The sequence below is a fragment of the Mesorhizobium sp. SEMIA396 genome (assembly GCF_024518615.1).
Taxonomy (GTDB): Bacteria; Pseudomonadota; Alphaproteobacteria; order Rhizobiales; family Rhizobiaceae; genus Mesorhizobium.
In genome coordinates, this window is record NZ_JANIFC010000002.1 from 736,032 (window position 1) to 790,476 (window position 54,445).

Here is a 54,445-nt window from a genome sequence, read left to right on the forward strand (position 1 = left end):
CGGTCAATCGCTGGCTGGTTGGCGCGGCCTTGGCCTACACCGCTGTGGCACTGGTCTGGGTGCACAGCCCGCTTTGGGGGCATATCTCCTGGTTTGGCCTGCCTCCGGTGCTGACCGGCTTCGACAAGACGTTCCTGTCGCTGCCGAGGCTGCTGCATATATTGGCGGTGAGCTACCTGATCGTGGCATTCCCGGCGGTCTCGAACCTGTTTCGCACCGGACGCGATCATCCGCTTGCCATATTGGGCAAACGATCGCTGCCGATTTTCATTGCCGGCACGGTGCTTGCAATGGCGGCGCAAGTGCTGAAGCTGATCAATCCGGGCGGATTTGCCTATGACAGCCTGTTGATATCGGCCGGCATCGTCATGCAGTTCGCGCTCGCCTACTATCTCGAATGGCTATCGGGCCTTGGCTGGTCCGGCAAAAGCAGGCCGGCTCACAACGCCGCACCGCCCGTCCATGCTGCATCCTTCGCGATGCCGGCCATGGCGACAAGAATGGGCCGTTGAGCTCAGGCGGGCGAGGGGCCGGATGAGGCTCGCACCACGAGTTGGACCGGCAGCGATTGCCGGCTGAACGAACCGTCATTTTCAAGGATCGCCTTGACGGCAAGGCGGCCCATCTCGGCGATCGGCTGGACGATCGTGGTCAGCGGCGGCTTGGAAACCGCCCCCTCCGGAACACCGTCGAAGCCGACGACCGAAACATCGCCCGGCACCGCAATGTCGTGCTGCCGCAGCCAGTCCAGCGCATGGAGCGCCATCCTGTCGGACATCGCCAGAATGGCTGTCGGCGTCTCGGCACCGGCGAAAATATGGTCGAGGCCGGCCCAAACGCTCTTCTCGTCATTGACGGTTTCGTAGATCGGCACGCGCGAGACGTCGACGCCGACCCGGGAGAGTTCGGCGAAATAGCCACGCAAGCGGTCGCGCGTAGCCGAGTAGAGGGCCATTTCCACCTGCTCCCTTGTGGTAGGGCCGAAGCCTGCGTCGGCACAGGGCAGGGTAAGCACGGCAAAGCGGCGATGTCCGAGTTCGGTCAGGTGGCGGGCGGCCAGGCCAGCCCCGGCGATGTTGTCGACGCCGATTGCTGCAACGGCGTCGTCGTCGTCCGAATCGAGATCGAGCGCGACAAAAGGGAGTTTGCGTTCACGCGCCAGTTCGACCAGCCTTGAACCGCCATCGACGCAAAAGACGATGAAACCGTCGACCAGCGCACTTTGGATGTTCCAGGCAAGCTGTTCGTTGTTGGCTGCGGAGACCAGCGAAATCCCCGCACCGGTCGCGTCGCAGGCCTGCGAGATGCTGGCCATCATCACCCGGGCAAAGGGGTCGTCGAAGAAATAGGAGAGGGGTTCCGCGGTCGCGACACCGATGGCATTGACCTTGCCGGCGCGCAGCAGCCGGCCCTTGGGATCCGGTCCGCCATATCCCATGGCCTCGGCTGCCGCCTTGACCCGCTCGCGGACCTCCTCGCGCACGATCTCCGGCCGGGCGAACACGTTGGACGCGGTGCCGTGCGACACGCCGGCCGCCTTGGCAATGTCCGCCAGACGGACCGGTCTTGTCTTTGCAGAGGTCAATGGCGCCATCTTCGTCTCCTGAATTCCTCCCTCCTAACACTTTCGTTGGATCGGTTCAAATTTTGACTTGATCACAGTCTCGGCAAGGCGTATGTTTGAATCGATCCAAGCGAACGGTGGTTCTCTAAATTGGATCGATTCAACATATTTAGGGGAGTTGTGCCATGCATCCCGTCAATTTTCTCTTCGAAGATATCTACCGCAACGACTGGAGCATCTCGTCGAACACCACGACGCAGAAGCGCCGTGGCAAAGCCAGCCCATGGGTTCGCGAGTTGCGGTTCCTTGTGGAGCGCAAGCGGAGCTGATCGTGGTCGGTTTTTCGCGCCTGTCGATTGGATCGATTCAAGGACTAGAAGGAGCGCACATCATGCATCCCGTCAGCTATCTGTTCGAAGACATCTACCGCAACTATTGGGGCATCGCGAGGCCGGAACGGCATTGGTTGGCGAAGCTGCGGCGACGCAATCGCGAATTGCTCATCAAGCCCGAGCGCCGGCAGGACTAGCAGCCCACGCTTTTACATTTGGCGCGGGCAGGCGTCAGGAACGCATGCGCACCAGCGCCGAGGCGGCGATCGCCAGCCAGCCGGTAATGAGTAGCGTGCCGCCGATCGGCGCCGACAGCGGGAACAGCCGCGACCCGATGAAATCGCGGGCCAGCAGATCGCCGCAGAACAGCAGAAGCCCAACCAGCAGGATCAGGCTGCCGATGCGCAGCATCCGGTTCGCCCCAAGCAATCCGGCGGCGAGGAAGACCGGCGCATGCATCAGCAGGAAGGATGCGGCGGTGCCGACGAAGGCGCCGCCCAGATGCGCCGCCGCGGCCGACAGCGCCACGCCGGCGGCGCCGCACAGGCCGCCGGCCAGGACGAGGATACGGCCGCTGTTGTCGGAAGGTCGTTCGGCCGTGCTCATGTCCATGGCTCCGTGATATCAGAGGGATGCCCAATCCCGTCAGGACTTGCCGGCTTTGGCGAGCATGTCCTGCTCGCGGCGCGACTGTGCCAGCCAGTTATACACCGCGCCCCCGGCCATCAAGACGGATGTGCCCAGAAACACCGAGCGCATGCCGAAATGGCCGCCGGCAAAGCCGCCGAGCAGGGGACCGGCGACCTGCCCGACATACTGGGCGGAAATCGACAGGCCGAGCACATTGCCGCCGACCCCATCGGGAACATTGTGGCGGATCACGCTGGTGATGCAGGGCAAGAGCCCGCCCAGCGCCAGGCCCATCAGGAAACGCAGGCCGATGAGTTGCCAGCTTTGCGTGACGAAGGCCTGCGGGATCAGCAGCAGTGCCGAGACGGCAAGCGCGCCGATGATGACGTTCCAGTGGCCGACGCGGTCGGCGAGTTTGCCGAGGCGCGAAGCCGACAGGATGGCGCCAAGGGCCGCCGCCGACATGACGACGCCTGATATCAGCGTGACGCGGCTCTGGTCCTCGATGAGCTGCTGCACATAGACGGTGATGATCGGCTCGATCGACATGGTGGCGAAGCTCAACAGCATGCCGGTCGCCAGCATGGCGACGACAGGCCGCTTGTCGGGGATTTGTGCCCAGCCGCCTTTCTGCTTCTGCTTCGACGCGGCGTCTGCTGTTTTCGGCCGGGGATTCTCCTTGATCAGAAACGTGGTCGCCAGGAACGCCAGGAAGATGACGCCGCCGGAGAGGAGAAAGGTGGCGCGGATGCCGATCAGCGGCGGCAGGGCGCCGCCCACCAGTGGGCCGACCAGAGCCCCACCCGTGATGCCGGCCGACAGCAGGCCCAGCGCCCAGCCGGAGCGTTCCTTCGGCGTCTGCATGGCAACGAGGATGGTCGATCCCGAGGAATAGCCACCGGCAAACCCGATCAGCAGCCGCAGCAGCACCAGTTGCCAGACCGTCTGCACCATGCCGGTCAGCGACATGCATATGGCCATGCCGAAGCTGGCGCGAACCAGCATCACCTTGCGGCCGTAGCGGTCGCCGAGACGTCCCCAGAGCGGCGCCACCAGCGCCGCCGCGAAGAACGTCGCGCCATAGGCTATCCCCGACCATTGCACGATCGCCGCGTGGCCCTCGGCGCCGAGCTGCTCGATATAGAGCGGCAGGAACGGCAAAAGCAGCGTCATGGCGACAAGCGTCGAAAACGATCCGGCAACGCACACGAACAGATTGCGCCGCCAGTGGATGTTGTAGGTGCTGTCGGTCGCCGGGGGCGTGTTCTGCTGCTGCATGTCATATGTCCTGTCCCAGCAACTCTTATCGATGCTTGCTGCGGATACCAATTTGGGATACCAAGATGGTGCCCCTGATGGACGCAAGCTTGACCGCTGTCAATGCGACCGTCTCAAACGTGATCGGAAAAGGCGGCCGGCAAGACGATCGCCAGCAACGATCAGAAAATGGAAACGACAATGTCGCAGATGCAGAGCGTCGAAAAACAGCTTCGGCAAATGATCCTGGGCCTCGAGATCGGTCCCGGCGAGAAGCTGACGGAGCGCTGGATCGAGAGCCGCTTCGGCGCGTCGCGAACCCCGGTCAGGGCAGCACTTCTGCGGCTCGAGACCGAGGGCCTGGTCGGCAGGGACGGACGTGGCTGGACGGTGTCGCCGATCAATCTGGCTGAACTCGAGCAGATCGCCGTCTACAGGGAAGCGGTCGAGGTTGCGGCGCTTCGCCTGACATGCAGCCTGGCGGACCGGAGCGCCCTCGATGTCATCGAGGCGATGCTCGAGTCCTGCGACAACGACACGCCGCGCGAGGAATGGCATCGCGTCGGCATGGATTTTCACATCGAACTGGCGCGTCTGTCGGGCAATGAATTCCTGTTCCGGGCGGTGCGCGATGCCATGACGCGCCTGTCGCGGGCGCGTTGGCTGGAGGTCCGCGACGAAGCGGCCCTCAGCCGCGCCTGGGCCGAACATCGCGCCATACTGGCGTCGGCACGCCTTGGCGACGCCGATGAAGCCGCGCGCCTGCTGTCAGGCCACATCGTCGGCAGCCGCGACCGGCTGGTGACGTCGCTGGCCAACGATCGGCGCGGTCTTCGCGCCAGAGGCTTTGCCGTCGTTGCTGCTTAAAGGTGGATGAAGGGGCGCAAAGCGGCGTCTGGACGTATGCGCACTTTCGCCTCGCTTCGCAGACGCCGATGGCGTAAGGAGCGGCCATGGAAAACAACCGATTTGAAACACCTGTGACTGTGAAGTCAGTCGCGGCGGGAAGCACTCAGCTCTTGCGCACGGCGCGTGAGGCTTCCGACTACCTCCTCAACAGCTGGCCCGGCAAGCGCAGCCCCAAGCATCGCGCGGCCCTGCAGGCCTGCCATGACGCACTCGCCGGCGACAAGCCGGCGATGAACGCCAGGCGTGCCTTCATCGCGGCAGCACGCGAAGTGGACGTGTTCGTCAGCGACAAGGCGCCCGCCTGACACAAGCCGACATTTGGGGCGGCAATCTGGATTGAGGCACGGCCCGCATCTGCGGGCCGTTTGCCGTCACTTTGCCGTTTCGGTTTCGGCTTCAGTCTCGTCTTCGGGCTTCGAACGTTCCCTCGCTGCAACCTTTGCTGCCAGCTTCTCGGCCTTCTTGGCCGCCTTCTGGCGGTCGCGTTCCTTGCGTTCCTGATCGTAGTTTGGTGGTCGCGCCATATTGGCTCCTTTTCACTGCCTCGCGGCTCTGGTCCTGCCTAGGAGCATTAGCCGTCAAACACAACAGCTGAAGCGATAGTGCGTCGATGATGGCCAGGCTTGCAAGATGCGCGTCGCAATGAAGGGGCCAGGTCCATCATTGCGGCGGCCAATACCTATCGCCATCGATTTGCCGATCAGATGCCGCTTCGGTCAATCACCAGATCTGCAGCACCAAAACGGTCCTTTGCCGTCAGCTGCTGGTGCCAGTAGGGATAGAGCAAGGGCGGCCGGCTGACCGCATCGAGGCGCTCGCGCTCCTCGCCGGAAAGCACCAGGCTTGCCGCCGCGATGTTGTCCCGGAACTGCGTTTCCGTCCTGCCGCCGATCACCAGCGAACTGACGGCCGGCCGGCCAAGCAGCCAGGCCAGCGCCACCTGCGCTGCCGACACGCCGCGCTGCGCGCCGATCTCGACAAGCACGTCGACGATCCGCCACAGCCGGTCCTCGTCGCGGATCGGCGGTTCGGACCAGCCCGCGAGTTGGCGGGCGGTGGGGCTGTCGCGGCGGTATTTGCCGGACAGCAATCCGCCGGCAAGCGGGCTCCAGACCAGGACGCCTAACCCCTGGTCGACGGAAATCGGCAGCAACTCGTACTCCGCCTCGCGCGCTTCCAGCGTGTAATGGATCTGCTGCGTGACGAAGCGCGGCTGGTGGCGGCTGTCGCTGATGCCGAGCGCCTTCATCACCTGCCAGCCGGAATAGTTGGAGCAGCCGACATAGCGGATCTTGCCCTGGGCAACCAGCGTGTCGAGCGCGCCGATGGTTTCCTCCAGCGGTGTCACGCCATCCCATTCGTGCAGGAAATAGATGTCGATGACGTCTGTCCTGAGCCGCTTCAGGCTCTTCTCGCATTCGCGGATCAGGTGATGGCGCGACAAGCCTTCATCGTTTGGGCCTTTGCCGATCCGCATCCGTGCCTTGGAGGCGATCAGCACGTCGCCCTTGCGCTTGCCGCCGAGCGCTTCGCCGATGATTTCTTCGGAAATGCCATTCGAATAGACGTTGGCGGTGTCGATGACATTGATGCCGGCGTCGATGCAGAGATCGATCATCCGGCGCGCCTCGTCGAGATCGGTCTTGCCGACCGCCGAAAATGCGCCGGCGCCGCCGAACGTCATGGTCCCCATGGTCAGCGTCGAAACTTTCAGGCCGGAACGGCCGAGGGTGCGGTATTCCATGTCGATCCTCGCGATTGCGTTGGGGAAGGGGCTGGGGAGGGCGCCCGAATGTGGCCGCTATTTGTAGGACAATTTGCGCGACTTGTCGCCATGCCAGGACGCCGGATCGATCATGCCTGGCGGGATTGGCAGCGGCGGCGATCACGCTCGGGCTGCAATAAAACCGTCATTGCAGGCCTATATTGAAGTCGGCTCAGGCGTTGCCGTTCCGGGCTGTAAGCCGGAGTTTGGGGCGCCGGACGTGGATCGACAGAGCTTGCAAGTGGAGCAGCCGATAATGACCGAGCTAAAACAGAATTCTCCGGCCAGGGATTGGCTTGAAGCCGAGCTCGCCGACACGCTCGACGAAGACTATGAGCTCGAAATGTCGGAGCCGGCGCTGTCGATGGAGATCGCCAAGATCTACAAGAACTCGCATCCGCCTTCGATCGATCGCATGCAGTATTTTCGCGACCTGATCACCCTGCAGTCCGAATTGATCAAGCTGCAGTCCTGGGTCGCCTACCACAAGAAGAAGCTGGTGGTGATCTTCGAGGGACGCGATTCGGCCGGCAAGGGCGGTGTCATCAAGCGCATCACCCAGCGGCTCAATCCGCGCATCTGCCGCGTCGTGGCACTGCCGGCGCCGACCGAGCGCGAAAAGTCGCAATGGTATTTCCAGCGCTATGTCCCGCATCTGCCGGCCGGCGGCGAGATCGTGCTGTTCGACCGCTCATGGTACAACCGCTCGGGCGTCGAGCGGGTGATGGGCTTTGCCCAGCCCGATCAGGTCGAAGAATTCTTTCACGACGTGCCGGAGTTCGAGCGCATGCTGGTCCGCTCGGGCATCACCGTGGTCAAATACTGGTTCTCGATCACCGACGAGGAACAGCAGATGCGCTTCCTGATGCGCATCCATGATCCAATGAAGCAGTGGAAACTGTCGCCGATGGATCTGCAGTCGCGTGTGCGCTGGGAGCAGTACACCAAGGCCAAGGAAGAGACCTTCGCCCGCACCAACATCCCGGAAGCGCCTTGGTTCATCGTCGAGGGCAACGACAAGAAGCGCGCGCGGCTGAACTGCATCGACCATCTGCTCAAGCAGCTGCCTTACGAGGAAGTGCCGCACGAGGAGATCACTTTGCCGGAGCGCGTCTTCAACCCCGAATACGAGCGCCAGGTGCTGCCGCGCGAGCTCTACGTGCCGGAGAAGTATTGATGGATCGCTCCCTTCTCCCCGTATAGTGACGGGGAGAAAAAGCTGTAACTACGCCCGCTTGATGGTGACGTGCGTGGCAAGCGGCGTCGCCACCTGCTCGCTGCAGATATAGCCCAGCTTGAGCATATCGAGGCCGGCGAAAAGGTTCTCGCCCGAGCCGAGCAGCACCGGCGCGATCGCCAGATGCATCTCGTCGATCAGTTTTTCCTGCAGATATTGCCGGATGGTGGCGACGCCGCCGCCGACCCGCACGTCCTTGCCGCCAGCGGCAGCCTTAGCCTGTTCAAGAGCTGAATGGATACCGTCAGTGACGAAGTGGAAAGTCGTGCCGCCCTCCATCGTGATCGGTTCCCGCTTGTGATGGGTGAGCACGAAAACCGGCACATGATAGGGCGGGTTGTCGCCCCACCAGCCCTTCCAGCTGTCGTCAGGCCACTCGCCGCGGATCGGCCCGAACATGTTGCGGCCGAGGATCCAGGCGCCGACATTCTCGAAGCTGCGCGCCGCGAACGCCTCGTTGACGTCGGTGGTGCCGCCATCTTGTCCGAGCACCTTCTCGCGGAAGGTGCAGGTGTCGACAAACCACTTGTGCAAGGATTCCCCACCGACGCCGAGAGGATTTTGCAGATCCTGATCGGGACCGGCGCCATAGCCGTCGAGCGACAGGGTGAAAGCGTTGACGCGAAGTTTGGACATGCGAGCCTCCTCGATAACCGGTTGTATTTTGCAAGCAGTTGTTTTGTAGCAAACTGATTGTGAATTGCAAGCGGTATTTTAGAGAACTTTGCCGCACCGCACGTGCAGAGCAGAAAGATCCGGCAGTCTCGACGCGAGCAAATGTTCCGTTGCCATGCAATTGCTTGTGACGAGAGAAATATCGCGGTTCCTTCCTTGCGACGCGAACAGGATGCAGCCGCAAGTGTCAGCCAAAACTATCGGCGCTGCGACGCTTCGAGCATACGTTCGACAGCAAGACGCAGTGGCGGCAGGCTGTCGGTCACCACCGGCCATACTATCGCACCGGAGGTTTTGTGATATTCGTGACGCAAAACGTTGCCTATCCCACGAACTTGTTTCCATGGAATCTCGGGAGCAAGTGCTGCCAAATCATCTGGAATGTGCCGGGCAGCTTCGGAAATGATTTCGATCCCGCGCTCGATGCCATGTCGGAGCAGCCAGTCGCTATTAAAGTCATCCAACGTCTTGCCCGCGGCGGCAGCAGAGATGCCGTCCAGGGCCTCCATGATTTCGGCTAGAATCGGTTCGATCCGGCGCACTGCCATCAAAATATGCGCACAGCAGATTGTTCGATGTCGGCCTTCAACATGGGATTGAGGCTGTCGCGGGTGGTGATATCGATCTCCGCTGACATCTTCTCCTCAAGAAATTGCTTGATGCCGACCAGATCAATCAGCGAAAAGCGTCTTGCAGGATCATAATCGATGAAGAGGTCGAGATCGCTGTCAGGTCCTGCGTCGCCCCGTAAAATCGATCCGAACAGATAAAGCGAAGTCGCGCCCATGCCTTTGATGGCATCTGCATTTCTCTGCAACCGCTTTATCACCTCATTCCTGCTCATGAATTCATTCTAGCGGATTGCGTTAAAATTCCAAAGCGACCTAGCGGCCTCCCTTCAGCATCTCCGCCACTTCGGGTGCGAAATAGGTCAGGATGCCGTCGCACCCGGCGCGCTTGAAGGCGAGCAGCGATTCCAGCATTGCCTTCTCGCCGTCGATCCAGCCATTGGCGCCTGCCGCCTTGATCATCGAATATTCGCCCGACACCTGGTAGGCGAAGGTCGGCATCTGGAACTCGTCCTTCAGCCGCCGGATGATGTCGAGATAGGGCAGGCCGGGCTTGACCATCAGCATGTCGGCGCCCTCGGCGATGTCCTGTTCGGCCTCCCTCACCGCCTCGTCGGAATTGGCATGGTCGATGTAATAGGTCTTCTTGTCGCCCTTGAGCAGACCGGCGGTGCCCACCGCCTCGCGATAGGGACCGTAGAAGGCCGAGGCGAATTTGGTCGCATAGGACATGATCGCGACGTCCTGAAAACCATTGGCGTCAAGCGCGTCCCGGATGGCGCCGATGCGGCCGTCCATCATGTCGGACGGCGCGATGATGTCGGCGCCGGCGGCCGCCTGGATGACGGCAGCGGCGGTCACCTGTTCCACCGTCTCATCATTGACGATGATGCCGTCGCGCAGGATGCCGTCATGGCCGTGGCTGGTGAATGGGTCGAGCGCGGCGTCGGTGATGATGCCGATCTGCGGCACCGCATCCTTGATCGCACGGGTGGCGCGGTTGATGACATTGTCGGGATCGAGGATATGCGAGCCGGTCTGGTCGCGCAGCGAGATGTCCACATTGGGGAAGGTGGCGAGTGCCGGAATGCCGAGTTTCGCCGCGCGCTCGGCCTCCTTGACGGCGAGATCGATCGACAGGCGGAAGACGCCGGGCATGGCGGCGATCGGCTCGCGGACACCCTTGCCCTCGACGACGAAGATCGGCCAGATCAGGTCGTCGACCGTGAGCCGGTTCTCCTGCACGAGACGGCGCGACCAGTCGGCCTTGCGCATGCGGCGCAGACGGCGGCTGCCGGTGATCTCGTCGACGCCGCGCGCGCCGGCGGGCTTTGCGGGGGTGAATTTGTTCATCGCTAAATACTCTCGTTCGGGCAGGCTTTTACCACGAGCTCCCGCTGCTGACCAATGCGGCACGATTGTGCCAGCGATCCGGTCGAAGTCTATTCGGGTTGCCCATTGCCTGACAGAATCTGTGCTGCGCCCCTGATGGCGACACGGAAAGCCTCGTCGAAGCCGACACCGCGCACCTGCCAGATGTAGGTCTTGCCGGCCGCGGCCAGCCGCCAGTCGGCGATCCAGCCCAGTTCCTTGTCGCTCCAGACGAGACTGCCGGAAAGCGCCTGGTCGGCGCCGGTCTTCTTCGCCAGTGTGTCGAGCTTCGTCATCTCGGCATTGCGAAGCGCCTGATCGTCCAATCCGGCCCGCGACAGCTGCGCCGCCGTGGGAAAAGCCACCTGCATGGCCAGCGGTACGGCGGCATTGCCGAACGATTCGCGCATCGGCATGCCACGGTCGTCGTCGGCATCGAGCGCATAATGCATTGTTCCGCGCTCGGTCGTCAAAAACACCGCCAGCCGCGGCCGCTCGGCCAGCCACGGCCTGCTGCCGAGCGAAGCCAGCACCGGGTCGATTTCAGCCGGCTTGTACTGGCAGGAAAGGTTGTGGGGCCGATCGTACGTGCCCTGATCGTCATGGTTGGGAATGCCTTCCATGCGGTCGCGGTAGCGAAAGCCTGCGACGAAGCTGCCGGCCTTGTCGCGCAATGCCGTCATTTCAGGTTTCGCCGGCAGGCGCTGATCGCCGGAAACCCGCACCAGAACCGCGTCGAGGCAGCGCTTGAAGCCGGACTGGCGGTTCTTCTCGTATTTGCCGTTGACGATGGTCTGCGAATTGTAGAGGTCTTCCAAAGTCGCCGCCATGACCCGGTGAACAGTCAAGCAGATGCTCAGCCCGATTGCCACCGGCGCAAGGCGCGAAAATCGAGTCATAAACAACCGTCCCGTTCGAAGACCCGCCAGAGCTGCGCTGCAATGAACTCTATCCAGTTTTTCAGTATTGCAGCTCGATTTTTAGCACTCGCTCCTGGTCCGGGCCAGAGCTTGCACCGGTGTGCTCGCCATTGACGCACCCATGCGCCACGCTTTAGCACTTCAATCCCGGCGGCCGGGGGAGGGATTCTTCACGATGGATTTTGGCGGAGGCGACGAGATCCGCTTCGAACATCTGGGCCGGGCCGGCGTCGTCACCTTGACGCGGCCGCAGGCGCTCAATGCCTTGACGCACGGCATGATCAGGGCGCTCGACGCTGCTCTTTCCGCCTGGGAAGCCGACCAGGGCATGGACGTCATCGTCGTCAAGGCAGAGGGCAGGGCCTTTTCGGCCGGCGGCGATATCCTGCATGTCTATGAGACAGGCCGGGCGGGAAAACCGCCGGTCGAGTTCTTCGCCGATGAATATCGCCTCAATGCCCGCATCAACAGTTTTAGGAAACCTTATGTCGCCCTGATCGACGGTATCGTCATGGGTGGCGGCGTCGGTATCTCCTTCCATGGCTCGCACCGGGTGATGACCGAGAATGCCCAATTTGCCATGCCGGAGGTCGGCATCGGCTTTTTTCCGGATGTTGGCGCCAGCCACCTGCTGCCTGATCTCGGCGGCTCCTTCGGCATGTATCTGGCGCTGACCGGCAATCGCATCCGCTATGGCGATGCGCTGTGGTCGGGGCTGGCCACCCACACCATCAAGGCCGAGGACCAGGCTGGCTTTCTCGACCGCCTGGCGCTGACCGGCGATCCGGAATCGGTGCTGCGCGGCTTCTTCGTGCAGGCAAGGCGCGAAACCGACAGGCCGACGCTGGAGGCGATTGTCCGCCATTTTTCGCAACCGTCCCTGAACCGCGTCATCGACAGCCTCGAGCGTGCGGCCGCCGCCGACGAGTTCGCGGCAAAGACACTGGCGACGATCCGCACCCGCTCGCCGACCAGCCTGCGCGTCGCCTGGCGGCAGATCAGCGCCGGACTGACGCTGTCCATGGAAGCCTGCATGAAGATGGAGTTCCGCATCCTCAACCGGATGCTCGCCGGCCATGATTTCTACGAAGGCATCCGCGCCGCCATCATCGACAAGGGCTCGAAGCCGCAATGGCGGCCGGCAAGCCTCGCTGCGGTCAGCGAAGCGGATGTCGATGCCTATTTCGCGCCGCTCGGCGAACGGGAACTCTTGATATGAGCGAGGTGACCTCGAGGCGCGTCGTGCTGCAGCCCTCCGGGGTGGAGGTGATCTTCGCCTGGTTCCAGCGCGTCATATCGGGCTATTGCCTGCTGTTCGGCATTCTCTACTGGATCAGGTTGATCGGCTTTTATCCGGGTACGCTGTGGCGGTTCGACCTGATGCCCGTGCACTGGCAGGTCGCTGCGGTGGTGCTCGCCGTGTTCTTTCCCTTTGCCGCTGCCGGCCTGTGGATGCTGGCGTCCTGGGGGCCGGTGATCTGGTTCATTTGCGCGGTGACCGAGACGGTCATGTATGCCGGCTTTCCCGAGCTATTCGGCCACCGCTTGCTGATTGTCGCCTCGCATGCGGCGGTGGCGCTGCTCTACATCGTCTTCCGTGTCGTCATCTACCTGCAGAAGCGCCCGGTCCGCCACTAAGCCGTTGAACCCATTGGCGGCCCCACTGTCGCCTCGAATGAGCTCCGCAATCGTTGCCGAAATCTTTAGGTTAATTATCCTTGCTCGGGTGACCGTTCGTTAAGCCTCTTCCGAAACCTCTTACCGGTAAGCTCTTGTTAGCCCTAGCGTTTAAGTCGAATTTTATGAGTATTCGATAGTGTCGCGATCAAGGTGAAAAACAAAAAATCACCAGGGCGACAAACGAGAGGCAAAGACAATGATCAATTCGCGTCCGGCGGCGAAGACCGCCAACGTATCCGACGATCGCCGCGAGGCTATCCGTTCCCTGTACATGGAATCGCTGCAGCTTGTTGAACGGCTGCACCGCCGCCTGCTTGATGTGATCAAGGACGAATTCGACCGCAACGGCCGTTCCGACATCAATGCCATCCAGGCGCTGCTGCTGTTCAATATCGGCAATTCCGAGCTGACCGCCGGCGAACTGCGCTCGCGTGGCTACTATCTCGGCTCGAACGTCTCCTACAATCTGAAGAAGCTGGTCGATCTCGGCTTCATCAATCACCAGCGCTCGCGCATCGACCGCCGTTCGGTCCGTGTCTCGCTGACGCCGAAGGGCAACGAGGTGGCGGAGGTCGTTGCCGGCCTCTACGAGCGTCATGTTGGCTCGATCGAGCAGGTCGGCGGCATCAACACCGACGAGTTCAAGCAGATGAACCGTGCTTTGCAGCGGCTCGACCGCTTCTGGAACGACACCATCGCCTACCGGATGTAAGGCGCCGCATCGGATCCGGCCCGCGCCACAGAAACGCGGCCGAAATATCGACCTTCAGTCAGGGCCGGTGCCGAGAGGCATCGGCCTTTTTCTAGCGACTGACGGCGACTTGAGTTCATCTGTTTGTCGGCTGACCGCAACCCCGTGGGCCACGCTTTGCTTTCGCTTCCACAATGCCTAATGTCGCCGCACAAGGGGGCATGATGGGTCGAAGCAGGCGTTTCAAGATCTGTTTTGTCGCGGCGGCGCTACTGCTTGCGTCAGAAACGGCTTTCGCCGAGGAATGGTGGAAGGATGCCTTCGCCATGGAAGGCAGCAGCCCGTGCGACGGCAATGACTCCAGAGTGACGTTCACCGATAAGTCGGTGGAAATGTGGGAAGTCGGCTGCACAATCGACAAAGTCCAGAAGATCAAAGGCCTGGACGCCGTCATTTTGGACCTGACTTGCTCGGACGATACCGACAGTGTGGAAAAGAGGCGGGCGCTGCTGCTCAAACTCGATGACAGCAAGATATTGCGTTACCCTGAGAACCAAGTGCTGCAACGATGTTCCGAGTTGGAGGCTCCGGGTTCGAAGCCTTGAGCCAGGGTCGTTCGCGGCTGGCTGCCGGTCCTGCCGCGCGGCAGTCGACCCCATGTCGGCGACGGCTCCGACCCGATACCCAAAAGCATCGGTCCGTCCTTTTCGGAATGCCGGTCAGTCGGATTCGGGCGCTAGGCCACGTTGCCGCCATATTCCAGTGGAACCGAGAGTGGCAGTGATGCTGGTGTGAAGACCATGCGTTCACCCACAATCCGTATCGCGCCTGGGCGCTGTCACACCAGGGTGATACGGAGCATGGTTGGCTTATTGTTAAGATTGCCAATTTTACAGTGCGGGCGAGATCGCCCGGTGATCAACGCAGCAAGTGATCGAACTGCTACAAATGTCTGGAACGTCCATGAGAACCAGCCGTCGTTTTTTCCTCTCCGGAGCCTCCGCGCTCGCAGCCGCAGTGGTCGCCGGCGGCGCCAATGCGCAGGATGTGATCGGTGACATCCTGAAATCCTCCGCGCGCGGCAATTGGGACGACCAGTTCGATGCCCGCGCCAGCGAGGGCGGCAAGGTGGCCTCGACGCTGCCGATCTTCAGCCCGCAGACCGTCGCCTTCACGGAACAGGCGGTCGGGCAATACCAGAACATTGTCGGGCAGGGCGGCTGGGTCGACGTTCCCGCGACCAAGAAGCTGCAGCTCGGCGTCGATGACCCGGATGTGGTGCCGTTGCGCAAGCGGCTGATGGTTTCCGGCGATCTGTCGCAGAGTGCCGGCATTTCGACGGCCTTCGATTCCTATGTCGACTCGGCGGTCAAGCGTTTCCAGCTGCGCCATGGCCTACCTGCCGATGGTGCGCTCGGCAAATACACCTATGCGGCGATGAACGTTTCGGCGCAGATCCGGCTCGGCCAGTTGCAGACAAATTTGCAGCGGCTGCGCGAGAAGGCCGGCACGCTGGGCAGCCGCTACGTGCTGGTCGACATTCCGGCAGCGCAGGTCGAAGCGGTCGAGAACGACCGCGTCGTGCTTCGCCACACCGCGATCGTCGGCAAGATCGACCGGCAGACGCCGATCGTCAATTCCAAGATCAACGAGATCATCGTCAATCCATACTGGAACGCGCCCGTCTCGATCGTCCGCAAGGACATCATTCCGCTGATGCGGAAGGATCCCGATTATCTCAAGGACAGCCACATCCGCCTGTTCGCGCCGGATGGCAGCGAAGTCGATCCGATGAATGTGGACTGGTCGACCGACGACGCCGCCAAGTACCGTTTCCGCCAGGATCCCGGCTCGGAAAACGCCATGGCCTCGGTGAAGATCAATTTCCCGAGCCCTGACGGCGTCTACATGCACGATACGCCGCAGCAGAGCCTGTTCGGCAAGATGTTGCGTTTCGATTCCTCGGGCTGCGTGCGCGTGCAGAATGTGCGCGACCTCGTCACCTGGATCCTGCGCGACACGCCCGGCTGGGACCGCCAGCATTTCGAGGCGGCGATCAAGACCGGTGAAAACACGCCGATCCAGGTCACCAATCCGGTGCCGGTCCACTTCCTCTATCTCTCGGCCTGGTCGACCGGTCCGGGCGTCGTGCAGTTCCGCGACGACGTCTACGCGCTTGACGGCAACAACGAGCTGCAGATCACGTCTGCGCTATAAACATTTGATTCTTATATATAAAAGGGCCGCCTCTCAGGGCGGCCTTTTTCATTGATTGGGTGCCGCGGCGTTTTTCACGGGACGGGCGGCTGGACGGATCGGCCGGCTTTGCGCATGGTCGGCGGAAAGCCTGGAACCGGACCATGGAAGTCGCCGTCTTCATTCTAGTCGTGCTCGTCTTCGTGGCGCTTTCCGGCGCTCTGGTTCGCCTGGTACGGGTGCCGTTGCCGGTGCTGCAGATTGCGATCGGTGCCGCGCTTGCGTGGCCGGTGCGCGGCATCCATGTCGAGATCAATCCGGAACTGTTTCTGCTGGTGTTCATTCCGCCGCTGCTGTTCGGCGATGCCTATGGCGCACCGAAGCGTGAACTGATGGCGCTGCGCGGACCGATCCTGGATCTGGCCATAGGGCTGGTCTTCTTCACCATCGTCGGTTTCGGCTACGCCTTGCATTGGCTGGTGCCGAGCATCCCTCTGGTGGTCGCTTTTGCGCTTGCCGCGGTGCTGTCGCCGACCGACGCGGTGGCGGTGTCCTCGATCGTCGACAGAAATGTCGTCCCGGCGCGGCTGATGCACATTCTGGAAGGCGAGTCGCTGCTCAACGATGCGTCGGGGCTGGTCATGTTCCGCTTTGCCGTCGCGGCGGTGCTGACCGGCAGCTTTTCCCTTGCGGCGGCTTCGCTCAGTTTTCTCTATGCCGTGGCGATGGGCATCCTGATCGGCGTGGCGGCGCTGTTCGTTGCCGCCAAGCTGCTGCAACTGCTCAACCGGATCGGCGGCGTGCCGGCCGAGGCGCAGGTGCTGGTGATGGTCCTGCTGCCCTTCATAGCCTATCTCGGCGCCGAGCATGTCGGAGCTTCCGGCATCCTGGCGGCTGTTACCGCCGGCCTGCTCACCGGCGGCTCCGGCGTGTTTCGCTTCCTCGGCGTCTCGGCGCGCATGCAGACGATTTCGCTGTGGACGACGCTTTCCTTCGTTTTCAACGGTGCTCTCTTCATCGTGCTTGGGCTCCAACTTCCCGACATCATCCGCCATGTGCCGCCGGAGCTCATGAGCCTGCACCCGATCGTCCAGCCGATCGCGACCGTCATCGCGCTGACGCTGTGCCTGATCGCGTTGCGCTTCCTGTGGATCTGGGTGGGCGATATCGCCGCCGGCATCGCTGCGCGTCTGGGCAAGCGCAAAGTGGAGCCGTTCGGGCTGCGCGTGCGGCTCGCCGGTTCGGTGGCCGGTGTGCGCGGCGCCATTACGCTGGCCGGCATCCTGTCACTGCCGCTCGCCATGCCGGACGGCTCGCCGTTTCCGGCGCGCGACCTGGTCATTTTCCTGGCCGCCGGCGTCATTATCTGCTCGCTGGTCATCGCCAGCCTCGCTCTGCCGACGATCGCCAGGGGGCTGGTCGAGCCCGGTGAGGATGCCGGCGCCGCCGAGGAGCGCCTGGCGCGCGTGGGCGCCGCCAAGGCGGCGATCGCGCGCATCGAGAGCATTGCCGGAGCCGCTGATGATGAGGGGGGCGAGGTGCCCGGCGCCAGGCTTGCCGCTGCTGATAACATTGTCGCCGGCTACCGGCGCCGCATCGCCGCCTCGGACGAAGCCGATGAGGCCCGCGCTGAGGCGCGCGAAGCCGGAAGGCTGGAACTCGAATTGAGATCTGCCGGCATCGAAGCCGAGCGCGAGGCCGTGCGCGCCATGTTTCGCAGCGGCGAGATCAACGACCATACGTCGCAGGCGCTGTTTGCCGAAATCACGCTTACCGAGGCACTGCTGAAAGGTCGCAAGGCGAGGAAATAGCGACCCGCGGGCCTGGCTGGCGCAATCCGGCCAGCAAATTTCGCGTGGCAAACGTGGCGGGGCGAAAACAACTGTGTTAATGGCGCGGCAAATGCAAGTCGCCCAAAATTGTGCAGCGGTTTTGGGACAACGGCTTGCATAAATTAAAATTGCCCCCGAACCTTGAGGATTTCAGGCCATGGCAACAGCAGCGGCAGTGTCGAACAAGTTCGAATCCTTCTTCGAAACCACGCTGGCCGACGCCGATCCGGAGATTTTCGGGGCCATCCGCAACGAACTCGGCCGCCAGCGCCACGAGATCGAACTGATCGCCTCGGAAAACATTGTTTCCCGCGCCGTGCTTGAAGCGCAGGGCTCGATCATGACCAACAAATATGCCGAGGGCTATCCCGGCAAGCGCTATTATGGCGGCTGCCAGTTCGTCGACGTGGCCGAGGAACTGGCCATCGAGCGCGCCAAGAAGCTGTTCGGCTGCAACTTCGCCAACGTCCAGCCGAATTCCGGCAGCCAGATGAACCAGGCGGTGTTCCTGGCGCTTTTGCAGCCGGGCGACACGTTCATGGGCCTCGACCTCAATTCCGGCGGCCATCTGACCCACGGTTCGCCGGTCAACATGAGCGGCAAATGGTTCAAGGTCGTCTCCTATGGCGTGCGCCAGGACGACCATCTGCTCGACATGGATGCCATCGAGAAGACCGCGCATGAGACCAAGCCGAAGCTGATCCTGGCCGGCGGCACCGCCTATTCGCGCGTCTGGGACTGGAAGCGGTTTCGCGAGATCGCCGACGCGGTCGGCGCTTATCTGATGGTCGACATGGCGCACATCGCCGGCCTGGTCGCCGGCGGCGTGCATCCGTCGCCGCTGCCGCACGCCCATGTCGTGACCACCACGACGCACAAGTCGCTGCGCGGCCCGCGCGGCGGCATGATCCTGTGCAATGACGAGGACATCGCCAAGAAGATGAATTCGGCGGTGTTCCCCGGCCTGCAGGGCGGTCCGCTGATGCATGTCATCGCTGCCAAGGCTGTCGCTTTCGGCGAAGCGCTGAAGCCGAGTTTCAAGGTCTATGCCGAGAGCGTTGCCGCCAACGCCAAGGCGCTGGCCTCCAGCCTCAAGGAGACTGGTCTCGACATCGTCTCCGGCGGCACCGACAACCATCTCATGCTGGTGGACCTCAGGCCCAAGAACGCCACCGGCAAGCGCGCCGAGGCGGCGCTCGGCCGCGCCAACATCACCTGCAACAAGAACGGCATTCCGTTCGACCCGGAAAAGCCTTTCGTCACCTCGGGCGTGCGTCTCGGCACCCCGGCCGGCACCACGCGCGGCTTCGGCCAGGCCGAATTCCGCGAGATCGGCAAGCTGATCGCCGAAGTGCTGGACGGTCTCAAGGTTGCGAATTCCGACGAGGGCAATGCCGCTGTCGAAGCTGCGGTCAAGGCCAAGGTCGTGGCGCTGACCGATCGCTTCCCGCTCTATCCCTATCTCGGCTGACGCGATAGGAAGGCTTACCGCCTGCTGCAACGACAAGCGTCGTTTCAGCAGGCCGGGGCGACCGGCAGGAGCCTTGATGATGCGACCATTTCGTTTCGCCGACCTTGGTGCCGTTGGCGCTCTGGCCGCTTTGATCGCCGTGCCTTTCCCCGCCGCCTTGGCGAAAACCGCCTCTGCTCAACCAGCGCCTGCGCAACCCGCACCTCAGGCCGAGCCGGCGGCGCCCGCCCAGGTGGCACCCAAGCTCGAAACGTTCGGCAGATGGTCGACCCTGGTCGACGAGGTCGACACCGGTGAGGATCTGCGCAAGACCTGCGCTGCCTCGACCGCCTTTATCGGCGCGGGCGGCGTGCCCGGTACCTTGACGCTCGTCATCACGAACGGCGATGCACTGCCGCCGGATGCCTACCCCTCCATAACCATCGCCGTCGACAACAAGGGTCTGCCGGCCGGCAAGTCGATTGCCGCCACCATCGGCGACGACAAGGGCCGTGTCGCCGCCAAACTCCATTCCGATGGCGCCGTCAACGGCCGGCTCAGCTGGACCGTGGACAATCAGGCCAAGATCAGCCTGGCGCTCTTGCGCGCCATGCGCCGGGCATCGGTGCTTGATGTCTCCTTTGGCGACGCGCCTGTTGGAAGCATATCCATGGACGGCTTCACCAAGGCCTATCGCAGCCTCGGTGCATCGTGCGGATTCCCGACCGCCGACGTAGCTCCCTGAAGACATCGGTACGCGGTGCGGCTGCCTGGCGAGGCTGGCAATCCTGCTTGCGCCTCGCTATCTCTGAAGGGCGTGGGGCTGTTGGCGACACTTTGCCATCGCTGCAAAAACCTCTAAGCCTTTCGCTTCACCAGATTCGCCAACCAAAGGCTTCTCCATGCGCTGTCCCTATTGCCAGTCAGAAGATACGCAGGTGAAGGATTCGCGCCCCGCAGAGGATGGCGCGGCGATCCGCAGGCGGCGTGTCTGCCCCGATTGCGGCGGTCGCTTCACCACCTTCGAGCGCGTGCAGTTGCGCGACCTCGTCGTGGTCAAGAAATCGGGCCGCAAAGTGCCCTTCGACCGCGACAAGCTGCTGCGTTCGGTGGAGATCGCCGTGCGCAAGCGCAATGTCGATCCCGAGCGCATCGACCGCGCGGTGACCGGCATCGTGCGCCAGCTCGAAAGTTCCGGCGAGACGGAGGTTGCTTCGGGAGAAGTCGGCCGGCTGGTCATGGAAGCGCTGAAGTCGCTCGACGATGTCGCCTATGTCCGCTTTGCCTCGGTCTACCGCAATTTTCGCGAGGCCAAGGATTTCCATGAATTGCTGGGCGAGCTCAAGGGCGACGAAATCAAGGGTGAAGAGGAAGCCAGCTGAGCATGACTGCAAGCGAACAGGCCGCCCTTGATCGCCGCTTCATGGCGGCGGCACTCAGACTGTCGCGAAAAAATTCGGGGCGCACCGCGACCAACCCGTCCGTCGGCACGCTGATCGTACGCGATGACGGCAACGGTCCGATGATCGTCGGCACCGGCGTCACCGCTGTCGGCGGCCGCCCGCATGCCGAGACCGAGGCCCTGGCCGAGGCCGGCGAGCTCGCGCGCGGCGCCACCGCTTACGTCACGCTGGAGCCTTGCGCCCATCACGGCCGCACGCCGCCTTGCGCCAATGCGCTGGTCAATGCCGGTGTCGCGCGCGTCGTCGGTGCGGCCAGCGATCCCGATTCGCGCGTGTCCGGCAAGGGCTACGCGATCCTGCGTGCCGCCGGTGTCGAGGTGGTCGAGAAGGTGTTGGCCGAGCAAGCCTCCGAGCAGATGGCCGGCTATTTGATTCGTTCGTTGAGAAAACGCCCGGAAGTGATTCTCAAGCTTGCGCTTTCCAGCGACGGCAAGATCGGCAGGGAAGGCGGTGGGCAGGTGTCGATCACCGGAGATATCGCGCGCCGCGAAGTGTATCTGATGCGCGCCGAGGCGGATGGCATACTGGTTGGTATCGGCACGGCCCTTGAGGACGATCCGGCCCTGACGGTGCGTTTGCCGGGGCTGGAGAACCGTTCGCCTGCCCGCATCGTGCTCGACCGCCAGATCCGGTTGCCGGAGGCCTCGAAGCTGGTTTCGGGCGTCGACCGGGTGCCGCTCTATATCGCCGCCTGCCTGGAGGCCGATCCGCTGCGGCGCGCAGCACTCGAACGCGCCGGCGTCCGCTTCATCGGCACCGAGACCCATGAAGGCGGCGTCGCGCTGCCGGAACTGCTCGAGGATCTGGCCGCGCTCGGCATGGCCAGCGTGCTGGTCGAGGGCGGCGCCAAGGTGGCGAGCGCTTTCCTGGCCGACGAACTGGTCGACCGCATCGTGCTGTTCCAGGGACCGGAAGCGATCGGCGATGACGGCATTGCATCGCCTGTTGACGCTGACCATATCCCGGCAGGTTTTCGCAAGCTGCGCGAGATGCGCTTTGGCGAAGACAGTTACGCCGAGTGGATAAGAGATTTTTAGGGATCAACACCGATGTTCACCGGAATTGTCACCGATGTCGGCACTGTCGCTTCCGTCAAACCGCTCAGGCAAGGGGTGGGTTTGCGCATCGACACAGCCTATGACCCGCGGACCATTGCCATCGGTGCCTCAATCTCCTGCGGCGGCGTCTGCCTGACGGTTACGGCCTTGCCCGACAGCGGCTCGAATGCGCGCTGGTTCGAGGTTGAAGCATGGGAGGAAGCCTTGCGGCTGACCACGGCCTCGGGCTGGAAATCCGGCACCAAGGTCAATCTGGAGCGGGCGCTGAAGATCGGCGACGAACTCGGCGGCCACATCGTTTCGGGCCATGTCGACGGCATGGCCGAGATCGTCGAGCGCAAGGATGAGGGCGACGCCGTGCGCTTCACGCTGGAGGCGCCGCGCGACCTGGCGAAGTTCATTGCGCCAAAAGGCTCGGTCGCGCTCGACGGCACCTCGCTCACCGTCAACAAGCTCGAAGGCACGCGCTTCGACGTGCTTTTGATCCACCATTCGCTGACCGTGACCACCTGGGGTGAGCGCAAAGTCGGCGACCGCGTCAATCTCGAGATCGACACCATGGCCCGCTACGCGGCGCGGCTGGTGGAGGCGACGAAAGAGGGGCTGTGATGACCAAGGACAGGGTGAATTCCACGCAGGAAGACAAGTTGATGCGTGAGGAGCGGGCCGATGTGAACACCGAAGGGCACTCGCAGCTCGATCTGTCTGTCAACGACAGCAGAGTCTTCGTTGAAGCCTTGATCAATCCACGATCGGTGAACGATCGTCTGCGCGATACGGTGCGTCGCTACCGTCACGTTACAGGCTCCTGAATACTGGAAACCCAACAAGTTCTGCCGACCGTCGGCGTCGTGGACAATCTTCCGCTTGCGATGAACCCGGCTTCGGCCTAAGTCACCGGCAACTCCCCGGAGACTTTTATGGCTGGCACATCCCAACACGGCAAAGCCTTCATTCGTCCGAAGGCGAAGGCGCATCTGCTCATTGTCGAAGCGCGCTTTCACGACGACCTTGCCGACGCGCTGCTCGACGGCGCGACAAGCGCGCTCGATGAAGCGGGCGCGACTTACGATGTCGTCACCGTTCCAGGTTCGCTCGAGATCCCCGCAGTGATCTCCTTTGCACTGGACGGCGCGACGGGAGGCGGCACACATTATGACGGCTTTGTCGCGCTCGGCACCGTCGTCCGCGGCGACACCTATCATTTCGACATTGTCGCCAATGAATCCAGCCGCGCGCTCATGGATTTGAGCGTGCAGGACTCGGTCTGCATCGGCAATGGCATCCTCACCACCGAGAATGACGCCCAGGCCTGGACTCGCGCCAAACGCTCGGAAGGCGACAAGGGCGGCTTTGCCGCGCGTGCGGCCCTGACCATGATTGCCCTCAAGGAACAACTGGGAGCGCGATCGTGAGCGAACCCGCTTCGCCCGGCCAGCCCGCGGTGCGCCACGCCAACAAGCGCGGCGCTGCCCGTCTTGCCGCCGTGCAGGCGCTCTATCAGATGGATGTCGCCGGCAGTGGCGTCTTCGAGATCACCGCCGAATACGAGGCCTTTCGTCTCGGCAAGGAAGTCGACGGAGCGCTCTATCGCGAGGCCGATGCGCAATGGTTTCGCGCCATCCTGGCGGGTGTCGTCGAGAACCAGAAGACCATCGATCCGATCATCCGCCAGGCGCTGACCGAGGACTGGCCGCTGTCGCGGCTCGATTCGACGCTGCGCGCCATTCTGCGTGCCGGCGTCTACGAGTTGATGAAGCGCGAGGATGTCCCCGTCGCGGTCATCGTCTCCGAATATGTCGACATCGCCAAGGCCTTCTACGAGGAAGACGAGCCGAAGCTGGTCAATGCCGTGCTCGACCGTGTGTCTCGCCGGGTGCGTGGCGAGGGGCGGGGCAAGGACGCATCATGACGGCAATCGCCGTCGAGGCAGGCAGGGAGGCGCGCCGCACGGCGCTGATCCTGGCCGCCTCGCAGGCGATCATCGGCTCGGCCGCTCCCATCGCCATCTCCGTGGGCGCGCTGGCCGGGCAATATCTGCTTGGCCCCGACAAATCATTGGCGACAGCGCCGGTCACCGGCTTCAACATCGGCGTGGCGCTCGGCGCGCTGCCTGCAGCGGCCATCATCCGCAGCATGGGCCAGCGCGGCGGCTTCATGACCGGAACGATCGTCACGGCGCTTGGCGGCCTCGTCGCCACGCTTGCGCTTTTTCAAGGCAGCTTCTGGCTGTTTGCCTTTGGCTTGCTCACGATCGGTGTCGGCGGCGCCTTCGTCCAGCAGTTCCGCTTCGCCGCTGCCGACAACGCACCGCCGGAATTCAAGGCGCGTGCCATCTCATTCGTGCTGGCCGGCGGCATCGTCACCGCCATCCTTGGGCCGCAGATCGTCATCTTCACCCGCGAATTGCTGGCGCCGGTCATGTTTGCCGGTTCCTTCATCTCCATCCTGCCGCTGGCCGCCGTCGGCGCTATCATCCTGTCGTTCCTGCGGCTGCCGGCGAAAGCATCCGGCAAGGTGGAGATCGCCGACAGCGACGCCAGGCCACTGGCTGAAATCGTCACGCAGCCGCGTTTCGTCGCCGCGCTTTTCTGCGCGGTCGGCAGCTATGCGCTGATGAGCTTCGTCATGACGGGCGCACCGCTGGCCATGGTCGGTTGCGGCCTGTCGGAGAACGACGCGACGCTCGGCATCTCCTGGCACGTCATGGCGATGTTCGCGCCAAGCTTCTTCACCGGCTCGCTGATCCATCGCTTCGGCGCCGAACGCATTGTGGCCACCGGCCTGATCCTGCTCATCGGCTGCGCCATTGTCGCTCTGTCGGGCCTGGCGCTGTGGCAGTTCTGGACGTCGCTGATCCTGCTAGGCCTTGGCTGGAACTTCGGCTTCATCGGCGCGACCGCGATGGTGGCCGCCACCTACAGGCCGTCGGAAAAGGGCAAGGTGCAAGGCTTCCACGACTTCGTCCTGTTCGGCTCCGTCGCCTGCGCCTCGCTGATGTCGGGCATGGTCTACAACGCCTGGGGCTGGGAGATGCTGAACTGGATAGTCTTTCCGGTTACCGTCCTGTGCTTCGTGGCGCTCGGCGCGCTCAAGCTGACGAGCTTGCGCAAAGCCGAAGCCTGATCCATCCGCCGTTTCACCTGACACGGCGCTGTCAGCACGATGTCGGCCGAATTTACCGCTTCGGAACAAAAATATTGCGTCTGTACCTATTGTTATGAAACCGTGTACCCCGACTGGCCGTTGAAGCCATGCTCATATGCGGTCACCGCGTTTCGGTTCATAGCAAGGGGTTTCACAATGTTTTCAGTCAAGTTTCTGGCCGGCGCGGCATTGGCGCTCGGCATCACGGTGGCTTCCGCCAATGCCCAGGTGGTTGTCTCTTCGAAGATCGACACAGAGGGCGGCGTGCTGGGTAACATCATCCAGCTCGTGCTCAACGCCAACAACATCAAGACATCGGACCGTATCCAGCTCGGTGGCACGCCGGTGGTGCGCAAGGCGATCACCGCCGGCGAGATCGACATCTATCCCGAATACACCGGCAACGCCGCTTTCTTCTTCGAAAAGGCCGACGACCCGGTCTGGAAAGACGCCGCCAAGGCCTATGAAACGGCCAAGAAGCTCGACTACGACGCCAACAAGATCGTCTGGCTGTCGCCGTCGCCCGCAAACAACACCTGGGCGATCGCGCTTCGCAAGGAAGTCGCCGAGACCAACAAGCTCGCCACGCTTACCGACTTCGGCAAATATGTCGCGGGCGGCGGTCAGGTGGTGCTGGCGGCTTCCGCCGAGTTCGTCAATTCGGCGGCCGCACTTCCGGCTTTCCAGACCACCTATGGCTTCACGCTGAAGCCTGAGCAATTGATCACCCTCTCGGGCGGCGACACGGCGGCAACCATCGCAGCGGCCGCCAACCAGACCAATGGCGCCACTGCGGCCATGGTCTACGGCACCGATGGCGGCATCGCACCGTCCGGGCTCGTCGTGCTCGACGACGACAAGGGCGTGCAGCCGGTCTACCAGCCGGCGCCGATCATCCGCGAAGCGGTGCTGAAGGAGCATCCCGAGATCGAGACGCTGCTGAAGCCGGTTTTCGCCAAGCTCGACCTCGTCACCCTGCAGGAACTGAACGGTCGCGTTCAGGTCGGCGGCGAGCCGGTCAAGGGCGTCGCCGAGGACTTCCTGAAGAAGAACGGCTTCCTGAAGTAGGACGATTCCGGCGCGCCGCTTTCGTGGCGCGCCGGATCGACTGAAGGGGCAGGGCGTGAACATCCGCTTCGACAAGCTCGGCGTGGTCATCGCCGCGATATCAGCCTATGCGGCCTTCGCCGCCCCCTTTGCCACGTTCCGTGCCAACCGCATCGTCCCCGGCCAGGCGCGCTCGATTCTCGATGCGCTGCCGGCAACGACCGGGACGCTGCTGCTCGCCATCATTGTCGCCGCAGCACTCATTGCGCTGTTCAAGACACCACTTGTGCTGCGCCTTGCCGCCAGCGTGATGGCGCTTGCCGCGCTCGCGCTGCTGATCGGTGTCGCCGGAACATTTCTCACGCCGGCGGGCAACACCTTCGCCAGAGTTTCGCCAGCCTCCGGTTTCTGGATTCTGATCTTTGCCTTCACGCTTTTGCTCGCCGACGTGCTGACAAGGCTGAACCTGTCGCCATTGGCGCGGGTTGGCGTGCTTGTGGTCGCGGCTTTGGCGATCGGGCTGCTGTTGATTTCGGGAAGCTGGGACAATCTGTCGATCCTGAAGGAATATTTCAACCGCGCCGACAGTTTCTGGGCAGAGGGCTCCAAGCATGTAACGCTGGCGCTAGGGTCGCTGCTTGCGGCGGTGGTCGTCGGCCTGCCACTCGGCATTCTCTGCCATCGTGTCGAAAGTCTGCGCGCCGGCGTTCTCAACGCGCTCAATATCATCCAGACCATTCCTTCGATCGCGCTGTTCGGCCTTTTGATCGCGCCGCTCGGCTGGGTTGCCACGCATGTGCCGGGAGCTGCCGCGCTCGGCATTCGCGGCATCGGCACCGCACCGGCTTTTGTGGCGCTGTTCCTTTACTCGCTGCTGCCGGTGGTGGCCAACACCGTGGTCGGTCTGGCCGGCGTGCCGCGCGCGGCCAACGACGCGGCGCGCGGCATGGGCATGACCGACAGGCAGCGCCTGTTCGGCATCGAGTTTCCGCTGGCTTTTCCTGTCATCCTCACCGGCATCCGCATCGTCTTGGTGCAGAACATCGGCCTCGCCACCATTGCCGCGCTGATCGGCGGCGGCGGTTTCGGCGTGTTCGTCTTCCAGGGTGTGGGCCAGACGGCGATGGACCTTGTGCTGCTTGGCGCGGTGCCAACGGTCGCGCTCGCCTTTGCCGCCGCCATCATCCTCGATGCGGTGATCGAAATGACCGCCACCAGGCGCAGGGTTGAAACGGCATGATCGAGATCGAAGGCATCACCAAGCGCTATGACGCGACGACCGTGGTCGATGACGTGTCGATGGTCATCGAGCCGCGCACCATCGCCGTCATTGTCGGCACGTCCGGTTCCGGCAAGACGACGCTGCTGCGCATGATCAACCGGCTGGTCGAGCCGACCTCGGGCATCATCAAGCTCGACGGCGCCGACAATCGTTCGCTGCCCGGCTACGAGCTGCGCCGCAGCATCGGCTACGCTATCCAGGGGCACGGCCTGTTTCCGCATCGCACGGTGGCACAGAACATTGCCACCGTGCCGGTGCTGCTTGGCTGGGACAAGGACCGTATCAAGGCCCGGGTCGACGAACTGATGACGCTCTATCAGCTCGATCCCGAAGCCTTCGGGCCTCGCTACCCGCACGAACTGTCCGGCGGCCAGCAGCAGCGCGTCGGTGTTGCCCGCGCACTCGCCGCCGAACCCAACGTGCTGTTGATGGACGAACCGTTCGGCGCCCTCGACCCGATCATCCGCACCAAGGCGCAGGAAGATCTGCTGGCGATCCAGAAGCGCTTCGGCACCACCATCATCCTCGTCACCCACGACATGGAAGAGGCCGTGCATATGGGCGACAAGATCGCGGTCATGGATGCCGGCAAGCTGGTGCAATACGCCAAGCCGGCCGAGATCCTGGCAAAGCCGGCAAGCGCCTTCGTCGAGACCCTGGTTGGCGCCAGCGAAAGGCCGTTCCGGTTGCTGTCGCTCGGCCGGGTCCGCGATGCCGTGGAGAAGGGCTCCGCCGAAGGTGAGGCGATCCCCGGCGATGCGAGCCAGCGCGACGCGCTGGCCGAATTGTTGTGGTCGGGCCGGCCGGCGCTGCCGGTCAAAGGCGCCGACGGCAAGCCGCTTGGCCGCGTGACCGTCGAAGGGCTGGTGAAGCGTGCGGCGAGGCCGGCATGAAGGCCTGGCTTCCATCGCTGCTCAGGCTAGCATTGGTGGTGCTGCTTGTCGCCTTCGTCACCAATCCCGGGTGGTTCGTGCCGCTGCTGAAGCCGCTGACCGAAAACAACGCGCCGGTGATCTACAACCAGGGCAGCCTGCTGACGCTGACCCTGCTGCACTTACGCACGGTTCTGATCGCCACCGTGGCGGCAACCATCGTTGCGGTGGCGCTTGCCATCCTGGTCACCAGGCCGGCCGGCGCCGAATTCCTGCCGCTATCGCGCAGCCTCGTCAACATCGGTCAGACCTTTCCGCCGGTGGCGGTGCTGGCGCTTGCCGTACCGGCCGTCGGCTTCGGCGAGAAGCCGACACTGATCGCCCTGTTTCTCTATGGCCTGCTGCCGATTTTCGAGAATGCACTGACCGGTCTGACGACGCTGCCGGCCAATGTCGTCGAGGCGGCGCGCGGCGCCGGCATGACCGGTTGGCAAAGGCTCACCAAGGTCGAGCTGCCGCTCAGCGCCCCGATCATTCTCGGCGGCATCAGGCTGTCGGTGGTGATCAGTCTTGCCACCGCGACCATCGGTTCGACCGTGGCAGCCAAAACGCTGGGCGAAGTGATCATCGCCGGGCTGTTGTCCAACAATCTCGCCTTCATCCTGCAAGGCGGCCTGATCGTGGCAGCGCTTGCCGTGCTGATCTATGACGGTCTGTCGGCGATCGAGCGCTACACGGCGCGCCGCATGGGCCGGGGAGCCGAGTAGGGGCGTCCTGCGTCAGGCCAATTTCAATCGATCTAATAGAGGGTGCTGACAGCAGTCGTCGCCTGGCCCAAACCATTTGGGCGAAAGCCGGGCAAAAACCGAACAATATCTTGACGTTCGCAGCCCTGTTTCGCATACACCGATGCGAAGAGGCGGATTCCGTGCTCGGAATCCGGTCTTTGTCTCAACGGCCCAGGGAGGGGTTCTTTTGGGCCATCAATCGAGGAAAATCCGGCAATGACAATTATTTCCGCCGTCATCGCCTGCGGCCTGCTTTCAATCCTTTACGCCATCTGGGCGACACGTTCGGTCCTTGCGGCCGATCAAGGCAATGCACGCATGCAGGAAATCTCCGCGGCTATCCGCGAGGGCGCACAAGCCTATCTGGCGCGTCAGTACACCACCATCGCCATCGTTGGCGTCGTCGTCCTCGTGCTCGCCTGGTGGCTGCTGTCCATCACCGCCGCGATCGGCTTCCTGATCGGTGCGGTGCTTTCGGGCGCCGCCGGCTTCATCGGCATGCATGTCTCCGTTCGCGCCAACGTTCGTACGGCGCAAGCCGCATCGAACAGCCTCGCTGCCGGCCTCGACATCGCGTTCAAATCGGGCGCCATCACCGGCATGCTGGTTGCTGGCCTGGCCTTGCTCGGCGTGTCGATCTACTACCTCATCCTGACCCACTTCATGGGCCTCCAGCCCAATGACCGCATCGTCATCGACTCGCTGGTCTCGCTCGGCTTCGGCGCATCGCTGATCTCGATCTTCGCCCGTCTCGGCGGCGGCATCTTCACCAAGGGCGCCGACGTCGGCGGCGATCTCGTCGGCAAGGTCGAAGCCGGCATTCCCGAAGATGATCCGCGCAACCCGGCCACCATCGCCGACAATGTCGGCGACAATGTCGGCGACTGCGCCGGCATGGCCGCTGACCTGTTCGAAACCTATGCGGTGACCGTCGTCGCCACCATGGTTCTGGCTGCCATCTTCTTTGGCGGCACCGCCGTTCTGGGTGCGGCCATGCTTTATCCGCTCGCCATCTGCGGCGCCTGCATCCTCACCTCGATCGTCGGCACCTTCTTCGTCAAGCTCGGTTCCAACGGCTCGATCATGGGCGCGCTCTACAAGGGCCTGATCGTCACCGGCCTGCTGTCCATCGTCGGCCTCGGCGTCGCCACACAGGTGACGCTCGGCTGGGGCGAGATCGGCACAGTCGCCGGCATGGTCATCACCGGCAAGAACCTGTTCATATGCGGCCTGATCGGCCTCGTGGTGACCGGTCTCATCGTCGTCATCACCGAGTACTACACCGGCACCAACAAGCGCCCGGTCAACTCCATCGCTCAGGCGTCGGTCACCGGTCACGGCACCAACGTCATCCAGGGCCTTGCGGTCTCGCTGGAATCGACGGCGCTGCCGGCGATCGTCATCGTCGGCGGCATCATCTCGACCTATCAGCTTGCCGGCCTCTTCGGTACGGCGATCGCGGTCACGACGATGCTCGGTCTTGCCGGCATGATCGTTGCGCTCGACGCCTTCGGCCCGGTCACCGACAATGCCGGCGGCATTGCCGAAATGGCCGGCCTGCCCAAGGAAGTGCGCCAGTCCACCGACGCGCTCGACGCGGTCGGCAACACCACCAAGGCGGTGACCAAGGGCTACGCCATCGGTTCGGCCGGTCTCGGCGCACTGGTGCTGTTTGCCGCCTACTCGAACGACCTGAAGTTCTTTGCCGCCAATGGCGACAAATATCCCTACTTCCAGGGCATGGGCGAGATCTCCTTCGATCTCTCCAACCCCTACGTCGTCGCCGGCCTGATCTTCGGCGGCTTGATCCCATATCTGTTCGGCGGCATCGCCATGACGGCCGTCGGCCGCGCGGCGGGCGCCATCGTTGAGGAAGTGCGCAAGCAGTTCCGCGAGGATCCGGGCATCATGGCCGGCACCTCGAAGCCGAACTACGCACGCGCGGTCGATCTGCTGACCAAGGCGGCGATCCGCGAGATGATCATCCCGTCGCTGCTGCCGGTGCTGGCACCGCTCGTGGTCTATTTCGGCGTGCTGTTGATCTCGGGCTCGAAGGCGTCCGCCTTTGCAGCGCTGGGTGCCTCGTTGCTCGGCGTCATCGTCAATGGCCTGTTCGTCGCCATCTCGATGACCTCTGGCGGCGGTGCCTGGGACAACGCCAAGAAGTCCTTCGAAGACGGCTTTGTCGACAAGGACGGCGTCAAGCATCTCAAGGGTTCCGAGGCGCACAAGGCTTCGGTGACAGGCGACACGGTCGGCGATCCCTACAAGGACACCGCTGGCCCGGCCGTCAACCCGGCGATCAAGATCACCAACATCGTCGCGCTCTTGCTGCTGGCCGTGCTCGCGCACGGCTGATCAAGGCTTCAGCCCGAAAAAACCCGCGGGAGCGATCCCGCGGGTTTTTTGTTGAGGCAAAGCCAAACTATCCTTCAGCGCTCGCTTTCGCCCGGTCTTCGCAATGCGTGCGCTGGCACCTTATGCCGGGCCCAGCGTCGTGTTTTCAGTGGTGGCCACTGCAGCATGCCAGTGGCCGTGCCCTGACTGGTGACCCATAACAAAAACCCGCAGGATCGCTCCCGCGGGTTTTTGGTCGCCTGAGATGACGAGGCTTCCGGGAATGGAAGCCGAAGGGAACTAGACGCCGCCGCCGGGAATGCCGGGCGCCAGCTTGCTGGCACCGTTGATGACCTGGCTGAGGAAGTTCTGGTCCTTGCCGCCGGTCGGTGTGGTGCGCGAGATGAAGTCGAACATCTTGCCATCCTTCTTCCCGTAATTGGCGATCTGGGTGACACGGCCATCGGCGCCGAAATAGACAGCCAGCACATGCTGGTCAATGAGCCGTGGCTTGTCGAAGGCGACGTAGCGCTTGCGCGTCTGCGAAATGTAATAGAATGCCTCGTTGTCGAAGGTCGCGGTCGTCGACGGCGTGCCGAGCGCCAGAAGCACCTGCTCGCGGCTCGAACCGACCGGCACCAGGTCGATTGCCTGCTGGTCTATGACGTAACCTTGCGTCAGCGTCTCGCTCGGGCTGAGATCGCCCATCATCTTGGAGGTGTGGCAGGCGGACAGTGCCGAAACGATCATCAGCAGCGAGATCGCGCCGGCGGGCCTGGACGAGAAGGTCGACTTGAAATTCAGCGCGCGCAACAACAACTCCATTAGCTGGCCGCAACTTGCGCTGGGCCGCGAAACCGGTAAACCAGCTTGCTTGCCGATGCAACAAGCCCACTTCAACAAACGGTCCCCAGGAGACCATCCCCAATGTTCCAGCGCTTTTTTGGCCGCGAACGCTACGCCAACCGCGCTATCACCGAGGCGCTTTACGCACAAATCGTGGCGGCGGCGCGGCAGACTGTGTTTTATTCCCACTGGAATGTGCCAGATACGCCGCTTGGCCGTTTCGAGATGCTGTCGCTGCACATGTTCCTGTTCCAGCACAGGTTGCGCGGGGAGAGCGGTGCGGCGCAAGAGGTCGCCCAGGTGCTGATCGACGAGTTCTTCCTTGACGTCGACCATTCGTTGCGGGAATTGGGCATTGGCGACGTTGGCGTGCCCAAACGCATGAAAAAACTGGCAAAGATGTTTTATGGCCGTACCGCTGCCTATGATGATGCCCTGGAAAGAAACGACCATGACGGGCTGACCGCGGCTCTTGCCCGCAATGTCCGGCCCGACACGGGCGCCTGGGCGGAAGCATCGCTGCTGGCCAACTATGTTACCGACGCGCGCAGTCATCTGGCCGCGCAGCCATCCGAATCGATTGTCTCCGGCACGCTGACCTTTCCCGCCGCCAAGGAGGTTGAACAATGAAGCATGTTGACCCGCAAAGCCCGGTCTCCTTCCGCGCCAACATTACGCGCCTGCCGCAGAAGGGCCTGCCGCTGGTTATCGAGGCCGATGCCGCACAGCGTGCGGCACTGGCCGAGGAGCACGGGCTGATTTCGGTCGAATCCTATCGCGCCGAGCTTCTGGTCGCGTCATGGAAGCGCAATGGCGTGAAGATCAGCGGCCGCGTCGAGGCCGACATCACTCAGGCCTGCATCGTCACGCTCGAGCCTGTCGAAGCACATATCGACGAACCGGTCGAAGCGCTGCTGCTGCCCGAGGATTCCAAGCTCGGACGGCAGGGCTTCGATGGTGGCGGCGAGATCCTGCTCGATGCGGAAGGCCCTGACAGTCCAGAGACATTTTCCGGTGACACGATCGATGTCGGGGCACTCGCCGAACAGTATTTCGGGCTCGCCATCGACCCCTATCCGCGTAAGCAGGGCGCATCGCTCAATGCCGGCAGCGAGACCGAACCGGCGGAGAATGAATTTCAGCAAAAACTGCGATCCTTGCTGGGAAAATCCTGAAAAGCTCGCCCGCGACGGAAAAGTCGGTTGTGCGGCAGCCCAAAACCGTTATTTTCGCCGAACCTTCGCGGTCGCTCAAGCGACCTGCCGCCTAACCGTGAGATAAATACCGCGTGATCAGGATTTCCATCGATGCCATGGGCGGCGATCACGGACCAGCCGTGGTCATACCAGCGCTCATGACGGTCGCGACCCGTCGTCCCGACATCCGCTTCGTCATCTTCGGGCGTGAGGAAGTCGTGCGCCCCGAACTTGCCAAATTTCCCAAGCTCGCCGAGATCAGCGAATTCTTCCATTGCGAAGTTGCGGTCAGGATGGACGACAAGCCGAGCCAGGCGCTGCGCCACGGCCGCTGGAAGTCATCGATGTGGAAGGCCGTCGAAGCGGTCAAGGCCGGCACAGCCGACGCCTGCATTTCCGCCGGCAACACCGGCGCGCTGATGGCGATGTCGAAATTTTGCCTGCGCACCATGGCCACCATCGATCGCCCAGCAATCGCAGCCCTTTGGCCAACATTGCGCGGCGAAAGCGTGGTGCTGGACGTCGGTGCGACCATTGGAGCCGATGCGCAACAGCTCATTGATTTTGCCATTCTCGGCACCGGCATGGCGCGCTCGGTCTTCGGCATAGCCCGGCCCAGCGTCGGCCTGCTCAATGTCGGCGTCGAGGAGATCAAGGGCCAGGAAGAGGTCAAGGAGGCCGGGCGCATGCTGCGCGAAGCCAACATGGCCTCGATGAACTATCACGGTTTCGTCGAGGGTGACGATATCGGCAAGGGCGTGGTCGACGTCGTCGTCACCGAAGGCTTTGCCGGCAACATCGCGCTGAAGACGGCGGAAGGCACGGTGCGCCAGATCGGTGGCTATCTGCGCGCGGCGATGAGCCGGACTCTGATGGCCAGGATCGGCTACATCTTCGCCAAGGGCGCCTTCGATCGCCTGCGCGAAAAGATGGATGTCGGCCGGTCCAACGGTGGCGTTTTCCTGGGGTTGAGCGGCATCGTCGTCAAAAGCCATGGCGGTGCTGATTCTGATGGGTTCGCCGCCGCGATCGAACTCGGCTATGACATGGTCCGCAACAACCTCCTCGACCGCATCGAGGCCGATCTGGACCTGTTTCATGCGCGCAACCCGCGTGCCCTGTCATCTAGGAAATCCGACGTCGTCACCGACGCAAAGGAATAGGAAAGAACTTTGATCAGATCAGTCGTGCGCGGCACGGGCGCCGCGCTGCCCCGCCGAATCATGAAGAATGCCGATTTCGAAGGCATGGTCGAGACCTCCGATGAGTGGATCGCCCAGCGTACCGGTATTCGCCAGCGCCATATCGCTGGTGACGACGAGACCACGGCTTCGCTGGGGGAAGCAGCGGCACGTGCCGCACTTGCCAATGCCGGCCTCACGCCAGTCGACATCGATCTGATCGTGCTGGCGACCTCGACGCCCAACAACACATTCCCGGCCACTGCCGTCGAGATCCAAAACCGGCTCGGCATGCATCACGGCTTTGCCTTCGACCTGCAGGCGGTCTGTTCGGGCTTCGTCTATGCCGTGACCACCGCCGATCTCTACATCCGCGGCGGCCTGGCCAAGCGTGTCCTGGTGATCGGTTCGGAAACATTCTCGCGCATCCTCGATTGGAGCGACCGCTCGACCTGTGTGCTGTTCGGCGACGGCGCCGGTGCCATGATCCTGGAAGCAGGCGAGGGGACGGGCGCGATCGCCGACCATGGCGTTCTGGCGGCCAGCCTGCGCTCCGACGGCACGCACAAGGACAAGCTTTTCGTCGACGGCGGGCCGTCGACCACGGGTACGGTCGGCCACCTCCGGATGGAGGGCCGCGAAGTCTTCAAGCATGCGGTCGGCATGATCACCGACGTGATCGAGGCGACGTTCGCGCAAGCGGGTATCTCAGCCGATGATCTCGACTGGTTCGTGCCCCACCAGGCCAATAAACGAATTATTGACGCTTCCGCCAAGAAGCTCGGGATAGCTGAGCAAAAGGTGGTGGTTACGGTCGATTTGCACGGTAACACCTCGGCTGCTTCCGTGCCGTTGGCGCTGTCGGTGGCCGTCGCCGACGGCCGCATCAAGAAGGGCGATCTCGTCCTCCTGGAAGCGATGGGCGGTGGCTTCACCTGGGGCGCTGTCCTGGTTCGCTGGTAAGTGCCGAACGGTCCAGTTTCGGTCCTTGACCTTGACGGATCAATTACTTAGGCTCTGCCGTTGTTGTGCCGAATTTTATGTTTTGAGCTGATGGGACGGTCGCATGGGGGGAAAGACACTTACGCGCGCCGACCTTGCCGAGGCAGTTTACCGGAAGGTCGGCCTGTCGCGCACTGAATCGGCCGAACTCGTCGAAGCGGTGCTGGATGAAATCTGCGAAGCCATCGTGCGCGGCGAAACGGTGAAGCTGTCGTCCTTCGCGACATTCCACGTCCGCTCCAAGAACGAACGCATCGGCCGCAATCCCAAGACCGGCGAGGAAGTGCCGATCCTGCCGCGTCGGGTGATGACCTTCAAGTCGTCGAATGTGCTGAAGAGCCGTATCTTGCGCTCCCATCAGAGCGGCAAGGCCAAAAGCGGCAAGTAGTCCTACTGCGCGGTTGAAAACCGTCGCCGCCATGACGCCGGGCTTGAATATTGCTTCATAAACCGCTGAAATAAGCCCCGATTCGGCAGGTAGGCCGGATCATCGTCCAGCGTGAGGATTCGCCCATGGACAAGAGCCCCGACGCCTTTCGTACCATCAGCGAGGTCGCCGAAGATCTCGATCTGCCGCAGCATGTGCTGCGCTTCTGGGAAACGCGTTTCAACCAGATCAAGCCGATGAAGCGCGGCGGCGGCCGTCGTTACTACCGGCCGCAGGATGTCGAGCTGATCAAGGGCATCCGCCACATGCTCTACGACCAGGGCTACACCATCAAGGGCGTGCAGAAGCTGTTGCGCGAGAACGGCAACCATTTCCTGGTTGCCATCGGCAATGGCGACATGGCCGCCGTAGAGGCGATCTCGCAGCGAAAGCAGGCCGATCAGGTGCCGCTGACGCCTGCGGCCCAGCCGCGCGGCATGGACGACGAACTGGTTGGCCAGCCCCGCGTCAAACCCAGCCGCCGCTTTTTCGGCCTGGGCAAGAGCGACGAGGAGGGTCCGGTGCAGCCGGATGCGTCGAAACTCTCGCGCGACAACAGGGCCTTGCTGCAGGAGGCGCTGTTCGACCTCCTGGAATGCAAGCGCCTGCTTGACCAGGTGCGCTGACCGCGGCCCGACGCGGCATCGACAGTTCGAAAGCCGGAACCCGTCTTCCGGTGAGGCGTTACGCTTCCTTCTGCAAGTGAAGGAAACATACCAATGGCATCATTTTCGACCCTCTCCGACATCGATCTCGACAGGCAGGTCGCGGCTCTTACCAAGGAACTGGCCAGCTTGAAGAGGGCCGTGGCAAGGCGAGGCGGCGCGTATTACGAGGACGGTCGCGATGCCGCGCTGGACACCTATTCCGATCTTGCCGGGCGCCTGCGCGACGCCATGCCGGCAATCCGTAAACAGGGCAGGGTGATCGAGAGGTCGGCCCGCGACCATCCGGCGGCTGCCGCGGCGGTAGGCCTTGTGGTGCTCGGTCTTGTCGCCAGTCTGCTGTTCAGCCGGCGCTGAATTCTAAAACCCAATCCCAGGGATAAGAAGCAAGAAGTGACAGCTCGCCTCAGGGCGATCCGTTTATTTTCCTTGCGGTCGGCTATGTCTGTCGTCGCTCCGGCATCTGGCGAGGAGCGCGTCGGCGGGCGCCCCGCATCTCTGTGCGGCCGGCGCAGGAATGCGGATTGGTCGAGCCGCCGGAGCCGCTCAATTTCGCCGGCGAACGCCGGATTGGTGGTCGTGCAATAGCCAGCGCCGGGATAGACGACGATCTCACCGGCGTAGGGGGGCTGGACTTGCGTGAACAGTCTTCCGCGATCGAGCCTCGCGGGGCCGAGAAGACCGGCCTTGGACAAGAAGCCAAGGCCGGTCTTCTCGGTGGCGGTCTGCGGAGCTTAGGCCTTGTTTCCGATCACATGGTGGTGGTGGCGGTGATGATGGTGGTGGCGGACATGGTGGCGATGATGATGGTGGTGACGATGATGCTTGGCCATCGGGGCCGCATCCGCGCTCGTCGCGCCGATGACGGGCACCGTGAAAGCCAATGCAACTGCAAGCCCGAGGGCCGAGAGGAGGGACTTCTTCATGGATGGTTTCCTTTTGTTTCGCGGGCGCATATGGATCGGGGCGATAGCCCGGCCGCCGCGAATGGAATTACGCGCCTGAATTTTTTCGTCAGTATTTCCCGATTGTAGAATTTTGTTTCTGGACTGTTTCTGCCCAATCCAGCCTCCCGTCACCATGCACGGCAAGATCGAGAGGCGGCCATCGGCCGCCTGTTCGACTACATCGGTGGCACGACGCCGTTGGTTCCGACCACGACGCGGCTGGCGCTCAGTGCGCCGTCGCTGCCCCGCTCAGCGGTGACGAAGACCGTCGCACCCGGCTTGAGGTCGGTAGGCGTCGCCGGCGCGAAGGTCACGACGGGCGTGGTGTCGGGGATCGAAATCTTCTTGGTCTGGCCATTGTCATAGGTCAGGGTGACGGATCGCCCGCTTATATCGGTAACGTCGGCGACGGTGCCGTTGGTCATCCGGCTGTTTGGCTGCAGGTCCCAGGGACGATCGCCTTCGCCAGTGCCTTTCAGCGCGGCCGGAAAGACCACCACCTCCAGGGCGCCGCTGCCGCCATCCGCTTTCGAAACAGAGGCAATGCCGAGGAAATCGCCCTGCTTGATGTCCTTTGCCGAGGCGTTGGCGACGCCCGAGATCTTCCAGCCAGCCTTGAGCTTGATCGCATCGGTATCGCCCTGGCGGGTTTTCACGGTGAGCAGCGTGGGTTCGAAACTGACCACCGTGCCGCGCACACGCAGCGCGTCTGCGGCCTGGGCGGCGCCTGCGCCGGCGACGGAAAGGCTGGAAATCGTGCCGAGCACGACCATGACTGTCTTCAAGTTCATTGCAAAGATCCTTCCGGGAACGAGCCGGCTGGAACCGGATGGTTTCACGCCAGCGACCCGGAGATAACGAATGGGCGCGGCGAAACTGCCGGCAAAAGGCCAATCGCTTCTTCAAAACAACTTGATCGCGACGTGTGCGCGAGAGGGCCGCGCCAGGCACCTGGTTCACGATCCCGTGACGGCCCTTTTGGCTCTTGGCAAATCGCCGGCGAGAGGGCATCTTCCCGACCGTCTCAGGCAACACTCCTCATTTGATCAAACTCTTTCAGTCATGGAGTTGCCAATGCCCCATAATGCGAAAAGCGAACCCCTCTCCGAACCGGCAACCAACGGGAGCGGGCCAGATTACAACACCCTCAGAGCGATGCGGGAGACCCGCGGTTACAGCGTGGAAGAGCTCTCCCTGACATGCGGCCTGGCGGTGGACGAGATTGAGGATATCGAAAGCGGCAGAGTGACCGACCCGTCGAAGCTGCGTCGTATTGTGTCCGCGCTTCACCTTCCCCAGGAGGCTCTGATCACCCCGGCTGCGCCGACGCCGGCGGCGCAAGGTCGATCGCTGGCTTAGATCCGCACCACGGATTCCAGAGAACCCGCCAAGGCTCCTTGGCGGGTTTCTTTGTACCTGCCGCAGCGTCTGCTTCAGCCTGGGGCTTGCCGATTTGTATGCCGCACGTGCTTATACGCGCGGCGGCCCCCGGCTGCCGAACCGCAATCTGCCGTCCATCAAGCTTTTTGAGCCATGGGTTTTCGATATGAGCCTGGAATCCGTTCGTGCCTTCTTCGCCACCCACGCGCCCGATATCGACGTCGTTGTCACGGAAGCGAGCTCGGCGACGGTGATGTTGGCGGCCGAGGCGCATGGCGTGCTGCCGGCCCAGATCGCCAAGACGATCTGCCTGCGCGTCGGCGACCGCACCATGCTGGTGGTGACCAGCGGCATCGCCAGACTGGACAACCGCAAATTCAAGGACCAGTTCGGCGGCAAGCCGCGCATGCTCGACGCCGCCGAGGTTGTCGAAGCGACCAGCCACCCGGTCGGCGGCGTCTGCCCGTTCGGCCTGCCGGCGCCGCTGCCGGTCTATTGCGACGTATCGCTGCGCGAGTTTGACGAAGTGGTGCCTGCGGCAGGCGCCACCAACGCCGCGGTGCGGATTGCACCGCAGCGCATGGTCGATCTCACCGGCGCTGAATGGGTGGATGTCTGTCAGGGCTAGGTTGAGGTCCCAGATTGGGCGTGAACAGCTGGCACGGACACCGGCTGACGACGGCAGTCACAGCCTACCATGCCGATCAGAATTTGTAGCTCAAGCTCGCGGAAACCGTATGGGTGCTTGGCTTCAAGATGGTTGGCCCAAGCTGGTCGTTCGCAAAATCGTGACTGCCGAAATGAGCATATGCATAATCGACGCCGACAATCCACTTCTCGTTGAGCGCATAGTCGACACCAGCGCCAATGGTCCAGCCAATGTAGGTTCGGCTTTGAGGATCGCTGCGATCCCCCGTGGTGGAATAGAAGACGTCATTTGCGTGCAGAAAAGCGATGCCGCCCTTTACATAAGGCATGAACCTATCTGCCGCGTAGCCAACCTTTGCAACAATGTGAGCTTGCCAGTCCGTGTGTACATTGATCTCTTCGTCATCAAACGTACTGTCCGCACCCTCGTTGAAAACTGCAACCAGCGATGCCTCGCCGCCGAGTACGAAATTGTTCGCGAACTGATAATTGTATCCGACTTTGCCACCAATTTCGGCTGACGTGTTGTCGGCATTGTAGCCGGAAGGATCATAGTTCGGGATGTCGAAATCACCCTTCAGGTAGTTCACCCCGGCGACGATACCCACATAGCCCCCAGTCCAGATGAAACCGGCAGGCGCCACATCCTGCGATGGCACATTGATGATCGGGTCGGCGGCAAGCGCCCCGCCCGTGAGGGCCAAAAGCAGTGCTGAAGAGAGAATGATCGTCTTCATGATATCCCCAAGATTCTACGCTGCTTAATCTACACACCAGCCCAAGCTTGAAAAGCGCTTCCATGTGATTGGAAACGTTTGGAATATGAGCGTTGTGAAACTGCCACACATTCGTGAATCGAGTTGAACTCAAGGTTTCAAGCGATTCAACGCGCCAATCGGCTTCCATCTCGTGCCGCCGACAGCCTCAATTCGTGTCGAAGAGCTGGAACTTTTGGTCTGTGCTACCCTTCGGGTGTCCGGAAAGGTGTCTCGTGGAAAGGCGGAAAGGACTTTTGGGGGCAAGTCCTGCTTTGAAATGGTCGGAGTGGCCGGATTCGAACCGACGACCCCTTGACCCCCAGTCAAGTGCGCTACCGGGCTGCGCTACACTCCGGACCGGTCGCGATGTATCGTGATAACCCCGTGCGGGTCAACCGAATTCCGCGACTTTTATCCCGCTGCGATTGCCGGTGCCGGCGAGCCCTGCAAGGCAGGCCGAAACAGCAGTTGATGGCGGTATTCCAGCGCGATGGCGCCCCAGATCAGGCCGAGCAGCAGGTAGACATGGCGCCAGTGGTCGATGTCGATGAAGGTGCCCAGCCCTATATTGCCGATGAAGGCGACGTAGGCGCACAGGAGATAGGGCTGCCACGGCCGGTCGCGCAGCAGGATGCGGAAGCCGGCTGCTATCGTCCACAAGACGAGCGCCAGGAACGACACGAAGCCGAGCCAGCCATAATCCATCAGCATCTTCAGCCAGATATCGTGGGTGTCTTCACCGAAGATCGTGCCGAAGACCAGCGGGCCGATGCCAAACGGATGCTCCATCGCCATCTGGAAGCCGATGCCGTAGCGGGCGAAGCGGCCGAGGCGGGCGGTGTCGTAGCTCTGTTCGAGCTGGGCACGGTTGGAGAACATCTCCGACACGCCGGGCAGCTGCAGGATGACGATCATGGCGACGACCAGCAGCGCCAGTGCGGCCATCGTCATCACCACCACACGCAGCCGGAACTTGCCGCTGGCGCTCTGCAGGAACAGGCAGCCGGTGAGCAGGACGGCCGAGACGGTGAACATGCCCCAGGCGCCGCGCGAGAAGGAGAAGAAGATGCCGGCGGTGATGATCAGCAGCGGCACCGCCAGCAGCGGCATGCGTGTCGCCGGTCCGGTCAAAAGCAGATAGAGCAGATAGATGCCGGGCAGCACCAGGAACGGGCCGAACACGTTCGGGTCCTGGAAGGCGCCGGCGGCGCGATCGTATTTGGTGAACATCTCCGCGCCCGGAAAGGCATGGAAATAGCCTGCAATGCCAAGCAGCGATGTGGCCACTGCCGAGACCACATAGGCAATGAAGATCAGCCGGTAGAGGCTCGGCTGTACGGCGGTGATCGATGCGAAGAACACCGCGCTGAAGGCGAGAAACAGCGACACGGCGAGATAGAGCGGCGTGTTGGCGAGGTCCGCCATCTGCGTCATGGAGATCATGCCGCCGATGTTCATCGTCACCAGCAGCACCAATAAGGGCGTGGCCGCGCGGGAAATCCTCAGGCCGAAAAGCGCCCAGATGGCGATCAGCCCGGCCATGTAGAGCTCATAGGGCGCCGGCTCGCTGATGACGAAGCCCGACAGCAGAATGCCGAGGAAGACCGCGCCCGACGAAATCAGCGCGACCAGCTTGGCGTTGACCGCCGCGCGCGGCAGATCATGGCTGATCGCACTCAATAGGCGTTTTCCGTATTGAGCAGCCGGAGCGGCGTCAGGAACAGGATCCGCAAATCGAACAGCAGCGACCAGTTCTCGATGTAGTAGAGATCATACTCGGTCCGCATGCGGATCTTCTCGTTGGTGTCCATCTCGCCGCGCCAGCCATTGATCTGCGCCCAGCCTGTGACGCCGGGCTTGACCTTGTGGCGGGCGAAATAGCCGTCGACGACCTCGTTGTAGAGCAGGTTGTGCGATTGCGCCGCGATGGCATGCGGACGCGGGCCGACCAGCGACAGCGAACCGAGCAGCGAGTTGAAGAACTGCGGCAGCTCGTCGATCGAGGTCTTGCGGATGAAGCGGCCGACGCGGGTGACGCGAGGATCGTTCTTGGTCACCGTCTGCTTGGCGGTCGGGTCGGCCTTGTCCGTATACATCGAACGGAACTTGTAGACCTCGATGATCTCGTTGTTGAAGCCGTGCCGCTTCTGATGGAACAGCACCGGCCCCTTGCTGTCGAGCTTGATGGCGATGGCGGTCGCCAGCATGACCGGCGAGAACACGACGATGCCGATCAGGCTGAAGACGATGTCGAAGGCGCGTTTGGCGACCGAATCCCAGTCGTTGATCGGCTTGTCGAAGATGTCGAGCATCGGCACCGCGCCGATGTAGGAATAGGCGCGCGGGCGAAACTGCAGCGCGTTGGAATGTGCCGACAGCCGGATGTCGACCGGCAGCACCCACAGCTTCTTCAGCAGCTGCAGCACCCGCGATTCGGCGGTCAGCGGCAGCGATACGATCAGCATGTCGATGCGGGCGATGCGGGCGAACTCGATCAGTTCCGAAATGGTGCCGAGCTTGGGGTAGCCGGCGACGATGGGCGGCGAGCGCTTGTCGCCGCGATCGTCGAAGATGCCGCAGATGCGGATATCGTTGTAGGGCTGCTTTTCGACCGAGCGGATCAGGATTTCCGCCGCCTTGCCGCCGCCGACGATGACGGCGCGCCGCTCCATGCGGCCATCGCGCGCCCAGGCCCGGATCAGCTTCGACATCACCAGCCTGAGGCCGAAGATGAGAACGAAGCCGATGACGAACCAACTGCCGAACAATAGGCGCGAATAGTCCTGCGACATCTTCATGACGAATGCCGTCAGCGCCATCAGGGCGAATGTGCCGGCCCAGACCAGCAGCACGCGGCCGAAGTTGGCGATGGGCCGCATCAGGGCGACGATCTGGTAGCAGTCGGTGACGTCGAGCAGCACCACGGCAAGGAACGAGCCGGCTGCGATCGTCACCGGATATTGCCAGGCGAGATAGTTGAAGAAACCGACATAGTGGAAATAGACGGCGAGCCCGGACAGGAACAGCAAGCCGAATTCGACCATGCGCAGGACACCGCTGACCATGATCGGCGACATCGTATCGCGCCGGTATTGCGAGGCGACCTGGCGGGCGACATCGTTCATGCCGCTTGGCGTGTCGCCGTCGGCCGGGCCGTCGAATTTACGCACCGCCTCTGCTGAAAAGCGGCGCGCGGGGTCGATCTCGTTCATGAGGGCTTTCCGCAAACTTCCCCATGGTCATAGCAAAAGAGAGCTAAGAAACCCTTGAAACAACGTATGGCTTTGGAACGGCTTGGCCCTGTGCCTACCTGTCGAGCGCGGCGAAATAGGCCTTCTCGATGTCGGCGGCCATCACATCGGCGCCGAAGCGTGCCTTGAGGTTGGCGCTATCGGGCATCAGGTCGCGATAGGCGACCGGGTCGGCCAGCGCCTGGCTCATCCTGTCGGCGAGCTCGATCGGGTCAGGTCGGATCAGGGCAGGGGAACCGGTGTCGAATATCTCCGGGATGCCGCCGACCGCGGTTGCGATCATCGGCTTTCCCGCGGCAAGCGTTTCCAGGACGATATAGGGCATGGCTTCGGCGCGCGAGGGAACGATGATAAGCGCGGCAAGGGCAAAGGCCTCCCTGGCCGGCATCGGCGGCAGGAAGCGGACATGGCGCTCGAGCCCGAGGCGTTTCACTTGCCCGTGGTAACGCGCAAGGTCGTCGCCGTCGCCGACCATCACCGCGGTCAGTGCGCGGCCGAACTGTGGGCCGGCGAGGGCCAATGCGTCGATGAAGATATCCGGTCCCTTCAGGTCGCGCATCATGCCGATATAAAGCAGGTCGGCTGCGTCCGGCTCGGTGATCACCGGCTCGAATTCAGTGGCGCGCAGGCCGTTATAGACGAGGGTGTTGGGAATGGGCGGCTCGCCAACCTTGTGGCGATAGGTCCGCCGCTCATAGTCCGAGACAAACAGCAGATAGTCGGTGAAGCGAGCCATGAAGCGCTCGAGCGCGAAGAACAGCTTTCCGATGACCGTGCTCTCGTCATAGTGGAGCGAGCCGCCATGCGGCGAATAAAGGCGGGCTACGCGAGACCTTGATACCCGCAACAAAGAGCCGAACAGACGGGCATAGGCGCCACCCTTGGCGCCGTGCCCATGCAGTACGTCCGGCCGCAATTCCTTGATGATCCTGTATGTGCGCCAAGCCGAGGCAAGGTCGCCGGGACCGACATGGCGCTGCATCGGCGTGCGATGAATGCCGAGCGCCAGCATGCCCTTCATCTGCTCGAACAAATGTTCCTCGAACGCGCCGCCCGTCGTCGAATCGCAGACGATGCCGACCGAATGCCCGGCGGCGACCTGCGCCTCGGCCAGGTCGCGCACATGCCGGAAAATTCCTCCGACGGGTGAGCGAAAGCAATGGACGATCCTGAGCCTGTCCGCCACGTGGTGTCTGTCAGAACAGACGTTCGCGGACGTAGACCGTATCGCCCGGCAGCAGCGGGTCGGAGGTGACCACGCGGCCGGTCATCACCTTGCCGTTGATGTCGCGGGTGATGTCGACGCTTTCCTGGTTGGCGCGCGGCGTAAAGCCGCCGGCAATGGCGATCGCCTTCTGCACCGTCAGGCCGGGAACATAGGAATATTGGCCGGCGGCACCCACTTCGCCCATGACGAAGATCGGCCGGTAGCGGTCGATCTCGACCGAAACGTCGGGATCGCGCAGATAGCCTTGCCGCAATTTGTCGGCGATCTCCTTTTCCATCTGCTGCGCGGTGTGGCCGCGCGCCGGTATGGCGCCGACAAGCGGGAAGGAGAGATAGCCGGATTGATCGACACTGTAGGTGTTGGTCAGCCCGTCCTGCTCGAACACGGTCACGCGGACGCGGTCGCCGGCGCCAAGACGGTAGGGCTGATCGAGCACCTCATGGAAGGCGGCCGGCGTCGGCCGGTAGCTGGAACAGCCAGCCAGCATCGATACGGCAAGCAGCGCGCGAAACAGGGAAGCAGTGCTTTTCATGACCGGACAAGTACCTTCGACTGGGCCGCTGCGGCGTCGCAGCAAACATCAGGGATCGAGGCCCGTTATCATCCTGTTAGGGTTAATGGCCGGTAAAGGGAGCGGCCGACACGTGGCGCATCGGCAAGAGTTTTTGTGATTCTTGGCGGTTTTGTTTGCCGCCCGCCAGTAAACCCTAACGGAAACTTACCACGATCTTAACGGCTGAGTTACCATAGTTGTTTACGGTGCGTGCTGACCCAGTATCGGAGTAGGGATGCATGTCCGTTCAGTCCGCGGCCGCAGATGTCGATGTCGATCTCAGGCAGCTCTTCGCCAGTCTGGCGAGGAACTGGCTGCGTATAGTCCTCGTCGTCCTGTTGGCAACCGGGCTGGCCTTCGCTTTCGCCTCGCTGGCAACCCGGCACTACAAGGCCGAGACGCAGGTGGAGATCGCGCCGCGCGAATCCATCTACACGCGGCCGGCCAGCAACAACAATGACACCGACAAGCCTATTCTCGACGAACAGGGCGTCGCCACCCAGGTCCAGATCATTTCCTCCAACGAAATCCTCAAGCAGGTCTCGCAAAAGCTTGGTCTGGAAAAACTGCCCGAGTTCAATGAAGCGCTCGACATGTCGGCGGTGAGCCGCGCTCTGGTCCTGGTCGGGCTGAAAAGCGACCCGATGGAAATTCCGACGGAAGAGCGCGTGCTCAAGAAAATGCACGAGAAGCTCAACGTCTATGGCGTCGAGAAGACCCGCATCATTGCCGTCGAGTTCTCATCGGAAGATCCCAAGCTCGCGGCCGCCGTACCGGACGCCATCGCCGCCGCCTATATAGCGGGGCAAGGGGCGGCCAAGCTCGAATCGAACAGCGCCGCGGCAGACTTCCTGGCGCCCGAGATCGCCGACCTGCAGCGGCAGGTCAAGGATGCCGAGGCGAAGGTCGCCGCCTATCGCGCCCAGTCCGATCTCCTGATGGGTGGCAACAATTCGGTGCTGGCCACCCAGCAGCTTTCGGAACTGTCGAGCGAACTGTCGAAAGTGCGCGCCAACCGCGCCGCGGCCGAAGCGACCGCCGACGGTGTGCGCAGGGCGCTGCAGAATGGCGGTTCGCTGGATGCCGTGCCGGAGGTTCTGTCGTCGGACCTGATCCAGCGCTTGCGTGAGCGACAGGTCGAATTGCGCTCCAACATCGCCGATCTGTCGACGACACTGCTTGGCAATCATCCGCGCATTCGCGCGCTGAAATCGCAACTGTCCGATCTCGACGCACAGATTCGCAGCGAGGCCCAGAAGATCATGAAAGGCCTGTTGATGCAGGCCGAGACGGCAAAGGCCCGCGAGAACCAGCTTGTCGCCGACGTCAACACATTGAAAGCCGCTTCGGCGCAGGCCGGCGAACAACAGGTCGATCTCGACGCACTGCAGCGCGACGCGACCGCCAAGCGACAGCAACTCGAACTGTACCTGACCAACTACCGCGAAGCCGCTTCGCGCCAGGATCGCAACTATCTGCCGGTCGACGCGCGGATCGCCTCGAAGGCTTCGGTTCCCTCCGAGGCCTACTTCCCGAAGGTCGGGCCGATCGTCGGCGCGGCTTTCGCCGCATCGCTGCTGATCATGGCCATCGTGACGCTTCTGCGGGAGCTGTTTTCAGGTCGCGCGATGCGACCGGCGAGCGGTTCCCGTTTTGAACGGATCGATGAGGTCGCGATGCCCCATGTGGCGCAGGCGCCGGTCGCCAAGCCATTTGTCCGCCACGAGCCTGCCGTCCTGCAGGACTCCTTGGTTGGCCAGGAGCTGCCTGAACGTGCGGATGAAGCGGAGCCCTATGCCGCCGCGATGCCGGCCATGGCCGAGGCACCGGATGTGGTCGCAATGCCCGATACGACGGCGACAGAGCAGACGGCTGTCGAGCCCGAACCGGCGCGTTCCACCCTGGGCGAGATCGATATCGAGAAGGCTGCCGAAAAGCTGATCTCCAGCGGTGCGGCGCGCGCCATATTCGTCTCGCCGGAAGGCGACGAGGCGGCTGCATCCGCGATCCTGGTGGCGCGCGAGGTCGCCGACGCCGGGCTGCGCGTGCTGTTGCTGGACCTCACCGCGTCGGGGGCCGCCTCGCGGCCGATGCTGGACAGCGGGCTTTTCCCCGGCATCACCAACCTGCTCGCTTCGGAAGCGCAGTTCAGTGACGTCATCCATGCCGATCTCTACTCGGACTGTCACGTCATCCCGGTCGGAACCGCCGATCCGGTTCGTGCCATGCGTGCCGCCGACCGGCTGCCGATCATCATGCAGTCGCTGACGACAGCCTACGACCTGGTCGTGGTCGAGTGCGGACCGGCCGACGCACAAGGCATCGGCCGCCTGACCGGCGATGCCACCGAGGTCTTTCTCTCCATGCTGGAGGCCGACGATGAGGTGACGCAGGCTGCGGTCAAGCTGATCGAGAACGGCTACCCCGACCTGACGCTGGTGACGCCGCTCGGCCACGAACCGCCCGGCAATCCGGTGCCGAGAAGGCGCACTGCCGCTGCCTGAGGGGAGCCCCGGATCGCCGGCGGGGCCGTTCTGCGGTTCGCCCGATCTATCCCAGTTCAAGCGTCGTTACGCCGAACACCCTTCGCAGGTCCAATTCCGGGGCAGGCCCCTTGTACATGCGCGTGGTGGTGAAGGTCGGCGCAAAGCCGGCCGCATCGAGCGCAGTTATGAAGCCGGCGTTATCGGCGGGGACGTCGATGTGCAGCTCGCCGCCCTCGCAGGCACCGGCCAGCCCCTCCAGGAGTTGCAAAGCGATCTCCGTGTCGTCGGCAAACAGCGGGCCGATCTTGAAGCCGGATCGACAGCGGCGCGCCACGCCAAAACCGGTCACGCCGCGCGAACCGATCGCCGCTAGCCCATGATGCGGCTCCTGCAGCCATCGCTTCAGAAAGGTGCCTCGGGGCGCCGGAAAGCAATGGGCGTCATAGGCGACGATGCCGGACAGGAGCTGCGTCGTAATCATCCGCAACCCATCGGCCCTGACCGGCTGGCCTGCCATGCGCCCGGTGAAGCGGATGGTCTCATAGGCCGGCGCGAAGCCCTTGCGCCGGTAATTGGCCTGCTGCTCGGCGACGCCGTCGAGGCCGACAGTCCGGCCCGAGAGCCTTTTCATGCCGGCGTCCCACACGGCCTTGCCGTAGCTCATGCCGCGCATGTCAGGCCGGCAGATGTAGAGGCCGATGAAACCGAATTCGCTTCCATAGGCCACGGCCGAAATTGCCGCGACCATGTCGTCGCCGACAAAGGCGCCGATGAAGCCTTCGGGGTCCGCGGCCTGGAACATCGCCGGGTCTTCATGACCTGGGTTCCAGCCTTCCGCGGCCGCCCAGTCGACGAGAAGCGCCAGTTCCTGCAGGGACAGTGTGCGGATGATCGGCTTCATGGCGTCAGCTATCTTCTTCCGCGGGCGCTGCCTGGCCGGCGGCTTTGCGGCGCAGCACTTTGGTCAGCTTCCAGATCGTCGGGCTGTTCTTGACGAAGGCCTTCAGCCGTGCGCCTTGCCGAAGCGTCAGCGCCAGCATGCGGCCCTTCACGGTCAAGGGGACCAGCACTTCGAAATGCCGCGTTTCGATATCGCACCACAGCCGCTTGTAAGGCTCATCTCCGACCGAAAAGTCATAGACCTCGAAACCGGTCTCGCAGGCTTCCTGGATGTTGTCGAAGAACAGGAAGTCGCCGGGGCTGGCGTGCCCAAGATCGTCCTCGGCGATCGCTCCGAATTCGCAGATCAGGCGTTTGCCCAAGCGGCTTGAACCGGTGATGGCGCGCAGCTTGCCGGCAACCTCGAGCCCGTGCAGCACGAAGGAAGGCCTGTCCTCGGCAAGCGCCTGCATGAACAGCGCGCGGAAGAAGCCGCGTACCTGTGCGTCGCCAAAAACATTGGCGATGCCCATCTTGCGGAAGCGGAGTTCCTTCATCTCGAAGAAGGCGTCGAGCAGCCTGCCCACCTCGTCGGGGGTGCGGGCCCCGATGCGCCGATAGCTGCCTACGGCCTCGAATTTCCGGATCTGCGACCGGTGCTTCTTGCGTTTGCGTTTGCCGCTGGCGCGGGAAAGCAGCGCATCGAAGCCGCCGGCGAGATCGACGGCCAGCGACAGGTTGGGGCTGGAAAAATGCTCAAGCGATGCGAGCGGATTGGCGACGCCGTCGAGATCGGGCAGCAACCGCTCGAGCGCGACCAGATCGATGTCCGGGCGTGCCTTGGCGATGGCCGCCAGCACCGATCGGAGGGCCGGTATATCCGCTTTGGCCAGCCAGTTCGGGTCCGCGGCGACGAAGTTGCCGTTGGCGTGGCGCCCACCCATGAAGCGGGCGATCCGGAACGGCCCCCTGGCGGCAACCTCCAGCGCCAGCGAGAAAACCGGTTTGCCCTCGGCACTCAGCGTCGCGACGAGCAGGTCCGGTCGTGTCTCGGTCGCCCAGTTCTGGACCCAGGCAGCACTCTGCGCCGGCCCAAACAGGGCCGAGCGGCAGAACTCGGCATAGGCCGCGAGTCCGTCCGTGGACGCCACTGAAATCGACAGGCCGGCATGGTCCCGTGGCAAGGCGCGCGACGATGCCTCGGTCGCCGCAAGCCGATTGCCGTCAAATGACGCGGTTGCGTCAACCATACCTCAATCCTTAGGACGTATTGATCGCGATTTGGGGGTTCGCATAGGCGCATTCCGTGCTTGGATCAGCCTAGGCGCAAAAGGTGAATGAATGATCGACGGCGGGGAGGCAATCCGGAAACTGGCGCTGAACGTCGCCCGCTATACCGGCCTTGCACCGCTGGCCAAGCCGTTCATCGGCGGCATCGGCGCCATCCTGATGCTGCACCGTGTTACCGCGACGCCGGAAAAGCCGGACAGCGTCAACCGGCATCTGAATATCGCGCCCGGCTTCCTTGACGCCATGATCGCCGACATGAAGGCGCATGGCTATGCCTTCGTCTCCATGGACGAAGCCGTTGAGCGCATCAAGGCAGGCGGCAAGGGCGGTCAGTTTGCCACCATCACCGCCGACGACGCCTATCGCGACAACATGGTCGAGGCGCTGCCGGTGTTGGAGAAGCATGGCGCGCCGATCACCATCTATGTCGCACCCGGGCTGATCAACGGCACAGCAGACCTGTGGTGGGACGTTGTCGAGGACATCGTCAACGCGCGCGATACCTTGACGCTGACGCGGCCGAATGGTCCGCTGGCGATCGATTGCTCGACCCCCGCGAAGAAGCTGCAGGCCAATGCACGCCTGCACGCCTATCTCACCTCGGAAATCCGCGAGGAGGACCTGCAGGCCGTGTTGCGTGACCTGGCTCGCGCAAACGGCATCGACGCCGACGGCCCACGCTTGCGCACATTGATGAGCTGGGATGAAATCCGTCGCATCGCCGCGCATCCGCTGGTGACGATCGGCGCCCATACGATCAACCACAGCAATCTGAAGCGGCTCTCCGAAGCCGATGCCCGGCACGAGGTTGGCGCCGTGCGCGCCATGTTGCAGGCCGAACTGGGCGAAATGCCCCGCCATTTCGCTTATCCCTATGGCTATGCCAGCGCTGTCGGCTGCCGCGAAGTGGGTTTTGCCCGCGATGCAGGCTATATCTCCGCCGTGACGACGCGCCACGGCGTGCTGCGCGCCGAGCATGCCGGGTTCCTGCACGCCTTGCCGCGCATTTCCGTCAACGGCCGCTACCAGAGCCTCGCCCACATCCGCACCATGCTGTCGGGCGTGACGACGCCGCTCGCCAACGCCGGCAAGATGGTTGTCACCATCTAACGCTGGCGGTTTCGCCTAGCGCTTGGCCCTCGGCTCCAGCATCAACCATTTGATGATGCCCATCGCCGGCAGCACCCACAGCAGGCCGCTGAGCAGGAAGAACAGGAAATGCACCCACGGACCCGACTCCGACAGCCGGGCGACCGCGAAGATCGATGCGACCAGCGCATAGATGATGACCAGCGCCACCAGCAGAAACATTCCGATCAGCTTTTTCAGGCGCAGGGGCATGGCTGGTCTCCTGATCGAGCATGCCGGAATTCGCACAAGAGGCCTGGCAGGCTCATGGGGTATCGGCCTCGCATAGGCCTTGAGGCGAGACTGTGCAACCGGTGAGACGCGGCGCGACGGCGTGCCGCGCCGTATGGTCTTGCCAGCACGGGTGCGATGGTCCACCAATCCGCCAAATCAACCTGCCGGGACAAGATCATGGCTGCCATATCAGCTGCCGCGCCATACGTCGCCCGCGACCGCGACCTGCATAACCGGGCGCTGCTGCGCGGCTGGCTCTATGTGGTGCTTCTGGTGCTGTTTGCGCTGGTGCTGGTCGGCGGCGCCACCAGGCTCACCGATTCCGGCCTGTCGATTACGCAGTGGAAGCCGATCCACGGCGTGATCCCGCCGCTCAACGATGCCGAGTGGCAAGAGGAATTCCAGCTCTATCAGCAGATCCCGCAATATGCCGAGCTCAACAAGGGCATGAGCATCGAGGCGTTCAAGTCGATCTTCTGGTGGGAATGGGCGCACCGCATCCTGGCGCGCAGCGTCGGCCTGGTCTTTGCCCTGCCGCTGCTGTTCTTCTGGGCGACGCGCCGCATCGAGCGCGGCCTGGGAGCGAAGCTGGTGGGCATTCTCCTGCTCGGCGGCCTGCAAGGCGCCATCGGCTGGTGGATGGTGGCTTCAGGATTGGTCGACCGGGTCTCCGTCAGCCAGTACCGGCTGGCGACCCACTTGACACTCGCCGCGCTGATCTTCACCGCCACCATGGTGGTCGCGCGAGGATTGGCGCCGCATTCCGAACCCGCCGCCGATCGGTCGACGCAGAGGCTGGCCGGCTTCATCGTGCTGCTGGCGCTGATCCAGATCTATCTCGGCGGCCTGGTAGCCGGGCTCGATGCGGGCCTGAGCTACAACACCTGGCCGTTGATGGACGGCAAGATCATCCCTGGCGATCTGCTGATCCTCGAGCCGGCATGGCGCAACTTCTTCGAGAGCCCGAAGACGGTGCAGTTCGTCCATCGGCTTGGCGCCTACACGGTTTTCGTCGTGGCCTTGTGGCACATGATCGCCACGCGCCGGCGGCTGCCTGAAACAACGCATGCGCGGCGCGCGACGCTGCTGTTTCTACTGGTGCTGGTCCAAGCTTCGATCGGTATCGGCACGCTGCTGATGCATGTGCCGCTGCATTTGGCGCTGACCCATCAGGGATTTGCGCTCGTCGTCCTGGGGTTTGCAGCCGCCCATTGGCGCGGCACCAAGGGTGCTTGTCCCTTGCCGGCGGGAATAGCGCTCAGGGGCTGATCTTGAGCTGATCTACCGGGTCCGGATCAGAAGCTTGCCCGTACCGCCCGGATCGCCTTGACGACCGACAATTCGCGGTTCTCCTCGACCGCATTGTCGTCCTCATGATGCCATGACGCCGAGAGGCAACCATAGGCGATGGCATGATCAAGGATGGCGGGTGGTGTCTGGCCCAGCGTTTTGGCAAAAATCCCGGCCATACCAGCGATCCGCTCGGGGTCGAGGCAGAGATCGTCCCGCTCGAGCGGGTTGTAGAACATGTTCGCCGCATCGAAGCCGGGATCGCCGAGCACGCCCTTCGGATCGATAGCCAGCCAGCCGCGCCGTCCGTGCAGGATGTTCTCGTGATGCAGGTCGCCATGCAGTGGCCTGATATCGTGCGGATCGGCCAGCAGCCGGTCGGCAATAGTGGCGGCCTCGACATAGAGGCTCTCATGGCCGGCGTCGCGATCGGCATTTGCCTTGTTGAACAGGCTGGCGAACCGTTCCCTCAGTGGCTGAAGTTCGGGCGGGAAGGGGTCTTTCCCCTGTGAAAACAGTTTCGCCATCACCTCGGCCGCGATTACGGTCGCGGCAAAGTCGCCCTGTTCTTCGAGAACCTGCTGAAGCAGCGTTTCACCGGCGTATTCGAGCAGCATGCTGTGGCCGTCGCGGCCGAGCAGACGCACCGCGCCTTCGCCGCTCCGCCAGGCGAGATAATGCTCGCCGCGCAACTCGTCGGCGACATCGTCGAAAGGCTTGAGCGCCTTGACGATCGCCGGCGACCCGTCTTCGCGCAAAACCTTCCAGATGCGGCTCGAAAAGGTCTCGGCAATGAGTTCGGGCGCGCTGACTTTCCAGCGCGCCGGAAAGGCTGGCGTGTCCATCAGAGGCCGAGCATCAGGTCCATGTTCTGCACGGCGGCACCGGAGGCACCCTTGCCAAGATTGTCATAGACCGCCAGCAGCAGGGCCTGCGCCCGTTTGTCATTGGCAAAGACATAGACCTTCATCCGGTTGGTGCCGTTGTAGACCTCGGGATTGATCTCCGGCATGCGCTCCGAATGCGCATAGGGCGCCACTTCGACCACGCCGCCCTTGATGGCGGCGAAATGGTCGGCAATCGCCGCATGCAGCTCCGCACCGGTCGGCACATGGTCGAGGCCGCCAAGCTGCAACGGCACGACGGTGATCATGCCTTGCGCGAAATTGCCGACCGCCGGCTGCATGATCGGATCATGCGACAGCCTGGCATAGGCCCTCAATTCCGGCACGTGCTTGTGCTGAAGCGTGAGGCCGTAGGGCAGGAATTCCGAGGCTTCCTCGCCCTTGGCGACATAGTCCTCGATCATCGGCCGTCCGCCGCCCGAATAGCCCGAAATGCCGTTGACGGTGATCGGGAAATCCGCCGGCAGCAGGCCTGACGTGACCAGCGGCCGTAGCGTGGCGATCGGTCCCTGCGGCCAGCAGCCTGGGTTGGCGACGCGTTTTGCCGAGGCGATCGCCTTTGCCTGGTCCTTGTCCATCTCGGCGAAACCATACGCCCAGCCTTCCGCCACGCGATGCGCGGTCGACGCATCGATGACCTTGGTGGTGTCGTTGGCGATCAGCGAGACGCTTTCCTTCGCCGCGTCGTCAGGGAGGCACAGGATCGCGACATCGGCGGCGTTGAGAAACTCGGCGCGCGCCGCCGTTTCCTTGCGGCGTTCGGTCGGGATGGACATGATCTCCAGATCACTGCGCTCGGCAAGCAGCGCCCTGATCTGCAGGCCGGTGGTGCCGTGTTCGCCGTCGATGAAGATTTTCGGTTTCATGGGTTGATCAAATTCCCTGATATTTCAAGATTATATGCCCTGACCTTGAATCACTGCGGCACCATTGTGGTTGCCGTTGTTCAACTCTTCAAGCCGGGCCTTTCGCTCAGCCAGCAGGCCGAGATATTGCATGGCCACCATCGAGCCGGCGATCGCCGTTATATCGGCGTGATCATAGGCCGGCGCAACCTCTACGATGTCGGCACCGACAAT

62 protein-coding genes and 1 tRNA gene (2 of these 63 only partly in view) are annotated in these 54,445 nt (G+C 62.9%); 39 read left to right on the forward strand and 24 right to left on the reverse strand.

The window, feature by feature from the left end:
* Positions 1-512: the 3' portion of an OpgC family protein gene (locus NP503_RS08500; protein WP_127273590.1), read on the forward strand. 724 nt of this gene lie to the left of the window's left edge; only the last 512 of its 1,236 coding nucleotides appear in the window; its start codon lies beyond the left edge, outside the window; the stop codon is at positions 510-512.
* 2 nt (positions 513-514) lie between these two features.
* Here NP503_RS08500 and NP503_RS08505 read toward each other — a convergent pair whose 3' ends face one another.
* Positions 515-1,594, reverse strand: coding sequence for a LacI family DNA-binding transcriptional regulator (locus tag NP503_RS08505; RefSeq protein ID WP_127270806.1), 1,080 nt, complete (start codon positions 1,592-1,594; stop codon positions 515-517).
* Between the two features lie 155 nt (positions 1,595-1,749).
* Between NP503_RS08505 and NP503_RS08510 the strand changes: the two genes are divergently transcribed.
* Positions 1,750-1,893 (forward strand): hypothetical protein, encoded by a 144-nt coding sequence (locus NP503_RS08510; protein WP_126068772.1) that lies wholly within the window; start codon positions 1,750-1,752, stop codon positions 1,891-1,893.
* A gap of 62 nt (positions 1,894-1,955) precedes the next feature.
* Positions 1,956-2,093 (forward strand): hypothetical protein, encoded by a 138-nt coding sequence (locus tag NP503_RS08515; protein WP_127270808.1) that lies wholly within the window; start codon positions 1,956-1,958, stop codon positions 2,091-2,093.
* 34 nt (positions 2,094-2,127) lie between these two features.
* Here the strand turns inward: NP503_RS08515 and NP503_RS08520 are convergent, their stop codons facing one another.
* Together NP503_RS08520 and NP503_RS08525 are read right to left on the reverse strand one after the other, a co-directional pair.
* Positions 2,128-2,502, reverse strand: a complete 375-nt coding sequence (locus NP503_RS08520) for a DUF423 domain-containing protein (RefSeq protein WP_127272732.1) — start codon at positions 2,500-2,502, stop codon at positions 2,128-2,130.
* Positions 2,503-2,541: 39 nt separating this feature from the next.
* A complete protein-coding gene (locus NP503_RS08525) occupies positions 2,542-3,804 on the reverse strand; it encodes a multidrug efflux MFS transporter (RefSeq protein ID WP_127272733.1) in 1,263 nt (420 codons plus the stop codon).
* A gap of 180 nt (positions 3,805-3,984) precedes the next feature.
* On the opposite strand from NP503_RS08525, the gene NP503_RS08530 reads away from it, so the two are divergent.
* A complete protein-coding gene (locus NP503_RS08530; protein ID WP_127271432.1) occupies positions 3,985-4,650 on the forward strand; it encodes a GntR family transcriptional regulator in 666 nt (221 codons plus the stop codon).
* A gap of 86 nt (positions 4,651-4,736) precedes the next feature.
* A complete protein-coding gene (locus NP503_RS08535) occupies positions 4,737-4,997 on the forward strand; it encodes a DUF982 domain-containing protein (RefSeq protein WP_013532263.1) in 261 nt (86 codons plus the stop codon).
* A gap of 66 nt (positions 4,998-5,063) precedes the next feature.
* Here NP503_RS08535 and NP503_RS08540 read toward each other — a convergent pair whose 3' ends face one another.
* Together NP503_RS08540 and NP503_RS08545 are read right to left on the reverse strand one after the other, a co-directional pair.
* A complete protein-coding gene (locus NP503_RS08540) occupies positions 5,064-5,216 on the reverse strand; it encodes a hypothetical protein (RefSeq protein WP_013532262.1) in 153 nt (50 codons plus the stop codon).
* A 176-nt stretch (positions 5,217-5,392) separates the two neighbouring features.
* Positions 5,393-6,436: an aldo/keto reductase gene (locus NP503_RS08545; RefSeq protein WP_127272787.1), complete on the reverse strand. Its 1,044-nt coding sequence runs from the start codon at positions 6,434-6,436 to the stop codon at positions 5,393-5,395.
* Positions 6,437-6,713: 277 nt separating this feature from the next.
* On the opposite strand from NP503_RS08545, the gene ppk2 reads away from it, so the two are divergent.
* Positions 6,714-7,634: a polyphosphate kinase 2 gene (gene ppk2 / locus NP503_RS08550; protein ID WP_127270468.1), complete on the forward strand. Its 921-nt coding sequence runs from the start codon at positions 6,714-6,716 to the stop codon at positions 7,632-7,634.
* Between the two features lie 48 nt (positions 7,635-7,682).
* Here the strand turns inward: ppk2 and NP503_RS08555 are convergent, their stop codons facing one another.
* From NP503_RS08555 to NP503_RS08575, 5 genes are all read right to left on the reverse strand, one after another.
* Complete coding sequence (locus NP503_RS08555) at positions 7,683-8,330, reverse strand: dihydrofolate reductase family protein (protein WP_127270469.1); 648 nt, start codon at positions 8,328-8,330, stop codon at positions 7,683-7,685.
* Between the two features lie 236 nt (positions 8,331-8,566).
* Complete coding sequence (locus NP503_RS08560) at positions 8,567-8,917, reverse strand: DUF86 domain-containing protein (protein ID WP_127270471.1); 351 nt, start codon at positions 8,915-8,917, stop codon at positions 8,567-8,569.
* The gene (locus NP503_RS08565) at positions 8,917-9,213 is read right to left on the reverse strand and encodes a nucleotidyltransferase family protein (protein ID WP_127270472.1); all 297 of its coding nucleotides are present in this window, start codon (positions 9,211-9,213) and stop codon (positions 8,917-8,919) included. The genes NP503_RS08560 and NP503_RS08565 overlap by 1 nt, the downstream gene beginning before the upstream one ends.
* Before the next feature lie 40 nt (positions 9,214-9,253).
* Positions 9,254-10,291 (reverse strand): porphobilinogen synthase, encoded by a 1,038-nt coding sequence (hemB, locus tag NP503_RS08570; RefSeq protein WP_127272719.1) that lies wholly within the window; start codon positions 10,289-10,291, stop codon positions 9,254-9,256.
* Between the two features lie 89 nt (positions 10,292-10,380).
* Positions 10,381-11,208 (reverse strand): DUF2066 domain-containing protein, encoded by an 828-nt coding sequence (locus NP503_RS08575; protein WP_127271349.1) that lies wholly within the window; start codon positions 11,206-11,208, stop codon positions 10,381-10,383.
* A 196-nt stretch (positions 11,209-11,404) separates the two neighbouring features.
* Between NP503_RS08575 and NP503_RS08580 the strand changes: the two genes are divergently transcribed.
* From NP503_RS08580 to NP503_RS08675, 20 genes are all read left to right on the forward strand, one after another.
* Positions 11,405-12,448 (forward strand): enoyl-CoA hydratase/isomerase family protein, encoded by a 1,044-nt coding sequence (locus NP503_RS08580; RefSeq protein ID WP_127271351.1) that lies wholly within the window; start codon positions 11,405-11,407, stop codon positions 12,446-12,448.
* The gene (locus NP503_RS08585) at positions 12,445-12,867 is read left to right on the forward strand and encodes a DUF6163 family protein (RefSeq protein WP_127272646.1); all 423 of its coding nucleotides are present in this window, start codon (positions 12,445-12,447) and stop codon (positions 12,865-12,867) included. The genes NP503_RS08580 and NP503_RS08585 overlap by 4 nt, the downstream gene beginning before the upstream one ends.
* A gap of 238 nt (positions 12,868-13,105) precedes the next feature.
* Complete coding sequence (ldtR, locus tag NP503_RS08590; protein ID WP_008875359.1) at positions 13,106-13,621, forward strand: transcriptional regulator LdtR; 516 nt, start codon at positions 13,106-13,108, stop codon at positions 13,619-13,621.
* A gap of 203 nt (positions 13,622-13,824) precedes the next feature.
* On the forward strand, positions 13,825-14,205 hold the full coding sequence (locus NP503_RS08595) for a hypothetical protein (RefSeq protein WP_256754960.1): 381 nt from the start codon (positions 13,825-13,827) through the stop codon (positions 14,203-14,205).
* A gap of 358 nt (positions 14,206-14,563) precedes the next feature.
* A complete protein-coding gene (locus tag NP503_RS08600) occupies positions 14,564-15,817 on the forward strand; it encodes a murein L,D-transpeptidase (RefSeq protein WP_127271053.1) in 1,254 nt (417 codons plus the stop codon).
* Between the two features lie 143 nt (positions 15,818-15,960).
* On the forward strand, positions 15,961-17,607 hold the full coding sequence (locus tag NP503_RS08605; RefSeq protein WP_127272645.1) for a Na+/H+ antiporter: 1,647 nt from the start codon (positions 15,961-15,963) through the stop codon (positions 17,605-17,607).
* Positions 17,608-17,785: 178 nt separating this feature from the next.
* Positions 17,786-19,099, forward strand: a complete 1,314-nt coding sequence (gene glyA, locus NP503_RS08610) for a serine hydroxymethyltransferase (RefSeq protein ID WP_013532252.1) — start codon at positions 17,786-17,788, stop codon at positions 19,097-19,099.
* Between the two features lie 76 nt (positions 19,100-19,175).
* Positions 19,176-19,823, forward strand: coding sequence for a hypothetical protein (locus tag NP503_RS08615; RefSeq protein ID WP_127271308.1), 648 nt, complete (start codon positions 19,176-19,178; stop codon positions 19,821-19,823).
* Positions 19,824-19,980: 157 nt separating this feature from the next.
* Positions 19,981-20,460 (forward strand): transcriptional regulator NrdR, encoded by a 480-nt coding sequence (gene nrdR, locus NP503_RS08620; RefSeq protein ID WP_023810227.1) that lies wholly within the window; start codon positions 19,981-19,983, stop codon positions 20,458-20,460.
* A 2-nt stretch (positions 20,461-20,462) separates the two neighbouring features.
* Positions 20,463-21,578 (forward strand): bifunctional diaminohydroxyphosphoribosylaminopyrimidine deaminase/5-amino-6-(5-phosphoribosylamino)uracil reductase RibD, encoded by a 1,116-nt coding sequence (ribD, locus tag NP503_RS08625; RefSeq protein WP_127272670.1) that lies wholly within the window; start codon positions 20,463-20,465, stop codon positions 21,576-21,578.
* A gap of 12 nt (positions 21,579-21,590) precedes the next feature.
* Positions 21,591-22,208 carry a riboflavin synthase gene (locus NP503_RS08630; RefSeq protein WP_127270991.1) on the forward strand — a complete coding sequence of 206 codons (618 nt, stop codon included), beginning with the start codon at positions 21,591-21,593 and terminating at the stop codon, positions 22,206-22,208.
* Entirely contained in the window at positions 22,208-22,411 is a 204-nt protein-coding gene (locus NP503_RS08635; protein ID WP_127270989.1) for a DUF1778 domain-containing protein, read from the forward strand. Before NP503_RS08630 ends, NP503_RS08635 begins: the two co-directional genes overlap by 1 nt.
* 108 nt (positions 22,412-22,519) lie before the next feature.
* Positions 22,520-23,014: a 6,7-dimethyl-8-ribityllumazine synthase gene (ribH, locus tag NP503_RS08640; RefSeq protein WP_127270987.1), complete on the forward strand. Its 495-nt coding sequence runs from the start codon at positions 22,520-22,522 to the stop codon at positions 23,012-23,014.
* Entirely contained in the window at positions 23,011-23,511 is a 501-nt protein-coding gene (gene nusB / locus NP503_RS08645) for a transcription antitermination factor NusB (protein ID WP_023798402.1), read from the forward strand. Before ribH ends, nusB begins: the two co-directional genes overlap by 4 nt.
* On the forward strand, positions 23,508-24,725 hold the full coding sequence (locus NP503_RS08650; protein WP_127373081.1) for an MFS transporter: 1,218 nt from the start codon (positions 23,508-23,510) through the stop codon (positions 24,723-24,725). Before nusB ends, NP503_RS08650 begins: the two co-directional genes overlap by 4 nt.
* 177 nt (positions 24,726-24,902) lie before the next feature.
* The gene (locus tag NP503_RS08655) at positions 24,903-25,814 is read left to right on the forward strand and encodes an ABC transporter substrate-binding protein (RefSeq protein ID WP_127267860.1); all 912 of its coding nucleotides are present in this window, start codon (positions 24,903-24,905) and stop codon (positions 25,812-25,814) included.
* Positions 25,815-25,869: 55 nt separating this feature from the next.
* The gene (locus NP503_RS08660; RefSeq protein WP_127267859.1) at positions 25,870-27,033 is read left to right on the forward strand and encodes an ABC transporter permease; all 1,164 of its coding nucleotides are present in this window, start codon (positions 25,870-25,872) and stop codon (positions 27,031-27,033) included.
* The gene (locus NP503_RS08665; RefSeq protein ID WP_127267858.1) at positions 27,030-27,968 is read left to right on the forward strand and encodes an ABC transporter ATP-binding protein; all 939 of its coding nucleotides are present in this window, start codon (positions 27,030-27,032) and stop codon (positions 27,966-27,968) included. Before NP503_RS08660 ends, NP503_RS08665 begins: the two co-directional genes overlap by 4 nt.
* Positions 27,965-28,714, forward strand: coding sequence for an ABC transporter permease (locus NP503_RS08670; protein ID WP_127267857.1), 750 nt, complete (start codon positions 27,965-27,967; stop codon positions 28,712-28,714). Before NP503_RS08665 ends, NP503_RS08670 begins: the two co-directional genes overlap by 4 nt.
* Before the next feature lie 237 nt (positions 28,715-28,951).
* Entirely contained in the window at positions 28,952-31,093 is a 2,142-nt protein-coding gene (locus tag NP503_RS08675) for a sodium-translocating pyrophosphatase (protein WP_127267856.1), read from the forward strand.
* 279 nt (positions 31,094-31,372) lie between these two features.
* Here the strand turns inward: NP503_RS08675 and NP503_RS08680 are convergent, their stop codons facing one another.
* Positions 31,373-31,885 (reverse strand): outer membrane protein assembly factor BamE, encoded by a 513-nt coding sequence (locus tag NP503_RS08680; protein WP_127267855.1) that lies wholly within the window; start codon positions 31,883-31,885, stop codon positions 31,373-31,375.
* 114 nt (positions 31,886-31,999) lie between these two features.
* Between NP503_RS08680 and NP503_RS08685 the strand changes: the two genes are divergently transcribed.
* From NP503_RS08685 to NP503_RS08720, 8 genes are all read left to right on the forward strand, one after another.
* A complete protein-coding gene (locus tag NP503_RS08685; RefSeq protein ID WP_127267861.1) occupies positions 32,000-32,548 on the forward strand; it encodes a ubiquinol-cytochrome C chaperone family protein in 549 nt (182 codons plus the stop codon).
* Complete coding sequence (locus NP503_RS08690) at positions 32,545-33,093, forward strand: DUF177 domain-containing protein (protein ID WP_027162417.1); 549 nt, start codon at positions 32,545-32,547, stop codon at positions 33,091-33,093. The genes NP503_RS08685 and NP503_RS08690 overlap by 4 nt, the downstream gene beginning before the upstream one ends.
* A gap of 113 nt (positions 33,094-33,206) precedes the next feature.
* The gene (plsX, locus tag NP503_RS08695) at positions 33,207-34,277 is read left to right on the forward strand and encodes a phosphate acyltransferase PlsX (RefSeq protein ID WP_127272087.1); all 1,071 of its coding nucleotides are present in this window, start codon (positions 33,207-33,209) and stop codon (positions 34,275-34,277) included.
* 9 nt (positions 34,278-34,286) lie between these two features.
* Positions 34,287-35,258: a beta-ketoacyl-ACP synthase III gene (locus NP503_RS08700; RefSeq protein ID WP_127272084.1), complete on the forward strand. Its 972-nt coding sequence runs from the start codon at positions 34,287-34,289 to the stop codon at positions 35,256-35,258.
* Positions 35,259-35,361: 103 nt separating this feature from the next.
* Positions 35,362-35,685, forward strand: a complete 324-nt coding sequence (locus NP503_RS08705) for an integration host factor subunit alpha (protein WP_013532231.1) — start codon at positions 35,362-35,364, stop codon at positions 35,683-35,685.
* Between the two features lie 125 nt (positions 35,686-35,810).
* On the forward strand, positions 35,811-36,350 hold the full coding sequence (locus NP503_RS08710) for a MerR family transcriptional regulator (RefSeq protein WP_127270980.1): 540 nt from the start codon (positions 35,811-35,813) through the stop codon (positions 36,348-36,350).
* Positions 36,351-36,443: 93 nt separating this feature from the next.
* Positions 36,444-36,746 (forward strand): hypothetical protein, encoded by a 303-nt coding sequence (locus NP503_RS08715; protein WP_127270978.1) that lies wholly within the window; start codon positions 36,444-36,446, stop codon positions 36,744-36,746.
* A 167-nt stretch (positions 36,747-36,913) separates the two neighbouring features.
* Positions 36,914-37,423: a hypothetical protein gene (locus NP503_RS08720; protein ID WP_164748806.1), complete on the forward strand. Its 510-nt coding sequence runs from the start codon at positions 36,914-36,916 to the stop codon at positions 37,421-37,423.
* A gap of 89 nt (positions 37,424-37,512) precedes the next feature.
* On the opposite strand, the gene NP503_RS08725 is transcribed toward NP503_RS08720, so the two are convergent.
* Positions 37,513-38,127, reverse strand: coding sequence for a hypothetical protein (locus NP503_RS08725; protein WP_127272079.1), 615 nt, complete (start codon positions 38,125-38,127; stop codon positions 37,513-37,515).
* Between the two features lie 70 nt (positions 38,128-38,197).
* Here NP503_RS08725 and NP503_RS33385 point away from each other — a divergent pair, with 70 nt between their 5' ends.
* On the forward strand, positions 38,198-38,695 hold the full coding sequence (locus NP503_RS33385) for a helix-turn-helix domain-containing protein (protein ID WP_372958878.1): 498 nt from the start codon (positions 38,198-38,200) through the stop codon (positions 38,693-38,695).
* A 187-nt stretch (positions 38,696-38,882) separates the two neighbouring features.
* Entirely contained in the window at positions 38,883-39,344 is a 462-nt protein-coding gene (locus NP503_RS08735; protein WP_127267062.1) for a YbaK/EbsC family protein, read from the forward strand.
* Between the two features lie 76 nt (positions 39,345-39,420).
* On the opposite strand, the gene NP503_RS08740 is transcribed toward NP503_RS08735, so the two are convergent.
* The 6 genes from NP503_RS08740 to NP503_RS08765 all read right to left on the reverse strand — a co-directional run bounded on the left by NP503_RS08740 (position 39,421) and on the right by NP503_RS08765 (position 45,133).
* Positions 39,421-40,101 carry an outer membrane protein gene (locus NP503_RS08740; RefSeq protein WP_127267063.1) on the reverse strand — a complete coding sequence of 227 codons (681 nt, stop codon included), beginning with the start codon at positions 40,099-40,101 and terminating at the stop codon, positions 39,421-39,423.
* A 299-nt stretch (positions 40,102-40,400) separates the two neighbouring features.
* Positions 40,401-40,477, reverse strand: a tRNA-Pro gene (locus NP503_RS08745).
* Between the two features lie 56 nt (positions 40,478-40,533).
* Positions 40,534-41,802, reverse strand: a complete 1,269-nt coding sequence (locus tag NP503_RS08750; RefSeq protein ID WP_127267064.1) for an O-antigen ligase — start codon at positions 41,800-41,802, stop codon at positions 40,534-40,536.
* Positions 41,799-43,334, reverse strand: a complete 1,536-nt coding sequence (locus NP503_RS08755; RefSeq protein ID WP_127267065.1) for an undecaprenyl-phosphate glucose phosphotransferase — start codon at positions 43,332-43,334, stop codon at positions 41,799-41,801. The genes NP503_RS08750 and NP503_RS08755 overlap by 4 nt, the downstream gene beginning before the upstream one ends.
* A gap of 94 nt (positions 43,335-43,428) precedes the next feature.
* Complete coding sequence (locus NP503_RS08760) at positions 43,429-44,559, reverse strand: glycosyltransferase family 4 protein (RefSeq protein ID WP_127267066.1); 1,131 nt, start codon at positions 44,557-44,559, stop codon at positions 43,429-43,431.
* Positions 44,560-44,569: 10 nt separating this feature from the next.
* Positions 44,570-45,133 (reverse strand): polysaccharide biosynthesis/export family protein, encoded by a 564-nt coding sequence (locus NP503_RS08765; RefSeq protein ID WP_013532220.1) that lies wholly within the window; start codon positions 45,131-45,133, stop codon positions 44,570-44,572.
* A gap of 260 nt (positions 45,134-45,393) precedes the next feature.
* On the opposite strand from NP503_RS08765, the gene NP503_RS08770 reads away from it, so the two are divergent.
* Positions 45,394-47,658 carry an exopolysaccharide transport family protein gene (locus NP503_RS08770; protein WP_127267067.1) on the forward strand — a complete coding sequence of 755 codons (2,265 nt, stop codon included), beginning with the start codon at positions 45,394-45,396 and terminating at the stop codon, positions 47,656-47,658.
* A 46-nt stretch (positions 47,659-47,704) separates the two neighbouring features.
* Here the strand turns inward: NP503_RS08770 and NP503_RS08775 are convergent, their stop codons facing one another.
* Both NP503_RS08775 and NP503_RS08780 read right to left on the reverse strand, forming a co-directional pair.
* On the reverse strand, positions 47,705-48,541 hold the full coding sequence (locus tag NP503_RS08775) for a GNAT family N-acetyltransferase (RefSeq protein WP_127267068.1): 837 nt from the start codon (positions 48,539-48,541) through the stop codon (positions 47,705-47,707).
* Between the two features lie 4 nt (positions 48,542-48,545).
* Entirely contained in the window at positions 48,546-49,769 is a 1,224-nt protein-coding gene (locus NP503_RS08780) for a GNAT family N-acetyltransferase (protein ID WP_127267069.1), read from the reverse strand.
* Positions 49,770-49,860: 91 nt separating this feature from the next.
* Between NP503_RS08780 and NP503_RS08785 the strand changes: the two genes are divergently transcribed.
* The gene (locus tag NP503_RS08785; protein ID WP_127267070.1) at positions 49,861-50,919 is read left to right on the forward strand and encodes a polysaccharide deacetylase family protein; all 1,059 of its coding nucleotides are present in this window, start codon (positions 49,861-49,863) and stop codon (positions 50,917-50,919) included.
* 15 nt (positions 50,920-50,934) lie between these two features.
* On the opposite strand, the gene NP503_RS08790 is transcribed toward NP503_RS08785, so the two are convergent.
* Positions 50,935-51,150 carry a DUF2842 domain-containing protein gene (locus NP503_RS08790; RefSeq protein WP_013532215.1) on the reverse strand — a complete coding sequence of 72 codons (216 nt, stop codon included), beginning with the start codon at positions 51,148-51,150 and terminating at the stop codon, positions 50,935-50,937.
* Positions 51,151-51,348: 198 nt separating this feature from the next.
* Between NP503_RS08790 and NP503_RS08795 the strand changes: the two genes are divergently transcribed.
* Positions 51,349-52,440, forward strand: a complete 1,092-nt coding sequence (locus NP503_RS08795) for a COX15/CtaA family protein (RefSeq protein WP_127267071.1) — start codon at positions 51,349-51,351, stop codon at positions 52,438-52,440.
* Positions 52,441-52,466: 26 nt separating this feature from the next.
* On the opposite strand, the gene NP503_RS08800 is transcribed toward NP503_RS08795, so the two are convergent.
* The 3 genes in view from NP503_RS08800 to speB are tightly spaced (at most 30 nt apart) and all read right to left on the reverse strand, a layout consistent with a single transcriptional unit that may run on beyond the window.
* Entirely contained in the window at positions 52,467-53,309 is an 843-nt protein-coding gene (locus NP503_RS08800) for an aminoglycoside phosphotransferase family protein (RefSeq protein ID WP_206517161.1), read from the reverse strand.
* Positions 53,306-54,232, reverse strand: coding sequence for an N-acetyl-gamma-glutamyl-phosphate reductase (argC, locus tag NP503_RS08805; RefSeq protein WP_127269613.1), 927 nt, complete (start codon positions 54,230-54,232; stop codon positions 53,306-53,308). Before argC ends, NP503_RS08800 begins: the two co-directional genes overlap by 4 nt.
* Before the next feature lie 30 nt (positions 54,233-54,262).
* Positions 54,263-54,445: the 3' portion of an agmatinase gene (speB, locus tag NP503_RS08810; RefSeq protein WP_127269614.1), read on the reverse strand. The gene runs 825 nt beyond the window's last position; only the last 183 of its 1,008 coding nucleotides appear in the window; its start codon lies off the right edge, out of view; the stop codon is at positions 54,263-54,265.

Bases quoted from the DNA above. Each gene is read 5' to 3' on its own strand.
- NP503_RS08505 (WP_127270806.1), bottom strand. From the start codon at position 1,594: ATGGCGCCATTGACCTCTGCAAAGACAAGACCGGTCCGTCTGGCGGAC.
- NP503_RS08510 (WP_126068772.1), top strand. From the start codon at position 1,750: ATGCATCCCGTCAATTTTCTCTTCGAAGATATCTACCGCAACGACTGG.
- NP503_RS08515 (WP_127270808.1), top strand. From the start codon at position 1,956: ATGCATCCCGTCAGCTATCTGTTCGAAGACATCTACCGCAACTATTGG.
- NP503_RS08520 (WP_127272732.1), bottom strand. From the start codon at position 2,502: ATGAGCACGGCCGAACGACCTTCCGACAACAGCGGCCGTATCCTCGTC.
- NP503_RS08525 (WP_127272733.1), bottom strand. From the start codon at position 3,804: ATGCAGCAGCAGAACACGCCCCCGGCGACCGACAGCACCTACAACATC.
- NP503_RS08530 (WP_127271432.1), top strand. From the start codon at position 3,985: ATGTCGCAGATGCAGAGCGTCGAAAAACAGCTTCGGCAAATGATCCTG.
- NP503_RS08535 (WP_013532263.1), top strand. From the start codon at position 4,737: ATGGAAAACAACCGATTTGAAACACCTGTGACTGTGAAGTCAGTCGCG.
- NP503_RS08540 (WP_013532262.1), bottom strand. From the start codon at position 5,216: ATGGCGCGACCACCAAACTACGATCAGGAACGCAAGGAACGCGACCGC.
- NP503_RS08545 (WP_127272787.1), bottom strand. From the start codon at position 6,436: ATGGAATACCGCACCCTCGGCCGTTCCGGCCTGAAAGTTTCGACGCTG.
- ppk2 (WP_127270468.1), top strand. From the start codon at position 6,714: ATGACCGAGCTAAAACAGAATTCTCCGGCCAGGGATTGGCTTGAAGCC.
- NP503_RS08555 (WP_127270469.1), bottom strand. From the start codon at position 8,330: ATGTCCAAACTTCGCGTCAACGCTTTCACCCTGTCGCTCGACGGCTAT.
- NP503_RS08560 (WP_127270471.1), bottom strand. From the start codon at position 8,917: ATGGCAGTGCGCCGGATCGAACCGATTCTAGCCGAAATCATGGAGGCC.
- NP503_RS08565 (WP_127270472.1), bottom strand. From the start codon at position 9,213: ATGAGCAGGAATGAGGTGATAAAGCGGTTGCAGAGAAATGCAGATGCC.
- hemB (WP_127272719.1), bottom strand. From the start codon at position 10,291: ATGAACAAATTCACCCCCGCAAAGCCCGCCGGCGCGCGCGGCGTCGAC.
- NP503_RS08575 (WP_127271349.1), bottom strand. From the start codon at position 11,208: ATGACTCGATTTTCGCGCCTTGCGCCGGTGGCAATCGGGCTGAGCATC.
- NP503_RS08580 (WP_127271351.1), top strand. From the start codon at position 11,405: ATGGATTTTGGCGGAGGCGACGAGATCCGCTTCGAACATCTGGGCCGG.
- NP503_RS08585 (WP_127272646.1), top strand. From the start codon at position 12,445: ATGAGCGAGGTGACCTCGAGGCGCGTCGTGCTGCAGCCCTCCGGGGTG.
- ldtR (WP_008875359.1), top strand. From the start codon at position 13,106: ATGATCAATTCGCGTCCGGCGGCGAAGACCGCCAACGTATCCGACGAT.
- NP503_RS08595 (WP_256754960.1), top strand. From the start codon at position 13,825: ATGGGTCGAAGCAGGCGTTTCAAGATCTGTTTTGTCGCGGCGGCGCTA.
- NP503_RS08600 (WP_127271053.1), top strand. From the start codon at position 14,564: ATGAGAACCAGCCGTCGTTTTTTCCTCTCCGGAGCCTCCGCGCTCGCA.
- NP503_RS08605 (WP_127272645.1), top strand. From the start codon at position 15,961: ATGGAAGTCGCCGTCTTCATTCTAGTCGTGCTCGTCTTCGTGGCGCTT.
- glyA (WP_013532252.1), top strand. From the start codon at position 17,786: ATGGCAACAGCAGCGGCAGTGTCGAACAAGTTCGAATCCTTCTTCGAA.
- NP503_RS08615 (WP_127271308.1), top strand. From the start codon at position 19,176: ATGATGCGACCATTTCGTTTCGCCGACCTTGGTGCCGTTGGCGCTCTG.
- nrdR (WP_023810227.1), top strand. From the start codon at position 19,981: ATGCGCTGTCCCTATTGCCAGTCAGAAGATACGCAGGTGAAGGATTCG.
- ribD (WP_127272670.1), top strand. From the start codon at position 20,463: ATGACTGCAAGCGAACAGGCCGCCCTTGATCGCCGCTTCATGGCGGCG.
- NP503_RS08630 (WP_127270991.1), top strand. From the start codon at position 21,591: ATGTTCACCGGAATTGTCACCGATGTCGGCACTGTCGCTTCCGTCAAA.
- NP503_RS08635 (WP_127270989.1), top strand. From the start codon at position 22,208: ATGACCAAGGACAGGGTGAATTCCACGCAGGAAGACAAGTTGATGCGT.
- ribH (WP_127270987.1), top strand. From the start codon at position 22,520: ATGGCTGGCACATCCCAACACGGCAAAGCCTTCATTCGTCCGAAGGCG.
- NP503_RS08650 (WP_127373081.1), top strand. From the start codon at position 23,508: ATGACGGCAATCGCCGTCGAGGCAGGCAGGGAGGCGCGCCGCACGGCG.
- NP503_RS08655 (WP_127267860.1), top strand. From the start codon at position 24,903: ATGTTTTCAGTCAAGTTTCTGGCCGGCGCGGCATTGGCGCTCGGCATC.
- NP503_RS08665 (WP_127267858.1), top strand. From the start codon at position 27,030: ATGATCGAGATCGAAGGCATCACCAAGCGCTATGACGCGACGACCGTG.
- NP503_RS08670 (WP_127267857.1), top strand. From the start codon at position 27,965: ATGAAGGCCTGGCTTCCATCGCTGCTCAGGCTAGCATTGGTGGTGCTG.
- NP503_RS08675 (WP_127267856.1), top strand. From the start codon at position 28,952: ATGACAATTATTTCCGCCGTCATCGCCTGCGGCCTGCTTTCAATCCTT.
- NP503_RS08685 (WP_127267861.1), top strand. From the start codon at position 32,000: ATGTTCCAGCGCTTTTTTGGCCGCGAACGCTACGCCAACCGCGCTATC.
- NP503_RS08690 (WP_027162417.1), top strand. From the start codon at position 32,545: ATGAAGCATGTTGACCCGCAAAGCCCGGTCTCCTTCCGCGCCAACATT.
- NP503_RS08705 (WP_013532231.1), top strand. From the start codon at position 35,362: ATGGGGGGAAAGACACTTACGCGCGCCGACCTTGCCGAGGCAGTTTAC.
- NP503_RS08710 (WP_127270980.1), top strand. From the start codon at position 35,811: ATGGACAAGAGCCCCGACGCCTTTCGTACCATCAGCGAGGTCGCCGAA.
- NP503_RS08715 (WP_127270978.1), top strand. From the start codon at position 36,444: ATGGCATCATTTTCGACCCTCTCCGACATCGATCTCGACAGGCAGGTC.
- NP503_RS08725 (WP_127272079.1), bottom strand. From the start codon at position 38,127: ATGAACTTGAAGACAGTCATGGTCGTGCTCGGCACGATTTCCAGCCTT.
- NP503_RS33385 (WP_372958878.1), top strand. From the start codon at position 38,198: ATGGGCGCGGCGAAACTGCCGGCAAAAGGCCAATCGCTTCTTCAAAAC.
- NP503_RS08735 (WP_127267062.1), top strand. From the start codon at position 38,883: ATGAGCCTGGAATCCGTTCGTGCCTTCTTCGCCACCCACGCGCCCGAT.
- NP503_RS08740 (WP_127267063.1), bottom strand. From the start codon at position 40,101: ATGAAGACGATCATTCTCTCTTCAGCACTGCTTTTGGCCCTCACGGGC.
- NP503_RS08755 (WP_127267065.1), bottom strand. From the start codon at position 43,334: ATGAACGAGATCGACCCCGCGCGCCGCTTTTCAGCAGAGGCGGTGCGT.
- NP503_RS08765 (WP_013532220.1), bottom strand. From the start codon at position 45,133: ATGAAAAGCACTGCTTCCCTGTTTCGCGCGCTGCTTGCCGTATCGATG.
- NP503_RS08770 (WP_127267067.1), top strand. From the start codon at position 45,394: ATGTCCGTTCAGTCCGCGGCCGCAGATGTCGATGTCGATCTCAGGCAG.
- NP503_RS08775 (WP_127267068.1), bottom strand. From the start codon at position 48,541: ATGAAGCCGATCATCCGCACACTGTCCCTGCAGGAACTGGCGCTTCTC.
- NP503_RS08780 (WP_127267069.1), bottom strand. From the start codon at position 49,769: ATGGTTGACGCAACCGCGTCATTTGACGGCAATCGGCTTGCGGCGACC.
- NP503_RS08785 (WP_127267070.1), top strand. From the start codon at position 49,861: ATGATCGACGGCGGGGAGGCAATCCGGAAACTGGCGCTGAACGTCGCC.
- NP503_RS08790 (WP_013532215.1), bottom strand. From the start codon at position 51,150: ATGCCCCTGCGCCTGAAAAAGCTGATCGGAATGTTTCTGCTGGTGGCG.
- NP503_RS08795 (WP_127267071.1), top strand. From the start codon at position 51,349: ATGGCTGCCATATCAGCTGCCGCGCCATACGTCGCCCGCGACCGCGAC.
- argC (WP_127269613.1), bottom strand. From the start codon at position 54,232: ATGAAACCGAAAATCTTCATCGACGGCGAACACGGCACCACCGGCCTG.